41 protein-coding genes, 1 rRNA gene and 1 other annotated feature (1 of these 43 running past the window's edge) are annotated in these 57,671 nt (G+C 48.2%); of the genes, 22 read left to right on the top strand and 20 right to left on the bottom strand.

Annotated features, from left to right (window positions below; genetic code table 11):
* The 4 genes from groL to AC1S52_RS06800 all read right to left on the bottom strand — a co-directional run.
* Positions 1-969 carry the 5' portion of a chaperonin GroEL gene (gene groL / locus AC1S52_RS06815; protein WP_482028263.1) on the bottom strand. It extends 702 nt beyond the left edge of the window, so only the first 969 of its 1,671 coding nucleotides appear in the window; its start codon is at positions 967-969; the stop codon falls past the left edge of the window.
* Between the two features lie 97 nt (positions 970-1,066).
* A complete protein-coding gene (locus AC1S52_RS06810) occupies positions 1,067-2,305 on the bottom strand; it encodes a DUF445 domain-containing protein (protein ID WP_482028262.1) in 1,239 nt (412 codons plus the stop codon).
* The gene (ubiE, locus tag AC1S52_RS06805; RefSeq protein WP_482028261.1) at positions 2,305-3,006 is read right to left on the bottom strand and encodes a bifunctional demethylmenaquinone methyltransferase/2-methoxy-6-polyprenyl-1,4-benzoquinol methylase UbiE; all 702 of its coding nucleotides are present in this window, start codon (positions 3,004-3,006) and stop codon (positions 2,305-2,307) included. Before ubiE ends, AC1S52_RS06810 begins: the two co-directional genes overlap by 1 nt.
* A gap of 159 nt (positions 3,007-3,165) precedes the next feature.
* Complete coding sequence (locus AC1S52_RS06800; protein WP_482028260.1) at positions 3,166-4,122, bottom strand: response regulator; 957 nt, start codon at positions 4,120-4,122, stop codon at positions 3,166-3,168.
* Positions 4,123-4,769: 647 nt separating this feature from the next.
* On the opposite strand from AC1S52_RS06800, the gene rplI reads away from it, so the two are divergent.
* Positions 4,770-5,240, top strand: coding sequence for a 50S ribosomal protein L9 (gene rplI, locus AC1S52_RS06795; protein WP_482028259.1), 471 nt, complete (start codon positions 4,770-4,772; stop codon positions 5,238-5,240).
* 114 nt (positions 5,241-5,354) lie between these two features.
* Here rplI and AC1S52_RS06790 read toward each other — a convergent pair whose 3' ends face one another.
* The 7 genes from AC1S52_RS06790 to AC1S52_RS06760 all read right to left on the bottom strand — a co-directional run bounded on the left by AC1S52_RS06790 (position 5,355) and on the right by AC1S52_RS06760 (position 18,659).
* Positions 5,355-6,167 carry an ion transporter gene (locus AC1S52_RS06790; RefSeq protein ID WP_482028258.1) on the bottom strand — a complete coding sequence of 271 codons (813 nt, stop codon included), beginning with the start codon at positions 6,165-6,167 and terminating at the stop codon, positions 5,355-5,357.
* A gap of 89 nt (positions 6,168-6,256) precedes the next feature.
* Positions 6,257-12,559, bottom strand: a complete 6,303-nt coding sequence (locus tag AC1S52_RS06785) for an AAA family ATPase (protein ID WP_482028257.1) — start codon at positions 12,557-12,559, stop codon at positions 6,257-6,259.
* A gap of 207 nt (positions 12,560-12,766) precedes the next feature.
* Positions 12,767-14,857 (bottom strand): carotenoid oxygenase family protein, encoded by a 2,091-nt coding sequence (locus AC1S52_RS06780; RefSeq protein ID WP_482028256.1) that lies wholly within the window; start codon positions 14,855-14,857, stop codon positions 12,767-12,769.
* A 133-nt stretch (positions 14,858-14,990) separates the two neighbouring features.
* A complete protein-coding gene (locus AC1S52_RS06775; RefSeq protein ID WP_482028255.1) occupies positions 14,991-15,143 on the bottom strand; it encodes a hypothetical protein in 153 nt (50 codons plus the stop codon).
* The gene (locus AC1S52_RS06770; RefSeq protein ID WP_482028254.1) at positions 15,124-15,384 is read right to left on the bottom strand and encodes a hypothetical protein; all 261 of its coding nucleotides are present in this window, start codon (positions 15,382-15,384) and stop codon (positions 15,124-15,126) included. Before AC1S52_RS06770 ends, AC1S52_RS06775 begins: the two co-directional genes overlap by 20 nt.
* A gap of 91 nt (positions 15,385-15,475) precedes the next feature.
* The gene (locus tag AC1S52_RS06765) at positions 15,476-16,486 is read right to left on the bottom strand and encodes a ParM/StbA family protein (RefSeq protein ID WP_482028253.1); all 1,011 of its coding nucleotides are present in this window, start codon (positions 16,484-16,486) and stop codon (positions 15,476-15,478) included.
* Between the two features lie 277 nt (positions 16,487-16,763).
* Positions 16,764-18,659 (bottom strand): protein kinase domain-containing protein, encoded by a 1,896-nt coding sequence (locus tag AC1S52_RS06760; RefSeq protein WP_482028252.1) that lies wholly within the window; start codon positions 18,657-18,659, stop codon positions 16,764-16,766.
* A 105-nt stretch (positions 18,660-18,764) separates the two neighbouring features.
* On the opposite strand from AC1S52_RS06760, the gene AC1S52_RS06755 reads away from it, so the two are divergent.
* Together AC1S52_RS06755 and AC1S52_RS06750 are read left to right on the top strand one after the other, a co-directional pair.
* Positions 18,765-18,992 carry a hypothetical protein gene (locus AC1S52_RS06755; protein WP_482028251.1) on the top strand — a complete coding sequence of 76 codons (228 nt, stop codon included), beginning with the start codon at positions 18,765-18,767 and terminating at the stop codon, positions 18,990-18,992.
* 17 nt (positions 18,993-19,009) lie between these two features.
* Positions 19,010-21,319: an EAL domain-containing protein gene (locus AC1S52_RS06750; protein ID WP_482028250.1), complete on the top strand. Its 2,310-nt coding sequence runs from the start codon at positions 19,010-19,012 to the stop codon at positions 21,317-21,319.
* 144 nt (positions 21,320-21,463) lie between these two features.
* Here the strand turns inward: AC1S52_RS06750 and AC1S52_RS06745 are convergent, their stop codons facing one another.
* Entirely contained in the window at positions 21,464-21,604 is a 141-nt protein-coding gene (locus tag AC1S52_RS06745; protein WP_482028249.1) for a hypothetical protein, read from the bottom strand.
* A 406-nt stretch (positions 21,605-22,010) separates the two neighbouring features.
* On the opposite strand from AC1S52_RS06745, the gene AC1S52_RS06740 reads away from it, so the two are divergent.
* A complete protein-coding gene (locus AC1S52_RS06740; RefSeq protein ID WP_482028248.1) occupies positions 22,011-23,069 on the top strand; it encodes a trypsin-like peptidase domain-containing protein in 1,059 nt (352 codons plus the stop codon).
* A 41-nt stretch (positions 23,070-23,110) separates the two neighbouring features.
* On the top strand, positions 23,111-26,536 hold the full coding sequence (locus tag AC1S52_RS06735) for an NACHT C-terminal helical domain 2-containing protein (protein WP_482028247.1): 3,426 nt from the start codon (positions 23,111-23,113) through the stop codon (positions 26,534-26,536).
* A 232-nt stretch (positions 26,537-26,768) separates the two neighbouring features.
* On the opposite strand, the gene AC1S52_RS06730 is transcribed toward AC1S52_RS06735, so the two are convergent.
* The gene (locus AC1S52_RS06730) at positions 26,769-28,022 is read right to left on the bottom strand and encodes an IS110 family RNA-guided transposase (protein WP_482028246.1); all 1,254 of its coding nucleotides are present in this window, start codon (positions 28,020-28,022) and stop codon (positions 26,769-26,771) included.
* A 393-nt stretch (positions 28,023-28,415) separates the two neighbouring features.
* Here AC1S52_RS06730 and AC1S52_RS06725 point away from each other — a divergent pair, with 393 nt between their 5' ends.
* Positions 28,416-28,871 (top strand): GNAT family N-acetyltransferase, encoded by a 456-nt coding sequence (locus AC1S52_RS06725; protein ID WP_482028245.1) that lies wholly within the window; start codon positions 28,416-28,418, stop codon positions 28,869-28,871.
* Between the two features lie 267 nt (positions 28,872-29,138).
* On the opposite strand, the gene AC1S52_RS06720 is transcribed toward AC1S52_RS06725, so the two are convergent.
* From AC1S52_RS06720 to AC1S52_RS06700, 5 genes are all read right to left on the bottom strand, one after another.
* Positions 29,139-29,687 (bottom strand): hypothetical protein, encoded by a 549-nt coding sequence (locus AC1S52_RS06720; RefSeq protein ID WP_482028244.1) that lies wholly within the window; start codon positions 29,685-29,687, stop codon positions 29,139-29,141.
* Positions 29,688-30,055: 368 nt separating this feature from the next.
* Positions 30,056-30,388, bottom strand: coding sequence for a hypothetical protein (locus AC1S52_RS06715; protein ID WP_482028243.1), 333 nt, complete (start codon positions 30,386-30,388; stop codon positions 30,056-30,058).
* Between the two features lie 102 nt (positions 30,389-30,490).
* A complete protein-coding gene (locus tag AC1S52_RS06710; RefSeq protein ID WP_482028242.1) occupies positions 30,491-32,011 on the bottom strand; it encodes a polysaccharide biosynthesis/export family protein in 1,521 nt (506 codons plus the stop codon).
* A 77-nt stretch (positions 32,012-32,088) separates the two neighbouring features.
* A complete protein-coding gene (locus AC1S52_RS06705; RefSeq protein ID WP_482028241.1) occupies positions 32,089-32,259 on the bottom strand; it encodes a hypothetical protein in 171 nt (56 codons plus the stop codon).
* A 935-nt stretch (positions 32,260-33,194) separates the two neighbouring features.
* Positions 33,195-33,431, bottom strand: coding sequence for a hypothetical protein (locus AC1S52_RS06700; protein ID WP_482028240.1), 237 nt, complete (start codon positions 33,429-33,431; stop codon positions 33,195-33,197).
* Between the two features lie 150 nt (positions 33,432-33,581).
* On the opposite strand from AC1S52_RS06700, the gene AC1S52_RS06695 reads away from it, so the two are divergent.
* The 16 genes from AC1S52_RS06695 to AC1S52_RS06620 all read left to right on the top strand — a co-directional run bounded on the left by AC1S52_RS06695 (position 33,582) and on the right by AC1S52_RS06620 (position 55,845).
* Entirely contained in the window at positions 33,582-34,664 is a 1,083-nt protein-coding gene (locus tag AC1S52_RS06695; protein ID WP_482028239.1) for a glycosyltransferase, read from the top strand.
* Between the two features lie 159 nt (positions 34,665-34,823).
* Complete coding sequence (locus tag AC1S52_RS06690) at positions 34,824-37,013, top strand: GumC family protein (RefSeq protein WP_482028238.1); 2,190 nt, start codon at positions 34,824-34,826, stop codon at positions 37,011-37,013.
* A 64-nt stretch (positions 37,014-37,077) separates the two neighbouring features.
* The gene (gene hepC / locus AC1S52_RS06685) at positions 37,078-38,022 is read left to right on the top strand and encodes a heterocyst development glycosyltransferase HepC (RefSeq protein ID WP_482028237.1); all 945 of its coding nucleotides are present in this window, start codon (positions 37,078-37,080) and stop codon (positions 38,020-38,022) included.
* A 224-nt stretch (positions 38,023-38,246) separates the two neighbouring features.
* Positions 38,247-40,097, top strand: coding sequence for a heterocyst formation ABC transporter subunit HepA (gene hepA, locus AC1S52_RS06680; protein ID WP_482028236.1), 1,851 nt, complete (start codon positions 38,247-38,249; stop codon positions 40,095-40,097).
* A gap of 135 nt (positions 40,098-40,232) precedes the next feature.
* Entirely contained in the window at positions 40,233-41,246 is a 1,014-nt protein-coding gene (locus AC1S52_RS06675; protein WP_482028235.1) for a glycosyltransferase, read from the top strand.
* 49 nt (positions 41,247-41,295) lie between these two features.
* Positions 41,296-42,588: a glycosyltransferase gene (locus tag AC1S52_RS06670; RefSeq protein ID WP_482028234.1), complete on the top strand. Its 1,293-nt coding sequence runs from the start codon at positions 41,296-41,298 to the stop codon at positions 42,586-42,588.
* A gap of 36 nt (positions 42,589-42,624) precedes the next feature.
* A complete protein-coding gene (locus AC1S52_RS06665) occupies positions 42,625-43,695 on the top strand; it encodes a glycosyltransferase family A protein (RefSeq protein ID WP_482028233.1) in 1,071 nt (356 codons plus the stop codon).
* Positions 43,696-43,813: 118 nt separating this feature from the next.
* A complete protein-coding gene (locus tag AC1S52_RS06660) occupies positions 43,814-44,995 on the top strand; it encodes a glycosyltransferase family 4 protein (RefSeq protein WP_482028232.1) in 1,182 nt (393 codons plus the stop codon).
* Positions 44,996-45,060: 65 nt separating this feature from the next.
* A complete protein-coding gene (locus AC1S52_RS06655) occupies positions 45,061-46,245 on the top strand; it encodes a glycosyltransferase family 4 protein (RefSeq protein ID WP_482028231.1) in 1,185 nt (394 codons plus the stop codon).
* The gene (locus AC1S52_RS06650) at positions 46,214-47,053 is read left to right on the top strand and encodes a glycosyltransferase family 2 protein (protein WP_482028230.1); all 840 of its coding nucleotides are present in this window, start codon (positions 46,214-46,216) and stop codon (positions 47,051-47,053) included. The genes AC1S52_RS06655 and AC1S52_RS06650 overlap by 32 nt, the downstream gene beginning before the upstream one ends.
* A gap of 54 nt (positions 47,054-47,107) precedes the next feature.
* Positions 47,108-48,673, top strand: coding sequence for an O-antigen ligase domain-containing protein (locus tag AC1S52_RS06645; RefSeq protein WP_482028229.1), 1,566 nt, complete (start codon positions 47,108-47,110; stop codon positions 48,671-48,673).
* Positions 48,670-49,851, top strand: a complete 1,182-nt coding sequence (locus AC1S52_RS06640) for a glycosyltransferase (RefSeq protein WP_482028228.1) — start codon at positions 48,670-48,672, stop codon at positions 49,849-49,851. Before AC1S52_RS06645 ends, AC1S52_RS06640 begins: the two co-directional genes overlap by 4 nt.
* 87 nt (positions 49,852-49,938) lie before the next feature.
* Positions 49,939-51,087, top strand: a complete 1,149-nt coding sequence (locus tag AC1S52_RS06635; protein WP_482028227.1) for a glycosyltransferase — start codon at positions 49,939-49,941, stop codon at positions 51,085-51,087.
* Positions 51,088-51,301: 214 nt separating this feature from the next.
* Complete coding sequence (locus AC1S52_RS06630; RefSeq protein WP_482028226.1) at positions 51,302-52,402, top strand: glycosyltransferase family 4 protein; 1,101 nt, start codon at positions 51,302-51,304, stop codon at positions 52,400-52,402.
* A 49-nt stretch (positions 52,403-52,451) separates the two neighbouring features.
* The gene (locus AC1S52_RS06625; protein ID WP_482028225.1) at positions 52,452-53,546 is read left to right on the top strand and encodes an acyltransferase family protein; all 1,095 of its coding nucleotides are present in this window, start codon (positions 52,452-52,454) and stop codon (positions 53,544-53,546) included.
* A gap of 355 nt (positions 53,547-53,901) precedes the next feature.
* Positions 53,902-55,845: a PA14 domain-containing protein gene (locus AC1S52_RS06620; protein ID WP_482028224.1), complete on the top strand. Its 1,944-nt coding sequence runs from the start codon at positions 53,902-53,904 to the stop codon at positions 55,843-55,845.
* Here AC1S52_RS06620 and AC1S52_RS06615 read toward each other — a convergent pair.
* The gene (locus AC1S52_RS06615; RefSeq protein ID WP_482028223.1) at positions 55,842-56,879 is read right to left on the bottom strand and encodes a thiamine phosphate synthase; all 1,038 of its coding nucleotides are present in this window, start codon (positions 56,877-56,879) and stop codon (positions 55,842-55,844) included. The genes AC1S52_RS06620 and AC1S52_RS06615 overlap by 4 nt on opposite strands.
* Positions 56,880-57,069: 190 nt before the next feature.
* Positions 57,070-57,186, bottom strand: a 5S ribosomal RNA gene (gene rrf / locus AC1S52_RS06610).
* Positions 57,187-57,267: 81 nt separating this feature from the next.
* Positions 57,268-57,671, bottom strand: a sequence feature (mutual gap in cmsearch alignment for this rRNA model is longer than 100).

Genomic DNA, 57,671 nt, shown 5'->3' with positions numbered 1-57,671 from the left:
AATGGTGACTTTGCGGGCTTTGCCCAGCATTTCCAGGGAAACACTATCCAGGCTCAACCCAATGTCTTCCGAAATAACCTGCCCTCCAGTCAGGACTGCCATATCTTGCAGCATGGCTTTCCGCCGCTCGCCAAAACCAGGAGCTTTGACCGCGATCGCATTCAACACGCCCCGTAACCGATTCACCACGAGCGTTGCCAGCGCTTCTCCTTCAATATCTTCTGCAATCACCAACAGCGGCTGTCCAGAGCGGGCAATTTTCTCCAGAACGGGGATGAGGTCCTGAATCGAACCAATCTTCTTATCGGTGAGCAGAATCAGCACATTTTCAAACTCGGCAATCATCCGCTCAGGATCCGTGACAAAGTAAGGGGAAATGTAGCCCCGGTCAAATTGCATCCCCTCCACCAGTTCCATCTCGGTACTGAGAGACTTGGACTCTTCAACCGTGATTACCCCATCCCTGCCGACTTTATCCATCGCTTCGGCAATCATGGCTCCCACTTCGTCATCATTCCCCGAAGAAACGGTCGCCACCTGGGCGATCGCATTCCCTTCAACGGGTTTTGCGACTGCCTTAATTTCATCCACCAGTTGGGCGATCGCCTTTTCGATCCCGCGTCGCAGTGCAACCGGATTGGTGCCTGCCGCTACATTCTTCATCCCTTCTCGGATCATTGCTTGAGCCAGCACCGTTGCGGTGGTGGTGCCATCTCCCGCCAGGTCTTTTGTCTTAGAAGCAACTTCTCGAATCAAAGCAGCACCTGTGTTTTCCAGGGGATCTTCTAGCTCAATTTCCTTGGCGATCGTGATCCCATCATTCACAATCTGGGGAGCACCATATTTCTTCTCTAGTAAAACATTCCGCCCTTTGGGACCGAGGGTAACACGCACCGCGTCAGCCAGGGCATTCACACCCCGCTCTAACGCCTGACGTGACTCATCACTGAATACAACAATTTTGGTCATAGGTCTCTACGCTCAGTTCTCCACATCCAAATTTAGCACTCAACTCGTTAGACTGCTAAATCAGAAACGGTAAATAGGGGAGAGGGGGAGGTGACTGCTAGCGGAGTATCAGTAACCCTGTCTGCAATAGACCAATTACAAATCCCAAAACGCCGCCTATGTTGACGATCGCCTGCAACTCACTTTTGACAATGCCATTAATCGCTTTTTCTAGATCGGCGGGAGCGGTTGCTTTGACCCGGTCGATAATCACCTGGTCAATATTCAGAATCGGGATCATCTGCGCCACCAGGGTTTCCAGTTCCCGCTCCAGGTAACGCTCCAGGACAAGCGCCAGTTCCAAACTGACCACCTCCAGGGATTCCGAAACGGCTTCTGAGGTAGTTAAACGGTTGAGAATGACCCCTGCCAGATTTTCCCAATCAATCGATTTACTCAACTCCTGGAGCATGTCACTGCCCCGTTGCTGAATGTATTCCCGCACAGTATCTCGCAGGGTTTTCCGGAGTTGGCGTACCGTAGAAACTGGCAGGTTTTGGGGTGAAAGGTTTTGCAGCAGTTCCCTTAACCGCTGTCGAATGCCTAAAGAAACAATTAACTCCTGCACACGGACATTGCTTTCTTCCCGCTCATCCAGCAGAAAGGTTCGCAGACGAGTCAGGGAATTACGCACCCCAAACAGATTAGCCACCACCCAATAGGTACCGCTGGTTCTTTCCCGAAAACCTTCGTCAATCACTTGAATGTTGCGATCGGTCAAAAAATCAATTAACCCCTGGCGAATTACATCCGGCGGCAGCACAACCTGCAACAACCAATCCGCCAGCTTCGTAGACTGATCCTGACTCAATTGAAATTCCAAAAGCACCTGATCGAAAATCTGATTCAATTGGGCTTCCAGAAAATCTTCTCGCCGTGCCAGGACCTTCAACAGGCGGGGCAAAGACTGCCCAAACAGATCCCGCAGAATATTTGACAGAACTTTGGCAGACTTGGGGTTCTTATCCGTCTGAATCTGGTCTAACCCCAGTTTCAGCAGCCACAGAATTGCCCCCTGCACCCGCTCCGTTTCTAACAACCGCCGAGCCAGATTTTGCAATTCTTCTGGAGTCAGCAACGACCCCATGATGGTGTCAGAAATGCGTTTCGCCAGTCGCTCCTGGTTGCGCGGAATCAGTCCGGGGGTGAAGGGAACGCGGCGATCGCCAATATACCAGGCATGGTAAGGGCGAAACAGCATTTTGATCGCAATATCGTTGGTGAAGTAACCAATCACAGCGCCCACAATCGGAGGAGCCGCAAGAAGCCAAATTGACTGTAGCGACGCGAGATCCACTATTCTTCCGCCTTCTTCACAACCAACACTCCCATCGTACCCCCGGCAATCGGGTAATGGGTGACGGCGGAAAACCCTACCTCACGGGCGAGGCTGACCTGCTCTGGTCCAGTGGGAAATTTGTCCAGACTGGGCGTAATGTAGGCATACTCTTCCGTTAAGCCAAATCGCTGGGCAGTAGGAACCACGATCGCATCCAGATACCACTGCTGGAAAGTGCGCATGAACGGATTGGAAGGGTGGTTAAAGTCCAGAATGGCAGCCTGGGCACCAGGCTTCAGTACGCGATACAGTTCTTTGAGGCTACCAGAGATATCCGTGACGTTGCGCAACCCGTAGCCCATAGTGACCGCATCAAACTGATGGTCGGGAAATGGTAGGTTGAGGGCATCGCCTTCGACCCAGGTAATGGGCAAGTCCACATAGCTTTCCTGGAGGCGCTGACGGGCGATCGCCAGTTGCGCCGAGGAAAAATCGACCCCAAACACCTGCCCGGTTGATCCCACCTGATCTGCCAGCATTTGTGCCAGATCGCCACTGCCACAGCACACATCAAGACAGGTATCGCCTGGTTTGGCACCGCTCCATTTCACCGTCATCTGCTTCCAGATACGATGTTGCCCCAGACTAAGCCAGTGGTTGAGCTGGTCATAGACTGGGGCAATGCGATCGAAAATGGTGCGGATCTGTTCAGAATTCATAGCAGTTGGACGTTGGAGGCTAAACAGGAAGGGAGGAAGGGGGAGAGGAACAGTTTTTAGTTCTTAGTTTCTAGTTTTTAGAAGGTCAATCTAACAACCAACAACTCCCCATTGCCAATTACATTCCTTAATCCAGTCTAGAGTCTAATGTCCAACCCCTTACGCCGCTGGTTTGTAATACCGGGTACTGGTCAGTGCCAGGGCAACTTGCTGGGCAGAAAGATGCAGTAGCAGTAACTCGTCTTCCCGTAAGATGCAGGGTTGCTTCCATTGCAGCGAGAGAGCTGCCAGCACTTCCTCTCGGTAGGTCACGGGAATAATCAAATGTGCCTGGACACCGAAGGCGTTGTAGTGCTCCACGCCAGCGAGAGAGGTATCGGCTGGAACGTTGACCGCTACCTGAATTTTATGAGACGCGATCGCCTCCTTCGTCAGGGGATCCTTATCCAGCCAGTTCTCGACGGAATTCTGTTCACTATAAGTTCCAAAAGTCGGAACTAGAGCATTGGCTTCTACCAATTGCAAGATACACACATCTGCCTCAAAGCTTCTGGCAAAGGCAGCGGCGATCGGCTCCAAACAGGCATCCAGGCTGTTGGCTTCCTGAGCCGCCTTTACAATGGTTGACAGCAGCTCGGTCTGTGCCTGCGATCGCCGCAGTTCCTCTGTCCGTTGCTTCAACAGTTCATAGGTTTCTGCTGCTCGCTGCACCACTGCCTTTAATTCATTGGGGTCCCAGGGTTTGGTGATGTATTTGTAGACCTGCCCAGAGTTAATTGCCTCCACCAGATCTTCTACATCCGTAAAGCCCGTCAGAATGATTCGCATCGTGTCTGGGAACTGGGGAACCGTCCGGCTGAGAAACTCGGTTCCCTTCATTTCCGGCATCCGCTGGTCCGAGATAATCACGGCAACTTCACCTTCAGCCGCCAGCACCTCAAGGGCGTGGACACCGCTCTCCGCCTTGAGTACGTTAAAGTCCCGACGAAAGGTACGATACAGCAGATCCAGGTTATCAGGCTCATCATCGACCACCAGCATTTTTGCTTTTTTAGGTCGTTCCAGACTCATCAACTGACGGCTGATGGTGTCAAGTTCGGGGATCGCATAGGTCATAGACAGTAAATTCCTTTAGGAGAAGCCTAAATTCAATGGGTTTACCTTGAGGTCGGTGCACACTGAATCAATGGCAGAAAGAGAACAGGCAAGAAAGGTTGCACGCGAGAGCGACTTTGAATCCAGGTTACTTTGAATATCTCAGCTACCGAGATGCGTGAGTTCATTCCCCTTCTAATAAAGTAGTCACATGTCCCTCACCCATACCAGAACAGTGCGAAAGCACCAATTCTTGATTCACAAGAATTGACTATTGTCAAAAGTTCTAATCTAGTCTTGCCAAACTTGGACTATTTCTAACAACTCTCTGTAAAATTTCCTAGAAAAAATACCTTATTTACTACCCGCATCCTACATCCGATTCAACCAAGGTTCACGACACTCATGCCAGGGATTCTAAATTTGCAGCGTTTTTTAGATGAGTCAACCACAACGGGGGTGGAGGAGTAGAGGGGTGGAGAGTGGGTGAGTAAAGGGGGCTTACGCATGGGGAAAGCCTTTTATCCGGGTTCACCATCCCAGGGGAAATGGCTCGATGGCAATTTCTTGACTAAAAAGGTGGAAATCCATCTACCCGTTGCGGTAGGATTGTATTTCTGTGGGTCAGGATTGCGTAATAAGGGAAATTGAGTAATACGGGAAAGAGTATGGTGAAGCGTGTTCAGTTAGTTCTTAATAAGGATGTCAGCAAGTTGGGGCGGACAGGAGATCTGGTGGATGTAGCTCCCGGCTATGCTCGTAACTATTTAATTCCCCAGGGGTTAGCGGTGCCAACCAACCCCGGCATTTTGAGACAGGTAGAGCGGCGTAGAGAGTTAGAGCGGCAGCGGTTGTTGGCGGAAAAACAACAGTCCGAGTCCCTTAAAAAGGCGCTGGAAACCGTTGGACGGTTTACGATCGCCAAGCAAGCGGGCGAAAAAGATTCTATTTTTGGTACTGTCACCAATCAGGATGTGGCAACCGCAATTCAAGAGGCAACCAATCAGGAAGTCGATCGCCGCAATATTACCGTTCCCGATATTCACAAGCTGGGAACTTACAAGGTAGACATCAAGCTGCACCCAGAAGTGACGGCTACAGTCGATGTGCAGGTTGTTCCATCAAAAGCCAGCGAGTAGTCGCTGTTCCTTGTGGTTGAATAGCCGTTCACTAATCAGGTTTTAGATCCCTGGAATCTTTGAGATTCCGGGGATCTTTGGTATACGTTCCAGGTTTAGATTAACGCCATTGCTTTACAGTTTGTCCTTCAACCCATCCACCGGACAGGCAGGATTGGACAGTCTAGTACCGCAGTTTTTACAGAACTGAGCATCCATGTCATGCATTGACAGGTGGCAGGTGGGACAGGGTGTTGCCACCTGATTCCCTGTTTTGACCAGTCGCTTGACTAAATCTCCCAACTGCCAGGGAATGACAATCACTCCGGTCAGGATCATCAAAATGGTTAATAGGCGACCCGTTTGGGAAAGGGGTGTCACGTCTCCAAAGCCTACGGTCGTCATTGTGGCGACAGAAAAATATACTGCATCTAGAAAGGTGCCAAAAATTTGCGGACTTTTAGGATGCTCAACCTGATAGATTAAACCGGCATAAACAAAAGTAATGATAAATAGGGTCAGCAGGATGCGGGCAAAAATAGCGCTGTCTTCACGGGTAATGTAGCCAACAATGGTTTTTCCCTCAATGAACCGGATCAGGCGTAAAATTCGGAACCACCGAAAAACTCGAATGAATCGGATGTCAAAAACGCCCAGCAGGAAGGGGAAAACCGCAAACAGATCAATGATGGAATACGGGCTGAAGAAATAGCGAATCTTGTTTTCAGCAACCCAGAAGCGAAGGCAGTATTCAATTGCGAAAGCAATCAGAATAATGGTGTCAAGCCAATTCAGGTCTGTTGCAAACGGCTCTGGGATGGCATAGGTTTGTGCTACGAAAATAGCGGATGAAAGCAACACCAGCCCAATAATTCCCAGGTTGACGACTTTACCAACTGGAGTTTCTACATCTTCCAGATAAAAACTAATGGTTTTTCGTAGTGACATCAGTGATAGTGATGAGTTGAGAATTGAAAAATTCAAATTTCAAACCGCCCAAGACCTCAGAGGTTTTTGAAACCTCCGAGATGTGTGGATCAACCCAACCGATCTAACTGTTGCCTGACCCAGGACTCATCGAAAATGGTTTGATAAATCCGATTGCTGACGACAAGGACGGGCTGGTTGGGGGAAGACTGCTTGACCACTAAGCCCGACAGCAGCAGCTCCTTGTGTTCAGGATGATCTCTAAACGGGATGGCTCCCAATTGCAAGATTTGGTCATACAGTTCCAGCAAGGGCACGGCTCTTTGTTGGTCATGCAAGAGGCGATCGCGAATGGTTCGCAAATGTTCCGGTTCATCCTGTGATTCCCAATCTTCAATAATATGGGAACGCACCAGGTTTTCAATCCATTCGGCTTCCTGATTGGTGGAAATCGGGGCGGACGAACTGCGAATCAGTTTGCATACTTTTTGGGTCAGGAAGGGTTGACCGCCCGTCCATGCCAGAATTTGTTTGAGCACCACCTGGGGATTGCCCACCTGTTCGGCTAACCCCTGCAACAACGGTTGCGCTTCATGGAGTTGAAAGCCATGGAGTTGAATTGCCTGACCCACATTAAACGGAGTCCGCGCTTTATCGCGGATCAGTTGAGCCGGGGTCGCCACGCCCAGAAAAACAAAGGCAAGCCGCTGATATTCCGGGTGGTCTGCCCGTTTGTTATAGAAACTGCGCAACAGAATAAAGAAGTCATCAATTTCAAAACTTAAGTTGAGCACACTATCAATTTCGTCAATGAAAATGGCGATCGGTGGGGCAATGTGGGTCAGCAAGACCTGATCGACAAACTCGCTCAGGCGATGCAGGGGCGACAGAAACTCATGCTCTCGCCACCAGGTACGAAAATTGACGGTGCCGGTCAGGTTCAAACCACTAGCAAGGGTATAGGTAAAGCTGGCATACCACTGTTCCAGGGTGATCTGACGATTGCCAATCTCCGACAGGTCGATCGCCGCACAGGCAAAGCCTTCTGCCCGCAACCGTTGCATGATTTGCACCCGTAGACTGGATTTCCCCATCTGGCGGGCGTTGAGGATGGAGCAAAATTCGCCTGCTTTGATGGCTCTGTAGAGATGCCGGTCTGCCTGCCGCACCACATAGGTCGGCGCATCCATTGGTAAACTACCCCCCACCTGGTAGTCGAAGGTCGAGGGCTGTTCAGTGCTTCTGAGCAGGGCATTTTCAATCACCAGTTCTGCCTGGGTCGCTTTCAGGATTTCCAGGGTTTGGGAGAGTTCCTGGGTGCGTTCTTTAACTTTTTGTTCCAGGGTGCGGTTGATGTCAGCCAACCTGTCCGTTGCCTGTTGCAAGGCTTCATTTTTCAGGGCAAGCGCCTGGTTAAACTGAATCCGCTCGGCTTCTGCCTGTTTACGTTGGGTGATGTCCTGGAAGGCGGCGATCGCGTAGACAAGGACTCCCTGCTCATCAAAGATGGGCGTGGCGGTGATCTCTAAGGGAATGATGCGATCGGGGCGGTGGATCTCCAAATCCTCAACGGTCATCCGTTCGCCCTTCAAGGCGTATATGATGGGCTGCTGTTCAGGCGGGTACAGTTCTCCCGTCCCAGCCCGGTATGCCTGATAGGTTTGGGGCAATTGATCGACAGTGATACCGGCACTGGCTTCCTGCCCCAAAATCTGTTGCCCGGTTTGATTGGAGTAGTAAGATTGTCCCGCCGCATCGATGACAAACACGCCTACGGGCAGTGCTTCCAGAAATTGTGCCAGTTTGCGTTCACTGTCTCGCAATGCCTCCTGTGCCCGCTGCCGTTCGATGATCTCCTGTGCCAGGTGGGCGTTGAGGTCGGTCATACCTTCATAAAGCTGGGCATTTTCAATCGAAATAGCCGCTTGAGCGGACAACAGTTTTAACACTTCCAGCCGTTCCGGGGTAAAGGTGCCGGTGGCAAGGTTGTTTTCCAGATAAAGTAAGCCGGTCAGTTGGCCCTGGTGCAGAATGGGAATACACAGCACGGAACGCGGTTGCTGGCGCACAATATAGGCATCCGTGGTAAAGAGTCCATCCTGGGTGGCATTGTCTAAAATCACCTCTTGCTGGGTGCGGGCGACGTAGTGAATCAATGACAGGGGAAGCTGCTGGCTGGTTTCCACTGGAATGGACTGACGCACAACAGCCTTTTCCTGATCCACCGCACCGCTGGCTTCAATCAGCAATTGCCCGTCTTTTTCCAGGAGCAGAAACCCGGTCTGGGCACCGGCATTTTCGATCACAATTTTCATTAACTGGTTCAGCAACCGCTCCAGAATGATTTCGCTGGCAAGGGTTTGGGAGGCTTTGATGACCGTGGTGGAGTCAAGTACATTCCCACTGCTGGTGGTGACTGAAACCGTTTTATCCCGACTCTTTGCCTGGGTGGCAATTTTGGTGGAGGTAGCAGGCAGCAACCGGGTGTATTTGGCTTCTAGGCTGTTGACCTTAGCCACCGCACCCCAGCGAATGTAGCCGTTGTGTGCCTTTGCCAGATAGGTACGAGCAATTTCTTCCCGTCCCCAGGCGAGGTAGAATTTGGCGGCTAGTTCCCAGGCAAGGGCTTCTTCCTGGATGAATCCCTGTTCCGCGGCTCCAGCAATGGCGCGGTCATACAATTCCATCGCCGTCAGATGATCTCCCAGTACCCGTGCTTTCTCCGCTTCTACCAGGTCATATTTGTGCTGGAAATTCATTGGTGCATGGTGCACCCACAGCTTCATCAACTGCTGATTCTTTTCAACTTGCTCTAGATATTGTTGCCGTTTACTGATTTGGTCCGGTTCTGTTTGAGAATTGGCATCAGGATAGCTCGCTAACAGCGCCAGAGAATAGCAGCAATTATGCCAGACAAAAATAATCTCAGCTTGAACGTGTCCCGCATAACCGACTGCCACTTCTGCGGCTTCTACAGCATTTTTATAATCCTCAAACAGGTAATACAAAAAGGTTTTGAAGAAGTAAACACTGAATATTGATATACGATTATTCAGTGCTTGAAAGTGAGGGACTGCTGCTTCCTCATTAAACAGATCACCAACTAATTGACAGTGGTCCTCTGACTGAGCCAACAAGTTGGAAACTGCTTGAGCGCAGATATGAGCTAACCCAAGGGGGTGCTGTTGCTCAAGTTTGTGAATAAAATCAACGTAATTAATCTGTGTTTGAGCAAGTGATTCTAGATGCTCTCCTACAAAAAATAAATGATCACAATAGAATTGAGCCGCGTGGCAGGCAAACTCTATATCTCCAACTTCTAGACCAGCATCAATAGCTTCATGGAGGGGTTCGATCGTTTCTCTAATGTGTTTCTTCTTAAAGGTAATGTTAATCAAAACTGCCACATATGCTTTAGATTTAAATTCCTTCGAGTTCAGTTTGTCCATTACCTTCCATGACAACTGACCAAAGGCATAGGCAAGATCAATATCGAGAACCAACCAGGCGGTAATAATTCCATAAAGTGCATACGCATAAATAGCGGGAGGCGAGTTTCCATATTTAGTGGAAAGCTCGATCATTGTATATAGAATTGGCAAGGCAAATATGCTTTCTGCAAAAGCAGCGGGAGCAAATATTAGATTCAAAATCCCCATTGCCACTAGCTTTTGAGGGTCGGTCATTTCTGGTAGGTCAACTAGAGGCTGTACACTCGATTGTTGCTTAAGTTCCTCTGGCAATGATTCAGATAAAGAGATACCTAACATCTCTAAAACATACAGTCCTTTATCCACCGAAGCTTTGATTTGACTTTGAGCCAGATTTAGTTTTATTTCTAGCTCGTGAAACTTAATTTTATCAAGAGCGGTTTGAGCTTGTGCCAGAGAAAGTCTACAAAGATTTTCAGCTTGCTCAAAGTTTGTGTTCAGATATTCTACTTCTGCCGTTTCTGCATAAAACAGCAGTGACCAATCATATTGCTGTTGCCAACTATCAGGTGCTAATAAACCAATGCCTATATGTAAATAGCTCACTGCCGCCTCATAAGCCGTTGCGGCTTTTGCCTTTTGCCCAGCTATAAGATTGAGTTTCGCCAACTCATCTTTCTCAACTTGAGTTGTGAGCAGATCCGTTCCAAAGTTAAGTTGGTTAACGAGTGCAAAAATATTTTCTTTTTGTTCTTCAGGTGTGGTGTTTTCGAGCAGAAGCTGACCAATTTTCAGGTGGGTTGCTTTCTTCTCAGCTTCGGGTATGAGGGAGTAAGCGGCTTGCTGAACACGGTCATGCAAGAAACGGTAATCGACATTGATCTCACTGATGTTGAGAACAGTCGATTCTGATTCTTTAAATACAAGGGGAACTTTATAGGTATTCGACAATGGCAGAATCAATCCGGCTTGCAAGGCTGTCCATAGCTGAGTAGCTGTGACAAAATCGGACTGTTCATCCACGATCGCCAGAATATTGAGATTAAACTGGTTGCCAATGCAAGCTGCCAGCTTGAGAGCCGTTTGCGTTTCGGGAGGCAGTTTGCGAATGTTGCGGGCTATCAGTTCAACGATCGTGTAGTCTATGATGCCCACCGATTGAATCTGCTGAATATCCCACTGCCAGCGATCGGTGTTGACCTCATACACCAACAGGTTTTCGGCATAGAGAGTTCTCAACAATTGAGTTAGAAAGAAAGGATTCCCCTGGGTTTTGTTAAACACCAGTTCAGCCAATGAGCCTATCCGAGTGGAATCGGTAGGTTCCTTTAAGGTATCTGCTACAAGTTGAGTGACATGCTGACTGTGTAGGGGTTCTACAGTGATGGTGTTGATCGCGGCACCCGTTGCCTCAATTTTTTCCAGCGTTTGAATCAGGGAATGGGTGGGGCTGACTTCGTTATCACGGTAAGCGCCAATCAGGAGGAGGTGATGTCTGCTGTCATCGGTGGTTAAAAGCTGGATCAACTTGAGCGATGCGGAGTCTACCCATTGCAGGTCATCCAGGAAGATGACGAGGGGATACTCAGGTTGACAAAAGACACCAACAAACTGCTGAAATATCCGATTAAAGCGGTTTTGAGTTTCAGAAGCTCCGAGACTGAGTACTTCCGGCTGGGAACCCATGATCAGTTCCACCTCTGGAATCACATCAATGATGACCTGACCGTTGGATCCGAGTGCCTCCAATAATCGGGATTGCCATAGTGCGACCTGTTGCTCACTTTCTGTAAGAAGCTGACGAATCAACTCTTGAAATGCTTGAATCAAAGCCGCGTAGGGAATATTGCGCTTAAACTGATCGAATTTCCCGGCAATAAAATAGCCCCGCGCTTCTACAATCGGCTTATGAACTTCATTAACGATGGAGGTTTTCCCAATCCCGGAATAGCCGGTGACGAGCATCATTTCGGTTGCCCCCGCGCTGACTCGCGTAAAGGCATCCATCAGAGTTTGAACTTCCTGCTCGCGCCCGTAGAGTTTTTGAGGAATTAAAAGCTGGTTGCCGCGATCGCGCGTTCCCAAAGAAAATGGCTCAATCGTTCCGGTTGTTTCTAACTGGCGTAAACAGGTTTCCAGGTCAAACTGAAGTCCGGCTGCACTTTGATAGCGGTCTTCCGCATTCTTCGCCAGCAGTTTCATGACGATATTGGAAACGACTTGGGGAATGGGGTGTCGGGTGTCGGGTGGGGCAGGTGATTTGACTCCTGGCTCTTGATTCCCAACCTCAAACGGCGACACAGGCTGTTTGGCAATATGACAATGGACCAACTCCATCGGATCGGTAGCGGTAAAGGGTAAGGTGCCGGTCAGCAGTTCGTAAAGAGTGACACCGAGGGAATAAAAATCGCTCCGGTAGTCGATGGAGCGGTTCATTCTGCCGGTTTGTTCGGGGGACAGGTAGGCGAGGGTGCCTTCTATCAAATTCGGGTTCTGGAGCGCTTGGTTTTCCAGGGACAGGCGGGAGGCAAGCCCAAAGTCGCTCAGTTTCACCTCTCCTGTCTCCAGATTGACAATGATGTTGCTGGGCTTGATGTCTTTGTGGATAATGCCAGCTTGGTGCAGCACTGCCAGGGTTTGGCTGAGGGCGATCGCGATCTGCAAACAGACTGCCAGGGATAGCGGTTCAGTATTTAACCAGTCTTTGAGGGATTCGCCATCAAAGTCTTCCAGGATCAGGGCGTAGCTGTTCTGGTAAGGTTCCAGGTTGTAGGGTTTGACAATGCCGTCGCACTCCAGGGTGCCAGGAATGATGTATTCGTGCCGCAGGCGGGTAATCTCTTCTAGCGTGGGATATTCCACAGTCAGAACTTTAATGATGACGGGCTGTTGCCGCTGCTGGCTGTACCCCCGGTAAACCGAGGTGCGGTCACCGGCATAAATTCTTTCAACAATGTCATAGCCCGGAATCGTAATCATCATAGTTGCTGTCAGGATTAGGTCGCCTGTTAAGTAGCGTAGGGCAAAATTTCGGCAATCCAGAGATTGTCATACAAAATATTCAAAATCCCCGAATTCTCAAGGAATCCGGGGATCCACTAATCAGACTTTAAACCTCATCCAAGTTGAGAACTGGAGATTTTTCCAGGAAAAACTACGGGTTTCTAAATTGGTGAGGTTTAGATCCAATTAAAGGCTAGATTTAGCCTCAAAGTGAGGATATACCTCTTTTTCAAAAAATTCCTGAACTTCTGAAGACTTTCGCTTCACCAAATAATCGAAATCTTCCCGAACTGCCACTAGATAGCTGGCTTCACGCCGACCAATTTCTGGTAACCAGGCAGTGTGCAGTGTAAACCCAAAGCTGAGCGAGGGATGATGTAATATGCACAAAGGTCCCTGAGCTAAATCTCTAGCATCAAAGATCCAGAACTCACTGCGATCGGGAGTATAAACGGTACATACGAGATGCCCATCGATTGAACTTTCACCAGTATTACTGGGTATGAACTCAGGAGAAAGTATGATATGCCCAGCCGGAAATGCAAAATAATCGACAATTTCCATTGTTGCGGTGTGAAGCCGGAACAGATAACAAGGAACCCCCTGTTCTGCACGTTTCAGAATTTCAGAATGGGGTATTAGCTGATATTTATAGTCCTTATAGAGGTCGAAAACGAACTCTGTCATCAATTCTTTCCAAAGCCCCAACGAACACCAGTAAATGTTGTCAAGTTTCCTGGGCGGCAATCCTGTTTTGGCTAGTCGATCTCGATAGGCATAGAGTTCAATCCCCCAGGTAAAGGGATCTTGGGAAACCACACAGGAATCAATCAAAAGTCCTGTTTCACCATTTACCACATACTTTCCAACTCGACCAATATCAGTTTCGCTTTGGATCATTCCCCCTAAGCGAGATGGGACTGGATTGTGGGAGGGATAAACCGACACATCATATTTGCGAATCCATTCAGAAACCTCCATGCCGCAGAGATGCGAAACATGAAGCGTAATATTTCCATTGGGATTGTCATAGTCCACCAGAAAATGAGCCGAAGCTAGGGGAATCACAACCTTTTGTGCAACCACTTCAACTTCCTGCTCATTACACGCCGGATGTTGTCCTGCTTTTAAGTCACGGCGACGCACAATGTAACAGTAAGAGTCTGGCACGGCTGGGCGCTCTGCAAGCTTTCTAAAAAGCTCCTCGGCTTTTTTGTCGTGGGGCAACGGATTATTGATCATTTGCTCCAACCCAACCATAAAAGAAGTGTCCAGAATCACGATGTAATCTTCGGACATCCCAATCTGGTGAATACATTGCTGAATTTGAATGGGGGAGCGATCGGGGAGAACGACTTTCCATCGTTCTATCTGTCCTGACCCATCCCAACTAAGCACGTACACATAGTCTTCCATATCAATTCCGATCAGCTTCTCAAGCAAACTGGCTAAAAGCTGCAAATTGCCCCAGAAAAGCTTGGAAAAAGTTGTAATTAGATCTTTCAGTAATTCAGCATTGAAAAAATCAAAAACTTCAATCAACTGTGCTTCAACTTCTCCTGGCAAATTTTCCAGGTCGTCAATGAATGGAACGGTCTTCATGAAGCTGTTGATCGATCGACCAAAGTTAACCGTAAACATTTGATTGGTATACGGATCAAACAATGGATGCGCCGTACTCATCAGCAGCCGAAAAGGCATATTAAACCAGTCGAGTTCTCCAACCCATTCTGTATTTTTTCCAACTGGAGTAACGGCTTCAAGGGTTTCCGTATCCAGTTCGTAGGGACGACCCACATCATAGGTAACCAACAAGCGATCGCGAGAGTCTCCCCTAAACTTCATCGGCAGAAAACCCGTGTTTAGCTGATTGCGACAACCCAGGGAAAGGGAGAAGCGGGTAATGCCATGATTGCGAAACCTATATTGGTCGTAATCGGTGCCTGCCTGAGTAGCCTTGTCAGCATAGTAATCGGGTGGTTTCATCAGCCGCGACTTTAGCCCCACCTCACCTTTTTGATTAAAGTCGAGACGGTAAATCATTCCGTCGCCCCCTAAAATGGAGTCTCCATCTGGGTAGGGAAGACCACCAGAATCAATTGATCCACACGGTTCCACAATAAAGACGTGCCCATGTAAATCATCCGGGAGCGTTCCCTCAATCTTCAGGGTGATATCAGTCAGCTCATACCGATTTGCGGTCAGGATGGATTGGGGAACCGATGGGCAGGCATCAGAAACCGGCTTACCCTTTGAATTGGATAATTCTTGCAACATGGTTTCCTCTTAGTCTGGTTGGTAAATTTAGGTAAATTTGTCCGTAGAATTCCCTAATCCCCTAAACATATAACAACCAGTACGAACACTTAGGACAATTTTTCTCTCCACTGCTCTCGACAAGCAATGGAGGTTAGGGCAAAGGACACCAGCAGCGAGAGCATTGCCCACGGGCGATCGCCCCATCTCGTACAGTCACAGAATTTCCTGAAATGAAGTTTTCGGGTCTCACTTCGATCGATCCACCCACCCATCCATCCACCCAATCAAAGCCCCAGCAACTCATCTAACTCATCCAGGGCATCACATTTCGGAGAAGCAGCCGTTTCAGATGTCCCGGTGGGCATTGCCATACTCCAGCTTCCAGGTTCCTCAACTGCCCGTCGTGGTCCGTTGAGATACTCATCGGCATACTTGCGAAACACCGCTTCCACGGCTGCCCGCGCATTCTTCAAGCCCCATTCCGAGGCAATCAACGTGGCTTTCTCCAACACATCCTGGCTCAGCCTGACTTTGTTGTCATACATAACCGCGCCTCCAAACTAACATGTGGGTTAAGTAACATCTGCCTGTCCCAGTAGGGATGGGTTTGAGGCAGTTTTGCATTTTCAAAACACTCTAAAAACTTAACTGCGCTCCATTTAGAACCGGAAACAAACCACGCACATTGGCAAATTGGGGATCTCCCATGACAGCAAACAGTTTACGCCCCTGGAGCCGTTCTGAAATTAGGTGGGAACCGCCGCCCGTAACCAGGAATCGGGTTACCCGTGCCATATAGGGGGTGTACTGTGCCCTGACCGTTTGAAAAATGCCCTTAAACCAGGGTTCTAGATGTTCCTCTAGCCAGGGCGACCAGGACAAGCCGGTATCAGCGTAGGTATGTCCCGTCCGAAAGCCATCCATAATGATGCTGGGATCGGCGGAAGTGCCAAGGGTATCCGTCAATCGTCGGTCAAAACTGATGGAGGTTGCCAGTTCATAGGTGCCGCCCCGGTCCATCACATTTTCATCAATCACTTCGCCTTCGGCATCGACTAACCGGGTCAGCCAGGTACCGCCGCCAATATCTACGACGATCGTGTAGCCACTGTCGGGGATTAGACCCATCCGTTGAGCATAGATGTATGCCCCCATCCCTTCCCGTTCGACCTCCACCCGCTCAACCAAAACCCGGTAGTCGATCCCATTGCGCTTGAACTCGTGAATACCCAAAAGCTGCTGTCGAATGGAATCTTCACTCTTGGCGGGGTCGGGGGTGGAAGCATAGAGATTGAGTGCAAATTCAGTCGATCCGTCCAGGGGTTCCAGACAGGCATAGAGATGTAGCCGCGACAGTTCGACTTTATTTTCAATCACGGTTTGCTGTTGGCGGCGATACTTATAGGCCTGCCCGCCAAAGTGAAAGCGGGATCCATCCGGGAGTTCTACCAGGGGAGATGCTTCCGAATAACGCACGGCATCGCGCCCTTGAGGAAGCTGAAAACGCACAGAGCGAATAGCTTTGGGGTGTCCTACGCCATCCCAGAACTTGAGGTCATAGTTGCCCGCATCTAAGGCTAAAAAGCGGGTGGTCGAAGAACTGGTGGACTCTTTTCGAGATCGAGTCTGTCGGGTAGCACTGGTCATGGGTTCCTCGCTTATTTTGAATTGCTGGTAAATAGATGTCAGGCTTCGACGTGAGCGCTCAGCCGAACGGTGTTAGGTGTTAGGTGCTAAAAAGGGTGTTGGGTTTCCTGCGTCAACCCAACCTACACAGGGCTTCTATTTAATTAGTCCCACCTACTTAATGGGTAATCGGTGATAGGTGGTAGGTCTCGACTGTCCCCATTAGTACACAAGTACTATACACAGATGCCTAATCTTTTTCAAGGGGTGCTGTTTTGGATTGTTCGCAAAATATTCGTTAATAGCCTAATTCTTCGCGTGCCTGCTGGCGAAGGGCACTGGCACCAGAGGCATTGGGTTGGATTTGCAGTGCTTTATCGAGAGAAGCCACTGCCTGGTCAAACCGTCCCAGGTTCCACAGGGCAGAACCACGAATACTCCAGGCTTCCGCCGAGTTACGGTTGAGGACGATCGCCTGATCCAGGGCATCAATTGCCTCTGCCGATCGCCCCACTTCCTGAAGGGCACTCCCGCGTGCCAACCAGGCATCCGCAAAGTCAGGTTTTACAAGCGTGGCTTCCTCAAACAGACGGAGTGCCCCCAGAATGCGGTCTTGTTGTCTGAGGGCTTTACCTTGGCTCCAGAGGGCTTCAGCATAGTCTGGGTTGAGGTCTAAGGCATCATTACAGGCAACGATCGCCTGATCGGGTTGTTGCAGCCCATTTAGACTCTCACAGCGTCCCCAATGTGCCTGGGCATCATTCGATTTGAGCTTGACGAGCTGATCGTAACGGTCTAACGCCTGCTGGTATTGGCGTTGTTTCAGTAACCGATCCGCCTCAGTTCGCAGGTTCGCCGCTTTCTGGGTGGGGGAAAGGGGGGTCGGTTTAGGGGCGGGGGGACCTTGAGGCGGGATCACAGGTTGGATGGATGCCCTTGGGGAAGAGGCTGGGTTACTGCTAGACGTTGGGTTATTGGCAGGATTGCGACGGGCGTTGAGTTGGACTAGAAGGAGAGAGAGGGAGACCCCCGCGATCGCGCCCGCCATACCCAGAAGTGTCCATCGCTGTACAGCCTGCCCCTGCCATTTCTTTGGCAGATGGGAGATCCGCTCAAGCCATGTTTGTCGCCAGTTCTGAGGGGGACTGACAGAACTCGTAGTAGAGGAAAGGTCTTCCCCGTACATCAACGTTTCCTCTTGATGGTACGTGGGAACCAGGCTACTGCTGGCATAGGTAAAATCCGAATCCTTCTGGGTGGAGTCGGTCTCAGCGTCCGTTAAGCCAAACTCCTGTGTCAAAGGGCTATCAACCGTTGCCGGTTGAAGGGCTGCAAGCAAGTGGGGAGGTAATTGTTGCAAACTCTCTAAGGCTTCCACTGCCGTTGGGTAGCGGTCTCGAAAATCATAGAGAACCATGCGATCGAGGACTTCTGCAAATTCAGGGCTGACATTCGGCACATGAATGCGCCAGTCCAGCTCTCCTGTGGCTGTATTTTCATCCAGCCGTTTTGGACGCACCCCGGTGAGTGCCTGGATACCAACCATGCCAACGGCATACACGTCACTACAGAAGCGGGGTCTACCGGCTAACTGTTCATTCGAGATGTAACCCTGGGTGCCCACAGAAATGGTTGACTCTGCGATCTCTGAATCGGGATCCACCATAGGGATACTAACCTGCTTGACTGCGCCAAAGTCAATCAACACCAGCTTACCGTCACGATTACGGCGAATTAAATTGGCAGGCTTGATGTCCCGGTGAATCACATTTTGCTGATGGACAAATGCCAGAATCTCTAGAATGTCATGCAATAAAGCGATTACCCACTCCTCAGCCCAGGGTTTTCCCCGTACCACCTTCCAGGTCAGTGGTTCTCCTTCAATAAATTCCTGAACCAGATAAAACTCCTGGTTCTCCTCAAAGTGGGCATAAAGTGTCGGAATCTGGTCGTGTTTACCCAACTGGTAAAGAACCCGTGCCTCCGTGTCAAACAGCCGTCTTGCCGTTTTCAAATGTTTGGGGTCGTGGGTTTTAGTCAGCAGCCGTTTCACGACACAGCGAGGGCAACCAGGCAGGTGCAAATCTTGTGCCAGAAAGGATTGCCCAAACCCACCCATACCAAGTTGGTTAATGAGTTTGTAACGTTTACCTATGATTGGGGCAGGATTGTCCTGTTCAAATCGAGGGTGCATGGTTGGGTGACCCAGTCCAGACTCATCAACATACCACCTGCAAAACCCTGTCTGAATGGCATGACTGAATTTGAAGGATGAAAAGGGTCTCGGTAGGAGTAAGACTTGGTTTCGATTCATCCTGCTTTTCAGCAATGCCGGTCTGAAAAGAGTTTAACGGTGGAACACGGAAGATACTACGACAATTCTAGCGGTAGTGCTGTGGAGCTTCGCGATCGCGGTAGGGTAAAAACCCCGTCAAACCCCTGTCTCAGGTCGATGGTGGACTGTTCAATTCTTAACAACTCCTGGTGTTTGTTGCTCGATTTACTCCGGTTGGGCATTCTAGATTAAATAACCCCCAGCAAAAAATGGCAGTTTCTGCAATGGATTTACCTTCTCAAAACCACAATCGGCTCAGTCCTACGCTGACAGAATTAGAGCAAGCGTCCTTCCAAGCAACGGCTTTCTTTCCGTTCTTGAATTCTGTCCTCGTCCGCATTACCGAGGCAGTGAATGTAGATTGGAGCGAGGTTTTGGAAGTGCTGGGGGAAGGTCAAGCGCTACTCCAGTGTGCCAGAACCGGGTGGGAAGATCAGGAGACGGCAGCGATCGCCCTTGAACCCGGTTCCCAGCCAGAGTATCTGCTTCAAAATTTAGAGCCTGTGGTCATTGATGCTTGGGAGACTGAAACCCGGTTTTCACCCGTGCAACGCCTGCGTGACCAGGGAGTGGTGAGCAGCCTGAGTGTGCCAATTCCAGGAGATCCCCAACCCTTTGGCATCCTCTGCGTCCACTCCACGGTGCAGCGCAGTTTTACGACGGATGAAGTGCTGTTTTTGCAGGCGATCGCGGGTATCCTTGCGGCAACGCAGCAACGGCAGCAGGCAGCGATCGACCAGGAAAAATTAATCGATGAGCTGATGGCGCTAAAAAACAAGATTGCTATGCTCGAAAAAGTGGAGCTTATTCTACGTCAAAGTGAAGAGCGCTATGCCTTAATTGCCAATGCATCCCATGATGGGATGTGGGACTGGAATCTGGAAACCGATGAAGTCTATTTCTCCCCCCGCTGGAAAGCCATGCTGGGCTATCAAGATGATGAAATTAGCAACCATTTAGGGGATTGGTTCAGTCGGCTGCACCCGGAAGATCGGGATCCGGTCAGGCAGGAAGTAACACGCCACTGTGAAGGGTTAACCGCCTGCTTTGAAAGTCAGTATCGCCTGTTGCATCGAGATGGAACCTATCGCTGGATGATGAGCCGGGGGCTGGTGATTCGTTCAGTTGAGGGCAATATTCATCGTCTGGTGGGTTCCCAAACGGATATTACTGCCCGCAAAGTTGGTGAGGAACAATTACTCTACAATGCACTGCACGATGGGCTAACGGGTCTGGCAAACCGGACGTTATTTATGGAGCGCCTGAAACACGCGATCGCCCTTGCAAAACGCCATGAGAACTATGATTTTGCCGTGGTGTTTCTCGATCTGGATCGGTTTAAGGTCATTAATGACAGTTTGGGGCACATGATCGGCGATCAGCTACTGATTACGATTGCCCATCGGTTGAAAGGATGCCTGCGTGCCAGTGATACCTGTGCGCGCCTGGGTGGAGATGAGTTTGCCATTCTCCTGGAATACGTCCAAGGTGGTTATGAGGCAATCAGAGTGGTTGAACGAATGCAACAGATCCTAAAAACACCCCTCAACTTAAAAGGTCAGGAAGTGTTTGCCAATGCCAGCATTGGAATTATCCTGAGTGCAATCAACTATGAACAACCAGAGGATTTGATCCGGGATGCCGATACAGCCATGTACCGGGCAAAAGCACTGGGAAGGGGACGCTATGAAATATTCACCCAAGAAATGCATGAACATGCCGTATCCCTATTACAGCTAGAAACAGACTTACGCAAAGCGCTTGAACGTCAGGAATTTTTGGTGTTTTATCAACCTGTGATTGAGTTAAGAACGGGCAAACTTACAGGGTTTGAGGCGCTAGTCCGCTGGCAACATCCCGAACGGGGACTGATTTCCCCCGCCGAATTTATCCCCGTCGCTGAAGAAACCGGGTTAATCCTATCGATTGGTCGATGGGTGCTCCATGAGTCGTGCAGACAGATGAAACAGTGGCAGCAGCAAGAACCTCGCAACCCACCGTTAACGATTAGCGTTAATATCTCGCGCAGGCAGTTCTCCCAACCAGACTTAATGCAACAAATTGAAAGTATTTTGCAAGAAACTGAACTGGAACCCCACTGCTTAAAGTTAGAAATTACTGAAAGCGCCATTATGGAAGATACGGGTTTAGCCACCAGTTTGATGCAACAGATCAAAACCTTAGGGGTTCAGCTTGTCATGGATGATTTCGGTACCGGGTATTCCTCCCTTAGCCATCTGCATCTGTTTCCAATTGACACGTTAAAGATTGACCCCTCCTTTGTGCATAAGGCTGATAGTGATCTGGAGAAGGTGGAGATTATTCGTACTGTCATTTCCCTGGCTTGGAATTTGGGAATTGATGTGGTAGCTGAAGGGATTGAAACCAAACGACAAATGTCTCAATTGAAGCTACTAAAGTGTGACCTGGCTCAGGGCTATTTGTTTTCCAAGCCATTGACCCAGGAAGCCGCGACAGCTTTCCTGGAGCAGGGATCTGCCTTTTTAGACACCAAATAGTAGCTGGCTGAGGATTTTTTTCAACCAGGCGATCGCCCCAGCAAGTTAGCAGGCAGAATCAGACTTAGTCTGTGTTATTAACCTGGCAGTATTTGTTCATACATATTTTGGAGTTACATAGCAATTGCGTAGGGTGTGTTGCTGTCAAGCCAACGCACCGTCAGCGAGATCGCCCGCCTGTAGCGATCGCCCGCCTAGTAGGTTGACTGGGTTGACGACAGGAACCCCAACATCACTAACACGCAAAAGGGTGCGATTCAACTGTATAGTTGCACTCTTATTCATACAATCACTGGTTGTTGTAAAGCTTATGGGTGTTGGGTTACCCTGCGGGAAGCAAGCTACGCGCACTCAACTCAACCTACGGCGGGGGACGATCGTTTGGGCTGAGTAGACATGGAGATAGGACCCTTAAGTGAGGTAGGTATCAAATACCACATAAATTTTCTCTGTGATGAATTCTGAAATGATACGGAAAGTTTCGGTTTAATTACCTGAATAAAGGATATTATCTGGAAAATTTCCGCTTAATTCCCTGAAACTCAGGAGTTAAACTGAAACTTTCCGGATAACAACCCTAAATAGGGTTATTAAACCGACAGTGTCGGTTTAATAAATTGTTAGCCCTCAGAGTTGCTGATTGGGGCAGTTGCTTTGAATAACCGGTAGGGTTTCTCTGGAGTAGTAAAGAATGATCAATTGGGACACTGAGGATCGAAAACAGCTAATCGCCCTACTCAAGGATTTACCAGAGTTATCAACGGAACGATCGCGTTTACAAATCCTAGAATTGGCTGGGCTGAAGCAGTTGACACCCATGATTGATCTTTCGGGTGCTTCCTTTGTAGCCATCAGTGAAATGGTCAACTATCTATCCAACTATGGGCGTTTAACCTATGACCACGAGGCATTGGGGCTATTTCTCAACACTCTCAAAGGTTTTGTAGGAGTTCAGCAGCAAGAATTTCTGGATAAATTGCTGACTAAGTACGACATGATAACCCCGATTGCTCCACTCCCTAACGTTGGTCAGTGGCAAGGTAGAGAAACACCGGCAGATGTTCTAGAAAAGATTATTGGGGAGAATACGCTACGCCCTATTGCTTTTCTACAAAAAGGGCTGGAGGTGGCGAGATCGGTTGCTTATATTGGAGTCCAATCTGGTCATGAGCGTTGGTCAGGCACAGGCTTTTTGGTAGCTGAAGATTTGTTGCTTACGAATAATCACGTTTTACCAAGTTCAGGTTTATTAATAAATTCCATATTTCGCTTTAACTATGAAGATGATTTTCAGGGACACGCTCAGCAAAGTGATGAATATTGTGTAAAGCCTAGTGGACTGTTCCACACTAATCGGGAACTAGACTATACCTTAGTGCAACTAGATGGGGAACCTGGGCAAAAATGGGGATGGCTGCCTTTATTATCAAGAAGAATTAAGCCCAGAGAGCGCGTGAATATCATCCAGCATCCTGCAGGACGACCCAAAGAAATTTCCTTCCAAAATAATTTTGTTGAATACATTGGAAATAGCGTAGTGCAATATGTCACCTCCACGTTGAACGGCTCTTCAGGATCGCCAGTGTTAGACGATGGATGGGAGGTTGTTGCCCTCCACCATGCAGGAGGTAATATCCCTGAACCCACAACCCAGAGGCGCTATTTTAGAAACGAAGGCATACTGGTAGAAAGGATTTTGGCTGATTTACCCTCAGAGTTGAGGGAATTATTGAATGCAGCGGCCAGTTAGATTCTTGTAGACTTCACTTTAGCGACTAGGTAGCCTTAATAATGTCTCTGAAATCTGAACTGTTGAAATTCTTGTCAGGCATGTCAAATACTCAAACAGTTCGGGAGCGTAAGGCGCTATTAGCATCTGTAGGGTTTGATCGTTTAGGTCGCCAAATTACCTGGGAAGGCAGCAATCCCGTTTTTTTTAATGATTTCCTCGATCTGCTGCGTTCTGAAGGACAGACATCTTTAGTTTCTTTTCTAAGGAGTCTCGCAGATAGCGATTGGATAGGGCTAGAAGATAGGCTTAAACTCAGTGTTCTCATCGAGAGGGTTCAAGTTTTAACGACTGAGCAATGGACCAGAGCTTTCTGGGGAACTGCTGAGGTCGTTCCAGAACATACTTCAGAGATTTCAGATCGAACCTCTATCAATACTAGAGTTACGAAAATATTAATTCTGGCAGCTAATCCTAAAGAAACCACCGCACTACGTCTAGACAGTGAAATTAAAACTTTAGAAGAGAAGTTGGGAAGATCGCAGATGCATGAGCAGTTGAAGCTTGCATCAGAGTGGGTTATACGTCCCAAAGATCTTTATCAAACTGTAAGAGATTATAAACCCAGAATCATACACTTTACAGGATACGGTACTGATGGCGGCGGACTGGCGCTAGAAAACGAAAGTGGGCAAATACAGATCATTGGGTCAGAAGTGCTAGCTGGACTTTTTAAGTTGCTTTCAGAACAGGTAGAGTGTGTTCTTTTAAGGTCTTGCTATTCCGAAGCTCAAGCAAATGCAATTCTTGAACATATTAATTTTCTGGTAAGCATAAAGCAGGAAGTTAATGATGATACTGTTATCAAATTTATTACAACTTTTTACGAGGCTCTTGGCTGTGGGGAGACGATTAAATCTTCCTATAATCTGGGATGCGAGGCGATAAAGGCAGCAGAGCTTCCTGAATATCTTATTCCGGCTTTAGAAGAGAGAGCTAGCAGCAACCTAGACACAATTAATAATCTAGTTCAAGACATTCGAGAGAAAATATATACAAGTATAAAAGAACGATGTGGAACGATGCGGGTATTGGATATGACTCAGCCTGTTGGGCTTAGTGATATCTATACTGACGTAAATATTCTTGAGAAACTTACTGGAAGAAGGCGATTAGATGTTGCTGATCTCCTGCAAGCATGTAATCCGGGAAATTTTGACCGTCTTGGGTTGGGCGGAATCACAGAGAACCGTTTGCCAGGACTTGATGCCGTTGAACAATATAGCAAATTGATGGTTTTAGGTAAGCCAGGAGCAGGAAAAACAACTTTTCTAAAATATTTGGCAATTCAGTGTAATGAAGGGAAATTCCATGCTTACCGAATTCCAGTTTTTGTTACTCTTAAAAGTTTTGCAGAAGCACGTAACCAGCCCGAACTTATAGACTATATAAGTCGTCAGTTTGAAGATTTAGATGTCGAAAGATCAAAAGTTATTGGTTTTTTAAATCATGGGAGAGCGCTTATTCTCCTGGATGGGTTGGATGAGGTCAAAGAAGAACATGGTAGTCGAATTCTGAGACAGATTCACGAATTTTCTGAACGATTTTATAAAAATAATTTCGTGATAACCTGCCGAATAGCTGCAAAAGAGTATATCTTTGAGGCTTTTACTGAAGTAGAAGTTGCTGATTTTGACGAGAAACAAATTAGCTCCTTTTCATCTAAGTGGTTTCGCTCAAAGGATCCAAAAAAGTCCAAAAGATTTATTCAGAAGCTTAAGGAAAATGAACCAATTCAAGAACTTGGAACCAATCCATTACTGTTAACACTACTTTGTTTAGTTTTTGAAGAAACAGCAGATTTTCCTAAGAATCGTTCTGAACTTTATAAAGAAGGGTTGGATGTACTTTTGAAAAAATGGGATGCTAAACGAGATATTGAACGAGAGCAAATCTATAAGAAACTATCCTTGAAAAATAAGGAAGATTTATTAAGTCAAATTGCCTTAACTACTTTTGAAAATGGAGATTATTTTATTAGACAAAGACAGTTAGAATTACACATTTCAGACTATATTCAAAATTTACCGGATGTTCAGAACAGCACAGAAGCAATACAGATAGACAGTGAAATGGTTTTGAAATCCATTGAAGCACAACATGGATTACTTGTTGAACGGGCAAGAGGAATTTATTCGTTTTCTCATTTAACTTTTCATGAGTACTTTACTGCCAGAGAAATCACCCTTAATTTTGATCCACAAATATCATTGCAGAAGCTTGCATCACACATTATGGAACCTCGTTGGCGTGAGGTTTTCTTGCTTACAGCAGGTATGTTACGCCAAGCGGATAGATTGCTTCTGCTTATGAAGCAGGAAATTGACAAGCTTTTAGTTCCTGAGAAGCGCTTGCTACAATTTCTTAGTTGGGTTAATCACAAAGCGCTTTCTGAGAAAACTCACTATAAGCTTTCTGCTGTTCGTTCGTTTTATTTTGATCTTGCTCGTGTTCGTGCTCATGCACAAAAGCAGTCTCGTAATGTAGATTCAGATGATATGACTCGTGACTTTGGTCTTACTCTATCTCGGGCGCGAGTCTTAGATCCTTCTTTTGATCTCTCTCGCTTTCGCACCCTTAAGTTAGATTTCACACTTACACTTGCATATGCTATTGCTACTGATCTTAAATTTGTGGCTCGTAATTTTATTGATGAGTTAGAAGAAGACTATGAGGATGAGGGGGATGAGGATGAAGACTATGAGGATGAGAGAGATGAGGATGAGGATGAGGATGATGAACTTTACGATGATGAGCTAGAAAACGAAGACCTCAATAATAATTACGACGACAGTTTAGAAGATGAATATTATGACAATGATGAACTAGTAGAGAATAGTAGCCCAGAGAATAACAACGACATAGATGGCGAAAATTATAACGATGAATCAGAAGAAGAAATGCTCGACAATGAATTTGAAGATCCTGATAGTTATTTAGAAGATACAGATCTCTACCTCTACGATGATTTTGAGACTGCTCCAGAAACCTCCGGTTTTAATATACTCTCTGGTTTTCTGAATTCCAATAAACCTTTAAACTCCACAGAAGATTTTTCTACAAAAGTTGAAACTTTTGACCAAGTTTTTAACTATGCCGTAAAGCTTGCATCTAGTTATCCTTCCAATATTGGTTCATCATTAGAACTTCTTAGAAAAAAACTTCCTTTAGTCAATAAACAGAAATTTCTCATAGCTTGGTGGAGGTCATGGGGAGGCTCTTGGATTATCGAACTAAGCAAGGTAATGGTTGAAAGCCGTGATATTGGTCATAACTGGCAATTTAATAGAAGACAAGAGCAACTTTTGAATCAGTATTATAGTGCGCATCAACTTCTCATTGATGTCTTAAATAATGGATGTTATGTAACAAGAGCTACCAGGGAGGAAATTGAGAAATCTTTATTGTCATGTGACGCAAGCATTTGAGTATTTACGGGCTAACATAGCCTCTGAGGATGACGGAGTCAAGTAGGTTTCTGCAATCTCCTCAATCGGTTTCTTCTTATCTCCGAAAATTGAACAAACGATTTCCAGTTGATTCTAAAATAAGTTTTTTGTCACACTCTTTAGAATCAACATCTTGTTCGTAATTATTTGTACTATTGATTCATTTCCGTTCTTAGTTTCATCTCAAATCAAACTTTTACTTGTGTAATATTCATATACTTAAATGTTTTACTAGGGGAGAATGCTTGCGCTGTAGTGCCGACAGATACTTCACTTCATCATATGCTTCTTGATTTTTCCAGCAGCGAAACAAGATGCGAATCCACTTAAAAGCAAGCGATCTCATTGCCGCTGGATGGGAGTTGCCTTTATCGCGCTGCATTCGGTAGTAGGCTTGTGCCCAGGCTGAATGATGCCGACTTTGATTTGCCCACTCGACAAACGTCTGTCGCAAAAAGATCGGGCAACTCCACCGCCAATGCACCCAATTCTTCTTACCACTGCTCTCTTTAACCGGAGCAATGCCGACATAACGCAGTAGTTCTTGAGCGCTATTGAAACGCGATCGCTCTGCTCCAAACGCCACGAGCAGTCGAGGAGCCAGATGGTCTCCTGCCCCTGGCAATGCCGCAAAAAACTCAGCATCTGGCTGAGCGGCAAACACCGCCTCGATCTTGGCATTGAGGTCTACTAAACTGAGCAGTAAGGCTTTGAGCTGGATGATGAGGGTTGCCACTAACCACTGCATGGGTTCAACAATCCCAGGATCTTCTGTCAAAGGAAGGCTAGGGGTAGCGATCTGCTTGAGGCGTCGGGTAATGGCAGAACGACGGATCACTTGGTGGCTGCGGAAAAAAGTGGTCAAATCTTCAGCGGTCTCTGCCTGAGCCGCTTTTAGCTCAGGATAACGTTCTACAAAAGCACAGAACACTTGGGTGTCCTTGTCTTCAAACCAATCGAGGACTTGGGGATAGTAGTTTTTGAGTGCAGCGGTGATGCGGTTGGTCAGTCTGACCTTTTCTTGCACCAGCAGTCGGCGCGACTCTACCCATTGCCGCAAGGCTCTGATGTCAGGACTTTCGGGTTGCCAAGCTGGGATCTTGTCGCTGTGTTTTTGCAGCAGTTCTACCAGAATGCGGGCGTCCATCGGGTCAGACTTGGCGCGAGAGGGCTGAAAGGCTTTGCGGTAGTTGGCAACCGTGCGGGGATTGATCGGGTAAAGCGCCAAGTTATCGTACTGGCAGAGAGCATAAATCAGGGGACCACGCTTCTGTTCCAAACACACTGCCAAAGGCGCATTACCATAGCGTTTGCGTAAGCCTTCGACCCAAGCAGCAATGGCATCTGGTGCAGAACCGATGGTGTAGTCTTCTCGTTGCCCGGTGGCAACATCAGCCAGGTGAATATCGTGTTTGCGATCAGCCCAGTCAATGCCGATGTAAGCAGCGTATTGAGTTTGGCTCATGATGTTATCCTCGAAGTAGGGTTTGTTGGACAACTGGAAAAGCTTCTACTCGCTGCGAAGAGATTATGGAAGGTGTTGGCTCACCGACCTCTGAGGATTCGTTGTGGAGAGAAGCACAGGATGCGAGCGAAGCGATATGTTAGTAGACATCAAGTGTCACACGTTGGATAGTCGTCTCCCATCCTGTTTCCCAGTTCTGAAATTGAGTCTATCGTCTCTCCTTCAGTCCCGTCCTCCCATAAATCGATGGAGCCGACCGCCGAGAGGTTATCTATGGGCATCAGAAGCGAGCTGCGGCGGCTCATCTCAATCGTTAGGCGGCAGTTGTGGTATCGATTGTGTTGTTGAGTGAGAAACTATTCTTAAAAGCGTTGTTCAGGGAGAACACTCTGTATGTCCAAGTTCGGCCTCGAAGTAACGCTGCGCGAGATTACTAAGGAAAACTGGCGTGATATCCTCCGCTTAAAAGTAGCCCCACACCAAGAGCAGTTCGTGGCATCCAACGCCGCGTCTATCGCAGAAGCGCATTTCAATCCAGAGGTTGCTTGGTTCCGCGCAATCTACGCTGGTGATGTGCCAGTCGGTTTTTTAATGTTGGAAGACGACGTAGCTCAGCAAGAGTACTTTCTGTGGCGCTTTATGATCGGTGAGCAATACCAGGGACGTGGGTACGGGCGAAAGGCGCTGAAGTTGTTCTTCGCACACGTTAAGACGCGCCCTGGAGCGGATGCAGTCGAAACAAGTTGTGTGCCAGCCAAAGGTGGTCCCGGACCGTTCTACGAGAAGATGGGTTTTGTTTACACCGGAAAAGAAGAGAACGGCGAACTTGTGATGCGACGTGAATTGTGATCTAGTGCGATCGCCCTGCTCTCTTGTAGGGTGTGTCAGGCATCGCCGTCGTAACGCACCATCGATAGGAGCTTCGGTGCGTTACGACGTCTCTCTAGCAAAGCCATACCGTTAGGCTTTACAGCCCAGCTAATGTCAGATCTTTGATTGCCAGGTTAATAGGCATAATAGTAAGGCATCAAACCCTTGCTCAGCATAGGTTACACTGCGCCAACCATCCTATAGCCTAACTTTTGCCAGCCCCACACCTCACACCTCACACCTGACCTACTCCGACTTTGACTTCCTGCGCTTTTTCGTTGCAGGCTCTGAGGTTTCTCCTGCTGTTGTAGATTTACGTCCACGGGGCGATCTAGTGGTGGTTCTGCTTTCAGTCTTTGTTTCCGCTGCAACCGATTTTGCTCTGCCTCTGCGAGAACGAGCCGGACGAGGTTCCGTCGTTACTTCAGGTTCAGATACTTTAGCATTTTGGGATTTCGCAGAAACCCCTTCAGAAATTGCATCACCAGCAGTTTTGCGCGGTTGCCTTGCTTTAGCTTTTGATGCCTGCCGTCTCCCAGAAGGCGCGTAGTTTTTGAGGGTTAGGGCACTAATTTTAATCCCTTGTTCCAGAAGCATCTTGGCAATGTCATCGTAGCTATAACCCTTTGACAGTGCAGATCGAATCGGCTCTTGCATCTGTTCAATTGCCTCTCGCAATGACAGTTCTTCCTTTGTTTTCTCAGGTAAGTCTTCTAAGAACGAGATAGCATTGCCAACGTTTTCTTGTCTGACAACGGATGCTTTAGGACGCTTACGACTTGCTAATGCTGCCATAGAAGTTCACCAGGAAAGGAGTTGTATTTGTATTTGTTAATTCTACGCGCCAGATTCCAAATTGCAGTTTATTTTCATTGAGTTTTTGAAGGAAGTAGGGTAGAGGGTTACTATCCATCCATCTCGTTCTAAGGCTTTGCCTGGGAAGCAGTCACATCAAGGCTTTCAGTCTTAAGCCAGTGTTTTTGAACAAACAGTTCACCGCCCCTAACATTAAAGACCCCCGACTTTTTGCAAAAAATCGGGGATCTGGGTAGTCCTTATCGCTTAAGTAAGGTGGTGCTGAATAGCAGAATAAATTGAAACTTCGTTCCAATTTATCCAACTCTCAATTCATACCCAAAATCAGCAACGCCCTTGAGTCAAGGCTACTGCTCTAACTGGTAGAGTAGCTGAAACTGATTCCCGGCTGATGTGTTATCCGTTGGGTAAACACCGACTGAACTATTACCACGTTCCGGTCGGACAATTAACTCGATGTTTCTATCCAATTGCAGCCTGGTTCGGTCATCGGCTGTGGGACTATTAGCAATCGTGGATGGCGAGTCAGCGTAGGTTCTGGGATCAATCGTTTCAATGGACTGCTCCTGAAGCCCCTGAAGATCATCTGAGGAGCCAAACTGAGTCGATTGGGCAAGGGCTACAGGAGTTAGCCCCAACAGAAATATAACCGTACCAATGAACGAGATCGCTCGATGCATAACGGGTACTCCTGGTGATTCTTCTTAGCCTTCAGTATGGCATTTAGCTTCTGGAGTAGCACATGCTTTGACGGATTAAAAGGATTGCTCAATGTTTTGCCCTCAAAATCCCAGGAGCCTGAATAAGCCCAACACACCGGTTACTGGGGACAGAAAACTACCTAAAGTATCCGTAATGCCAGCGATCGCTGATTTTCCAACAATAATCGTGTCATTATTACGTAATGCCGGGTTATTCGCTGCATTGATGCCTTCTGAAAAGTCAACCTCAATCGTGCGCTGAGACACCGTTCCATTAGGATTGAGCCGAACAAAGGTGACGGATCGTTTGCGGGCACGATTGTTAAACCCCCCTGCGGCTAATAAGCCCTGATTCAGGGGAGTGTTGGGCGGCACCTCCACTGGTCCCGGTTTTACCACTTCACCGACTACGTTAATGGTGATCCGGTTGGGCGCAAAACTGGCAGAGGCAAGTCTGGTCGCCTCACTGGCACTTAAGGCAGTCGCGGTTGGAATGACAATCGTATCACCATCTTGAAGTGGCAGATCCTGGCGCAAATCGCCCGCCTGAAGCAGTTCCCAAAAATCAATTTTGATTGACTGTTCTGGACCCGTTCTGGTTATTCGCCGCACCTGGATGTTGCGAATATCGGCAGACTGGGTAATGCCGCCTGCGGTTTGAATGGCTTGAGTCACCGTTGGCACCTGCACATTAGCTCCAATCGATGGGGTTCCTTCCGGTGGGGCTTCTGGTTTTTCAACCAATGTGTAGGGACCAGGACGATTCACTTCTCCGACGACTGCAATTCGGAGAGGACGGTTTGTGGCAGCGGCAAAGTTGGTAGTCGCCAGTCGTTGAGCCTCATCCAAATTAACCGTAGTGGTTGAGGGAATCAAAATACTGTCACCGTCACGCAAACGTAGATCTTGCTGAATGTCGCCCGCTTGAACCAGTTGTACCAGATCGACCCTAAAGGTTTCACGACCACCGGGGCTGGACGATCGCTGACGGCGAATTTCAATCTGGCGAATGTCTGCCGCCTGGGTGGTACCGCCTGCCAGCTTAATCATGCGCGTCAGGATCGGAACATTCGTATTCTCTCCGGTAGCGGCGGCAGGAACGGTATAGGAACCGGGGCGATTCACCTCTCCTGCGATCGCAACCGTAATCGGACGGGCAGCCAGCAGACTCACCGTAATAATCGGGCGGGTCAGGTAAGGCTGATAGCGGGCTGCGATGGCAGCCGATGCCTGCCTCAAGGTAGTGCCCTGGACGGCAACTGCACCCACCAGGGGTAGGTTAATCGTGCCATTAGGCAATACCTGGTACTCTCCGGTGTACTCTGCAACACTGAAAAAGTCGATCTTCACGCGATCCCCAGGTCCCAAAATGTAGCCATCTTCACTCTCACCAGTAGGCAAATTCTGTTGAGCCAAATTCTGCTGAGAGAAATTCTGCTGGGAGCGTGTGACAGGTTCGGGAGCAGCCAATACCAGGGGAGATACAGAAGTTAGCCCTAGCAATCCAGCGCAGGTCAATCGGCTTGCTAACCATAAAAATATGTGGGGAGTCCGAAACTTTGCTTCAGGCATGGCGATCGTAACCAATGCAAATTTAATCACAAACAAAACATTCGATACCGTTCCGCAGACAACACACTTTCTATTCAAACTTTCTGTTGCAAGATTCTGAGCGAACTCTATTTCAACCATTCAACCAAGCGCCATTCAACTAAGGAATGAGAGTTAAATAAGTTCGGAATTGGGTAGGGGCGGGTTTTGCCGTCAAATCCATCGCACCAGGCAAATTGGACTTCTAAACCCGCCCGTACAGTTTGCGGGGTTATTAAATCCAGGATCTTAAGCGGCATTCAACCAAGTGAAATCCAACTAAACGAATGAGATGCAACCAGGCTAGGATAGCGCACAAACTGACCTTAATTTAATCCTCCTCTAGATAGAGAGCAAGGTTAAAACCAGATTTCCGTCCAGATCGATTGCAAAACAATTGTACCGAGCAGAAAAGAACTCCGTAAAAGCTCGCGTTTTACTAATCACATCTGCATAACAAAGAAAAATAGAAGCTACTCCCATTGCTTACTGAAACATTTTTAACATCTTGGCAATTCTTACGGAGAATTCCTGTCACGGACTAAACGTACAGAGGCTAAACCAATCACGAAAAAAGCCATGGTATCAAAGGAGATTCGATCAAATCCTTACTGGCTTAGTCAATAAATCTGGTTGAGAAAAGACAAATATCCCTCAGTAACCTGAGGTATTCAGGGATACGACTCAGCCATTTAAATCAAATAACTCTGAGGCGCTGTTTACACGTAATTTACCTGATTCCAACCGGTAGATTTTTTCATCTGAGATGGAAATCATGAAGTTCATTTGCATAATTTAGGCACCTGAATACAATTAATCATCTACATCCACAGGGAGATGATATAGCTTGACAAATTCATTAATCTTCGTTAAGTTGTTTGGATTTCGTATAGAAAATAATCTAAAAGCTATCCAACAACTTGTCTTGAATTCAATCGATTTTAGTAAAATTGTGCCCGTTATTTTTTTCCGCTTTTTTTGCCCATTATTTCTCAGTCAGGAGGTGCTATGGCCCAGCTTGGACAAATGTTGAATAGTAGGTTGAGCCTTTTCAGTTTCAGACAAAGCAATCAATCGAATGTGTGTTAGCGTTACTTTTCATGGTTATTCTGTAGTACCATGTTTGGTTCAATATTTGGCTCAGTTAGGTTTAGCTGAAGCAGTTCTTGGTTCGGGAAATTCATTTCAAAAAACCTCAAAAAATTGTCAGGAAAGCGGGAACCTTTCCTATGAGATATTCGTCAACCTCTTTGAGTTCTAAATGTTGTCTGTTGTGTAGCTTTGCCTGAGAAAGTGTTTCGTGTTGGTGATTGAACAGCCTTTTCCAGGAGTCTTGATTTAGCTTGCCGCCAATAATTAAAAGCCAGTTGCAAAGCTGAGAGCAAGCAAAAAAGCATTCATGTTTTCCCTGTTTTTCCTTTCCTGCTGACATCTTCCCTACTTACAGGCTTCACTGTCTACAGACGAGAGCAAAACTACACCCTTCTTGGTTTAAGGCTGCTTCGATCTTGAATCATTAATCGAAGACTGACGGTTGAGTGTCGTACTGTCCAATCAAGTTGGAGTGTTCAACTTTTTAGCTATGAGAGTTGCCTTAGTTCACGATTATCTAACTCAACGAGGTGGAGCAGAGCGAGTATTTGAACTCCTTTGCAAACGCTATCCTGAAGCAGACATTTTCACCTCGCTTTATGATCCGGAGCGAACGATTGATTTGAGCGATCGCCTGGTTCAAACCACTGTTTTGCAAAAAATCCCAGGAGCCGCCAAGCATTTTAGACTGTTAGCTCCCTTGTATTTTCCTGTATTTCGCACCCTCGATTTGCAAGACTATGACCTGATTGTGAGTAGCAGCAGTAGCTTTGCAAAATCTGTGCGCAAACGTCCAGATGCTCGTCATATTTGCTTTTGCCACAACATCACTCGCTTTCTGTGGGACACACAAACCTATCTGCGGGAGTATACTGCTTATCGAAGGTTTTATCCCATAATCGATAAGGCGTTCCAATGGATGAGGCAAATGGACTTGAAATATGCTCAGGAGCCTGATCTTTACATTGCGAACTCTACTGTTGTGGCTCAGCGTATTCAGACCATATACAAAAAGCCGGTCGTCGTCATCAATTACCCAATTGATAGCAATCAATTTGTGTTCTCTGAGCAGAAAGATGAGTTTTATTTAGCATCTACCCGATTGATTAGTTACAAACGCATTGATGTTGTAGTTGAGGCATTTAACTGGTTGGGCTTGCCTTTGCTGATTACGGGGGACGGTCCAGAGCGGCAGCGGTTGGAGTCTCAAGCAATGGGAAATATCCAATTTCTGGGTCACGTCAGTGATGAAGAACGCACCCAACTGATGGCAAAAACACGCGCAGTAGTGGTGGCAGCATTAGAAGATTACGGCTTGGTTCCAGTGGAAGCAAACGCCAGCGGTACACCTGTGATTGCCTATGGCGCAGGCGGTGTATTGGATACCCAGATCGATGAAGAAACGGGTATTTTATTCGATCGGCAAACCCCAGAGTCATTGCAGGCAGCCTTGATACAGGCAAATAAGATTAACTGGAACTACCAGAAGATCCGAGACCATGCGCTCACCCATTTTTCTGAGGAAGCCTTTTTCAAAAAAGTGGATCAATTTTTTGGGGAGGTTTATAGCTAAATAGTAAGCGGCGCAAGGTTGGTAGCCATTTAGGGGCAGGTAGTAGGTGATAGATGCCAGACATGGTAGCTAATTTGCACCAAGCCCAATCGGGCAATCTGCCCCAGTCAGTACAGTTCGGTGATGGATGGGTTTGTTTTCGTGGGAGGAGTAATCTCTGTGACGGTAGATAACTACGTCGGAGCAGTTGAATCCGATCCTGGATATGGACAATTAGCGGCTGTAATCTGGCGGCGGCGGATCCTGGTGCTGATGATTTTTCTGGGAGTGTTGTCAGCGGCAACCCTGTATACGTTTTCTAGAAAGCCCATCTATCAAAGCTCAATGCAATTGCTAGTTGAGCCGAACTATCAGGGCAAGCGCGATACCAGTGCCGAAAACCAGTTTGCAGACTCCAATGTTGAGATTGACAACTCAACCCAGTTGGCTCAAATGCGGAGTTCCCAACTGCTGCAACGAGCAGTGATTTTGTTAAAGCCAGAGTATCCTCGATTGACCGCTGAAGAAGTGCAAAACTCCCTGGTTTTAGTGCAGCTAGAAGAAGCGAAGGTGAAAACCAAGATTTTTCAGGCGGTCTATACCAGTGATGATCCAGCAAAAACCCAAAGGATTTTGCAAGCAATTCAGCAGGTTTATCAGGACTATAACCGGGAGCAACAAAAGTTGCGGTTAACGCGCGGGCTTTCGTTTGTTAATGACCAATTACCCGTTCTGGAAGACCAAGTCGAGCAGGCAGAGCGATCGCTAGAACAGTTTCGCCGCAGCCAGAACGTGGTTGACCCGGATGCCCAGTCGAAGGCGCTCGTCGATTCCTTGACCAGCCTCCAGCGAGAGCAACAATTGAATCGGGCTGAAATCCAGCAGGCACAGGCTCGTTTCTTAGAATTGCGGCAACGGGTGAACCAGTCTCCCCAACAGGCGTTGGTGGCAACTCGGTTGAGTCAATCTTCCCGGTTTCAATCCCTGTTGAATGAGATCCAGAAAACGGAATTATCCCTGGTACAACAGCGGGTGAGATTCAGGGATCGCTCCCCCTTTGTGCAAGAAGTTCTGGATCAGCGGCAACGCCAACTCTCTTTACTGTCTTCAGAAGTTAGTCGCATTCTAGGCAATGGCGCGGCTGGAGCAGGGGTTTCCAGCGATTTGCTGACCCAGGGACAATTGGGCGAGACGGATATCAGACTCGTGAATGAGATGGTCGAAGCTCAGGTCAATCTGGTTTCCTTAAGTGCCCGTTCCCAGAGTCTTGCCCAATCTGAACAATCTCTAACGACTGAGCTACGCCGATTTCCCGGTTTGCTGGCAGAATACAATCGCCTGCAACCGCAGGTGCAATTGCGCCGAGACACCTTGCAACAACTGCTGAAAGCAAGGCAGGAAATTGCTTTGGAAATTGCCAGAGGCAGCTTCGACTGGCAAGTGGTGGAGGAACCTAAGTTAGGTCAACAGATGGGACCCAGCCTGTCACGCAACCTGATGCTAGGCGCGATCGCCGGACTGATGCTGGGCAGTGTGGCAGCCTTTGTCCGGGATGGCATGGATGATTCCATTCACGATCCCGACGATTTGAAAAAGCACACTAACTTTCCTCTTTTGGGCATGATTCCCAGTCTGCCAAAGCCAGATTCATCGTCTGTAGTGACCCTGCTGAAGGGAAAATCACTCACGCCCTCTATGATGCAGATGGTTTACTGGCAGCCATTCCGTGAAGCGATCGATCTGATTTATCGCAATATTCAGTTCATCCCAACCGCTGATGGGTTGCGATCGCTGGTGGTGACATCATCCCTGGCAGGGGAAGGCAAGTCAACGCTGGCGCTCGGTCTGGCAATTAGCGCTGCCCGTCTGCATAAGCGGGTGTTATTGATTGATGCCGATCTGCGTCGCCCCACATTACACCAGCAATTGGGCTTACCCAATCAACAAGGGCTGTCAACCCTACTGGCAAACGATTCTCCCATTTCGGGCAAGGGGGATATCCCATTGTCCTGTCGCTATCGGGATCTGCCCATTTCAGTGCTCACCGCTGGACCCACCCCCCTTGATCCCGCCAAATTGTTGAGTTCCCAACGAATGGCAGAGTTAATTGCTGCCTTTGAGCATTCCTACGATCTAGTGGTGCTAGATGCTCCACCCATTCTAGGAATTGTGGATGCCCTGTTAGAAGCCTCGTTCTGTGATGGCGTTGTATTTGTTAGCCGCATGGGTCAGGTGACCCGCAGTGAGTTGACGCAGGCAACTGCCATCTTAAACAAGCTGAACGTTTTAGGGATGGTTGCCAATGGGGCAAACCCGGCAATCAGTCCCTACTTCTCCTACGAAAGAAAGCTACAGTCAACGGTTCCTTAAGTTGAGCAGGATTGCCCAACTTTAAAAATTGCTCGAATTTACACCGATTCCCCCCGTAAGGTGCATGAGTATGCTTTCTACTGAACATCAAACGCTTAATCAGCAAACGCTGGAAAAGCAAACGCTAGACTCGAAACCATCCCTGAATCGGTCATCCCGATACAACTTGAAGTGGCGACAAAAGCAACTTCTGGTGAAATTGAACCGAGATCTAAAAGCGCCCTATTTGCCACCTTTGACAGAACAAGCGTGGCTAAGTGAATGCCTACAGCGATCGCCAGTGCAACTGGTCAAACTTCCCCTGGACCTTTCTGAAACCGAACTGAAATTTTGGGCAGATGCCTGTGCCAATGGTGGTAAATCAGTCTTTCTGAAATTACCCAGTATGGCGGCACTGCCGAAGAAGCGAAACCGGGTCAAATGGTGGATTAAACGACTGTCTGAATGGGCGATCGCGGCTTTGCTGCTCACCCTCCTCAGTCCCCTGATGCTGCTTCTCTCCTGTCTGATTGTTATAACTTCACCGGGTCCCATTTTGTTTCACCAGTGGCGAGTGGGTGAGCGGGGTAAACTATTCCGAATTTACAAATTCCGCACGATGGTCACTGGCGCAGAGCAGTTACACCATCAAGTGATGGGGAATCAAGCGGGGCTGCACAAGCTCGAAGATGACCCTCGCATCACTCCGCTGGGAGCCTGGATGCGGCGCTACAGCCTGGATGAACTGCCCCAGCTAATCAACGTCGTGCGCGGCGAAATGAGCCTGGTTGGACCTCGTCCCTGGGCACTGTATGATGCCCTGCGGCTCAGTCCCAGCGTTCGCCATCGGTTAAACGCTCTGCCAGGAATTACCGGCATTTGGCAAATCACCCGGCGTGCCACTCTGCGAGATCTAGACGCTGTCAACCGCATCGATCTGGGCTACCTCGGTGCCTGGTCCTTCCGACAGGATCTAAAAATCCTTCTGCTCACCATTCCCAAAGTGATTTCGGGATTTGGAGCCTACTAACAGGATGCACGACAATCCCCAGATCCCCGGTGTCTGAGAAGACCACTCAATCAATTCAATTGATCTCCACGAGACACCGGGGATCATGGCTACCAAGTTGCACACTACATTACTGAACTAGGTGAAAGTCGTTGAGAGTAAAGAGTGAAGCATGATATCGCCAACTCAAAATTCTCAACTCTCAATTCTCAACTTCCTACCCTCTCACACCTCATACCTCACGAATGCCCCTGAGACTTCCACCATTTATCCGTAAAACCCTTGAAGTTACGAGCTTCTGGCAGAGTAATTATCTGATTCTGCGGGAGTTTAAGTACTTTACGTTGACTGCCACGCTGGCGATCGCCTTTGCCCTGGCAGCAGCGGCGTTTGAAGGGTTTGGGTTTGGCTTTCTGCTGGCGTTTCTCCAAAGTCTGGTGAGTCCAGATGCGCCTCCGTTTCAGACGGGAGTGGGCTGGTTTGACACCTGGATTTTGGGGATTCATGAACCGGCGATGAATCGTCTCTATCGGGTGTCTGCCCTGATTTTGACGGCAACCTGGACGCGGGCAATTTTTAACTACCTGACCCAGGTTTACACGGAATTGACCCAGCAAAAGCTGGTCGATCGCTTGCGTCGGCGTATTTTTGAACAATTGCAGTCGGTTGGTCTAGGCTTTTTTGCCAAAACCAATTCTGGGGAATTAATCAACACGCTAACCAACGAAATTGCCAGACTACAAGCAGCATTTGGACTGCTGGCATTCATGATCACCAAGGGGTTAACCCTGGCGGTTTACCTGGTGCTGATGTTCCAACTTTCCTGGCAACTGACCCTGATATCCGTTGCCCTGTTCAGCCTGCTGGCAGTCGGGCTTTCTACCCTGAATGCACGGGTACGGGAAGCCAGTTTTGATGTGTCGATTGCCAGTGGAAAATTTACCGGACGGGCGATGGAATTTATCAGTGGCATCCGTACCATTCAGGCATTTGCGACTCAGGATTTTGAGCGCAAACGGTTTTATCGTGCCAGTTCGGATGTGTTGACTACAACGATGAAAGCGGTTCGTGGATGGGCGATTGTGCGTCCGGTAGCAGAAGGGTTAGCAACCACCATCCTGATTACCATGATCGTAATTGCCCTGACGCTGTTTGTGGCAAACGGTACGCTGCAAATCGCATCCCTGCTGACGTTTCTGTTTATCTTGTTTCGGTTGGTGCCTGCCGTACACGAAATCAACGGCAACCGGGCAATGCTAAATACTGCCTGGGGTGCCTTTGATAATATCCGGGAACTGTTGAGAACCGATAATAAGCCCTACTTGCAGGATGGCGATCGCCCATTTACAGGCTTGCAACGGGCGATCGCCTTTGAAGCTGTCAATTTTGGCTATGATGCTAACCTACCAGTGCTCCGCAACATTACCCTCACAATTAACCGGGGTGAAATGACTGCCCTGGTGGGTTCTTCGGGAGCAGGTAAAACAACTCTGGTCGATTTAATTCCCCGCTTCTATGACCCCACCGAAGGCAAAATCTTGATTGACGGGGTTGATTTAACGGAGTTTCAAATCAACTCTCTGCGTCGAAACATGGCAGTTGTAAGCCAGGACACATTTATTTTTAATGCTTCCATTCGTGACAACATTGCCTACGGCACAGAAGCTGCCACTGAAAAAGACATTATCGAAGCCGCCCGCCTAGCCAACGCTCTAGACTTTATTCTGGAAATGCCCCAGGGGTTTGATACTCCATTAGGCGATCGCGGTGTGCGGCTCTCCGGTGGTCAACGCCAGCGAATTGCGATCGCCCGTGCCCTGCTGAAAAACCCCGAAATCCTGATCCTGGATGAGGCAACCAGCGCCTTAGATTCCATTTCTGAACGGCTGATTCAAGAGTCGTTGGAAAAGTTATCAAAAGGGCGGACGGTGGTTGCGATCGCCCACCGACTTTCCACCATTGTTCGCGCCGATAAGGTGATTGTGCTGGAGCAGGGACGCATCGTTGAGCAGGGAACCTATCAGCAGTTGCTCGACAGTCGCGGCAAGCTATGGAACTATCACCAGATTCAGCATCAGGTGGGGCAGGTGGGTTAGGTGTAGGTGTTAAGTGTTGGATGTTAGGGGAGGGTTTACCGATATGGTCAAAAATTGTACGCAGGATGAAAACCCTTCCCCCAAAAGGATTGGAAAATTGATCGAGGAAACGATTACAACTAGATGAGGTTTAACGTGTCTGAATCACCACAGTTCAACTACATCATCACGATTCACAATAAGGAAGACTTAATCAAAGAAGTCTTGACCTGTGTGCTGATTTGTTGCCGTGATAACAGCCATGTTTATCCGGTTTTAGATGGCTGTACCGATGGTACTGAAGCCATTGTGGATGAATTGATCAAAACCTTTGCCCATGTTCCGATCACTAAAGTTCACACACCGGATGTCCATGAAATTCGCTCGATTAATGCGGGTCTGAAAGCGGCTAATCAGCAGGGCAGGGGTTACAACATCATCCTGCAAGATGATGTTCTGCTGCATGACTTTCTACTCCAGGAAAGAATTGGCAGGCTCTACGACTGGGCAGGAGCGAAATTAGGCTTTGTCTCTTTCCGGCATGGCGCAAATCTGGCACCTGATACCTTAACCTCTAACTCGGTTCAGCCCTTTGCTGATTATGTTGAAAATGCCTACGGACACGGCATTCCCGATGCCCATGTTTTGCTGCCAGGGCAACTTGCTTACCGAGCGATCGCCATTAAAAGCCCGGTCTGCATTCCGTTTGAACTGGTTCGTACCTTGGGGCTGCTGGAAGAAAAACTAGCACCCTATATGTGCGATGACTTTGAATATTCGATTCGCAGCGCTCAGGCGGGATACCGCAATGGAGTTTTTGGTATCCGCTATCAGTCGGATGTGGATTGGGGGACAACCCGCACAAAGCCGGATTCCAGGCTTCAGGAACTGGAAAAACGGAATATTGGATTGATTCAGGAATGGCACCGGGACGCGATCGCTCAAATCATTGCAGGCGATCAGACGGGGCAAATTGTGGATGTGCCGGGAATGGTCACTGACGCTGAACAAGAATTGGCTTTAGAAACCCTGAACCGCAACCGGGAACTTTTGGAGCAATTTTTTCAACCGGAGCAGCTTAGTTTCTTGAGCAGAGTAAAGCGGAAAATCAAAACGACCTTACAAAAACTGGAAATTATCCCAAACGAACAGGTTCAGCAACTGAATTAATTGAAAGATTTCAGGAATTAGCCCAACGATTTCAGGGAGGCAACAAACGATGATCAAATACTGGCGAATACCGAGTAGCTTGCACCGACTGGGACTGACACTGAAGCGAGTCATTCCCTTGGTGAAAGGAGATTTGCGAGATGCTGTGATTGATGTTGCCCGGTTTGGTGCTCGCCTGATTGGGTTGCATTCCCTGTTCAAGAAAGTTGCCTACGACTCCGGTGTCATCACAGAGGAAGATTCAGGCGCAGCGGCGATCGCCCAATTCCAAGCCCAGTTGAGGCAGGAAATTACCAGGCTTGACGCTCCTAAACCCACCATTTTCGTCTCTGCCTGCATGAGTCAGGAAGAGGGGGGTGGCTGGAAGTTTAACGGGGGCATTAAAGAGTTCAACTGTCTGGTTAAACTACTACGACAGCACGGCTACGAAGCTTACATCGTCACCTATGACGGTACCTACGAACCGTGGTTACTGGATCATCAACCTCACATTTCTCTGGATGAATTTCGGGCACTATTGAAAACACGCCAAAACATTCGCTGTATCACTTCCTGGGCAGAGGCAAAACCCTTTCTTCAGGAGTGCGATCGGGTTTACTACTGGAACATGGACATCTGTTTTACTGAGAATGCACATTTCCCCCTATTAGCCAATCTTTACCGCCATAAAATTCAAAACACCGCCGGAATTTCGCGCACCATTCAGGCGTGGCACATGGCGTACTTCAATCAACCCTCTACGCTCCTGCCCAATCTAGTTGATGACAGCCTGTGGACACCCGACGAAACTCATCGTCACCATGACCAGGTCGGGTATATGGATGAAGGACCCCACACCGAAAGCTACCTCGCCATCATCCGAGACATTGCCATTTCCCAGGGGCTAGAACTGAAATTTATCCAGCTTAAAGGGATTGAGGAAAAGATCCTGGAGGGAATGCGTTCCTGCTCCGTCTTTCTGACGATGAACCTGGGGAAAGATGAACTTTGGGGCGAAGGAGGTCCGCTGCCCCCCCTGGAAGCGATGGCAACTGGATGTATCCCCATCACATTTGACATTTTAGGTCCCAGGGAAATCATCCAGAGTGGCTTCAATGGCATCATTGTGCCCCGTTACCGACCGGATTTGATGGCAAAAGCACTGGTCACGCTTTACACAACAACGGGTGAAATTGAGCGGTTGCGGCACAATGCTTTAGCTCTGTTCAATGCCTGTCATACCTTTGATGCCCGTTGGGAGGCGGTGAAAGAGTTTCTGGAATTGGGCACATCAGCCGCAACCGTTAACGTACACAACTTAAATAAACCTTCTGTGAGTGGGTCATTGGTCATTAGTCATTAGTCATTGGTCATTAGTCATTGGTAATCGGTAATAGATATGGAGCGATCGCGGTTTACATTTTGTGTTCCTAACTTGAACAAGGTGGACTATTTGCCAGCCTGTATTAACAGCATCCTGTCCCAGGACTATCCGGACTGGCAATGTGTGTTTGTTGATGGCTATTCCACCGATGGCAGTTGGGAATACATGCAGCAATTTGCTTCCGATCGCCGCTTTCTGTTACTGAGGGGATTGCGCCAGGGAATGTATGCCGATTGGAATGAATGTTTGAGGCATGTCAAAACAGACTATTTCTACTTTTTGACCAGTGATGACACCTGCTCTGCCGAACTCGCCTCAACTACGATGTCAGCACTGGATGCTTATCCAAATATAGATGCTTGCCATTTTCAATTTGATTTAATTAACGAAATGGGTACTACAGTCATTTCCCATCAGGCGCTCGTCGATAAAGCATTCGGTCTATATTCTGAAGTTAACCAAACGACTCATCTCCGATCTGGGCTATGTGAATTCATGATGCATTTTGTCTATCGCGCCCTGTATCAAACAATGACTTCCTTAGTATTTCACCATCGTGTGATTCAGAAGCTAGAAGGGTTTCCCTCTAGCTATGGAGCGATTGGGGATTACGACTGGACAATGCGTTTGGGACTTTATACAGATATTCTGTTTATCCCCAAATTACTAGCAACCTGGCGTGTCTACACCGGGCAGGCGACCGAAGATGCTATGCTACCCCACATTACCGAGAACTTGCTGGCGATCGCCCAAAAAAACCTGGAACTGCTCAAACACAGCGGCAAAGACCGCGCCTTTAAGCATCCACCAGACGATAGAGAACTTCTTGCAGACTTACACAACGAACACGCCTGCTCCTTATACCGAGCGATCGGAGCCTCAAAAACACCCACCCAGGCATTGAAACACCTGTCCTCTCTGCTCAAAAACTATCCACTCTACCCGATCAAAAAACTACTCAATCGCCTCAGCCGTAACCAACTCTATCCCTATCCCGGCAGAACCCCCTTTGCCCGTCAAATCATTAAAAACTACGGTCTAGATTGGATGACACCGATAGACATTCCACAACTTAAATTTCATTAGTCATTGGTCACTGGTCACTAGTCATTGTTTGTCATTTGTCGCCTGTAAATACCACTGACCAGTAACCAAGCATCACTGACTACTGACTACTGACTAACACCTACCTTCCCCCTCACCCATGCCTTCCTCCCCTCACATCCTCTCAATTGTTGAAAGCTACCTGGGACACCGAACCTACGGTGACCTGATGAGGGATTACTTTAGCAATTGCTCTACCTGCCCAACCGATCTTTACTGGTACAACGAAGAGCGCACACTCCCAACCCGCATCATTAATCGCCTGCTCAGTCTTTGTGTACCAAACCGCTGGATACAAGATCAAAACCTGGATCTTCACTGGTTTCGGATCCAGTACGGCTTTGGTTATATGGCAAGACAACTGGTACTCCGCAAATTAAAGCAAACCAGGTACTCAGCCCTACATCTCCATACCCAGGCTTTAGCCTTAGCATCGCTGGATTTGATGAAAAAGCTGCCCACCATCGTCAGCCTGGACATGACTGCCGCCCAAGCATCCACCATTAAAACCCATCCCCATTGGCGATGGACTTACAGCCCCAATTGGTATTTAGAAAAACAAGTTTATGAAACGGCTGCCACGGTAGTCGCGTTCTCCCAAGCAGCTCGACAATCCGTTATCAATGACTACGGCATCAATTCTGAAAAAGTCAAAGTCGTTTATCCAGGCGTTGATTTAACCAAAATCACTCCCTCTGAAATGCCCGCGCCTCAAGCTCCCTACCGCATTCTATTTGTGGGTGGTGACTTCGATCGCAAAGGCGGACAGGACTTACTCACCGTTTTCTTAGAAAGCTTTGCCGATCAGGCAGAACTACATCTGGTGACCCAGGCTGAAGTTAACTGCTCCCATCCGAATGTTCACATTTATCGAAACATCACCGCTTATACCCCAGAGTGGTTGAAGCTCTATCGTCAGGCAAACGTGTTCATCATGCCAACCTATGCCGAACCCTTTGGCTGGGTGTTTATTGAAGCAATGGCAGCCGGTCTGCCCATCATCGCTACCCGGTTAAGCGCCATCCCCGAAATTGTGACCCACGGCGACACTGGTTTTTTGATCGAACCAGGCGATCTCGCCACCCTCACCCACCACATCCGCACCCTGATTGAAAATCCCAATCTGGGACGAGACATGGGAACCAGAGCACGAAAAGTCGCAGAACACAAATTCAACGCCCACACAAATTTTCAAACCCTGGAATCCCTATTCCTCGCTAAACAACACCCCCACCCGACAACTTCTTATTCCCGTGAACTATATCCCCATTCCTACCCCTAAACCCCTCCACCAATTACCAACTAAACCTCCAACACCTAACACCTAACATCTCCTACCTCACCCTCATGAAAATCCTCTTCACCTGCCACTACAACTTCAACACCAACGCAGGCGCAGCAGGCGTGACCTGGCGGCTTGGACAGGAATATGAACGTCTGGGGCATGAAGTGGCGTATTACTCCTACGATAGCCTGCCCCAGCCATTGCATCCCCTAGCCAAAGTTGCTCTTTTCCCTGAATTCGTTGCCCACCGGGTTGCCACCCTGGAACGACAAACCGGGGTCGATATTGTAGATGCCTCAACCGGGGATGGCTGGCTGTGGGCAACCTTACACCGCAAACGGCAAAACCGCCCGCTGATGATTGCCCGCTGTCATGGGTTGGAGCACATTGAGCATGAGGAATACGTAGAAGAAGTGCAACGGGGAAATCTCCGCTTTAGCTGGAAATACCCCCTCTATCGCGGCAGCATTCGGCTGTGGGAAGCGGCAGCCTCCATGCGCTATGCCGACCTGGCGCTGCTACTCAACCAACGCGATCGCGAATATACCATCCACAAATTAGGAGTCAGCCCCGAACGCGCCCACATTGTTGCCAACGGCATTCCAGAAACCTTTCTCAACCAGCCGTTTGAATCTCTGTTAGACAATAAATTAGCAGAGAACGAACCGATTCGGATTGCCCAGGTTAGCACCTACATCATCCGTAAGGGGGTTCACTATGGCAGTCCCGCTCTGAACGCTATTCTCCAACGCTTTCCAAATGTCGAAGTCAGTTTTTTAGGAACCGAATGTCCAGAAGAGATGGTCTACGCCGACTTTGATCCAGCCGTGCGCGATCGCATCAAAGTCGTTCCCCGTTACGATCACAAAACATTGCCATCTTTATTAAAAGGGCATCACATCAAACTATTACCCACAATTTCAGAAGGGTTTGGGGTCGCCATCATTGAAGCAATGGCGTGTGGCTTAGCGCCAATCACCACCGCCACACCAGGACCACTAGAAATTATCCGAGATGGACACGACGGCATCTTGGTTCCCGGTCGGGATAGTGAGGCGATCGAGCAGGCATTGGAAAAGTTACTCACCCATCGGTCCTACCTGGAGCGTTTACGTCGCAACGCTTACGAAACTGCCCAAGCCTACAGTTGGTCCCGCATCGCCCAACACAATCTTTCCCTATACGACCAAGCCCGCCAGTTAAGAGGTGCCTCCTATGACTGTCTTCAGCCCGCCGCAGGCGAGTGATTCAGCCCCAGCAAAACCCGTAGTTCGCCAGATCTCAGTGGTCATCATTGCTCAAAACGAGCAAGAATGTATTGCTAATGCGATTCGCTCCTGCCAATCATTTGCGGATGAAGTTGTCGTTGTCGATGGCGGGAGCCAGGATGAAACACCCCAGATTGCTCAAAACCTGGGCTGTCAAGTCTATTTCAATCCCTGGGCTGGATACGCCAGTCAGCGAAATTTTGGGGCTGACCAGGCACTTAATGATTGGATATTTTTTATCGATGCGGATGAAATCGTGGATCAAAAACTGGCATCTGCTCTGCTGGACTGGAAGCGATCGCCCACCCTACCAGCCCACGCCTTTTCAGCCCTTCGCATCGGTGACTTCTGGGACCAATGGCTAGACTCCCAACCGGAATATCACACCCGTCTGTATAACAAACACCTATTTCGCATCAAAAACGTCCTCGTTCACGAAGGACCCGACATCAAAGATGCTCCAGTCATCAAACTACCAGGAGTCATCTGGCACCACGGCTTTCGAGACATCAGCGATCTCGTCATTCGGTTCAACCGCTACACCGATCTCGATGCTCAACAGGCCCATCAAACTGGTCAACGATTCAGCCTGTTTCGCCTGCTCTTCAAACCCCCTGCCAAATTTATCCAGCAATACCTCTGGTACCGTATGTTTCGCCAGGGTTTAGCAGGCTTTTCCCTCTCCGTCCTTTGGAGCTACTACATTTTTTTGAAAGAAATCAAATTATACGAAATCGACTGGAAAGCAGCTAAAGCAGAGGAGCAGGATGAGTTAGTTGAAAGTTAAAAATTAAAAATTAAAAGTTGAGAGTTCGGACCAATGACCAATGACCAATGACCAATGACCAATGACCACTTTTCCTTCTCTAACAACCAACAACTAACAACCAACAACCAACAACTAACAACCAACAACCAACAACTAACAACCAACAACCAACAACTAACAACCAACCCCATGCTCACCCAAACCGCCACGCCCCACCCCAGAAGCCAGATCGGTCTACATCCAACTCTGGCATGGACTGCGATTCTGGGTTTCGCTTTGTTTACCGTAGCGGGCATTCTGGCTCACGCCGGTGGGCTTTTGCGGCTGGCGTACCCGGCGGGGGCGCTACTGGTTGGACTGTTTCTGTTTATCCGGTATCCCATCCTCTACCTGGGATTTACCTGGTGGGTCGCGTTTCTGTCTCCCTTTGTCCGTCGCCTGATTGACTTTCAGAGTGGCTGGGTTGATCCCAGTCCGGTTTTGCTGGCTCCGTTTTTGGTGATGATGGTGTCCATGCTGACCTTAATCAAAAAGTTGCCCCGCTCCCTGCAAACGGGGGGCTTGCCTCTGGTTCTTTCCATTACAGGGGTGGTTTATGGGTTTTTGGTTGGCATGGTTAATCAGGAACCGACCGCAGCGATCGTGGCATTACTGAACTGGTTAGCTCCGATTCTGCTGGCTTTTCACCTGTTCGCTCATTGGCGCGACTACCCCCGCTATCGCCAGAACATCCAGCGGGTCTTTGTCTGGGGTGTTTTAGTAACCGGAGGCTATGGCATCTTTCAGTATCTCGTTGCACCGGAGTGGGATCGGTTCTGGCTGGTGAATACCGGACTTTTGGCGTTTGGTACACCGGAACCAATGGCAATGAGAGTGTTCAGCACGATGAATTCCCCCGGACCCTTTGCGACAGTCATGATGGCGGGACTACTACTATTGTTCAGCACCCAGAGTGTGGTTCGGTTTCCGGCAGTAGCAGCGGGGTACCTGGCATTCTTGTTATCAATGGTGCGGGCTGCCTGGTTGGGCTGGATAGTCGGCGTGATCACCTTCATTCCTTCGCTCAAGCCTAAGCTCCAGATGCGGTTAGTAGTCACGATTATGGTGATGGCAATCTGTGTGATTCCATTGGTTAACATGGAGCCGTTTGCAACTACAATCAATGCCCGTTTGCAAAGCTTTACCAACACCAAAGACGATGTTAGCTACAACGATCGCCTGTCTGGTTACACCGAAATCTTAGGAGAGGCACTGTCCCAAATTCCCGGTGAAGGGTTGGGTCATGTGGTGCGGAGTGACCGGCTTGGCGCAAATGACAGCGGCATCCTCAGTATGTTCTTTTCCCTGGGATGGTTTGGCACCCTTCCCTACCTGGGAGGCATCATTTTGATGTTTTTCAGCCTGTTCCAAAGTACCGTTGGACGCTCTGACTCATTTATGAGCGCGGCTCGTGCCATTAGTTTAGGGGTGTTCGCCCAAATTGGTTTGGGCAGTGCAACGGCGGCGCTTTCGGGTATGGTTATGTGGTCGTTTGCGGGGTTAGCATTAGCCGCTCAACGCTATTACGACTACCAGCGGATGCAGGCAATTTCTGCTCAGTCAATCAGTTCGCAGCTTGAGAGGGTGATTAAACCATGAAAATCCTATTTCTGGATCAGAGTGGACAACCGGGCGGTGCAGAACTTTGTTTGCTCGAAATTGCGAAGCCATTTCGCGATCGCAGTCTAGTCTGTTTATTCACCGATGGCCCCTTCAGGCACATGCTGGAGCTGGAGCAGATTCCGGTGCAAATCCTGGCGGCAAAATCGCTACAGGTCAGTAAAGATAGCGGCTGGCTGCAAGGAATGAGCAGCCTCCGGCAACTACTGCCGCTGATTGCCAACGTTACGCAACTGAGTCGTAACTTTGATCTGATTTATGCCAACACACAAAAAGCATTGGTTGTGGGGGCAATTTCCAGTTGGTTCAGTCATCGTCCCCTGGTTTATCATCTGCACGACATTCTGTCAGGCGAACATTTCAGTCGCAGCAATCTTTTACTTGCTATTACCCTTGCCAATCGCTTTGCCTCTCAAGTAATTGCCACATCTAAAGCAGCTCGAAATGCGTTTATTGCAGCGGGTGGTCGTTCTGAGCTTGTCAGCGTCGTCTATAACGGATTTGATCCAAAAGCCTATGAGTGCGATCGCACCCAAATTGAACAAATTCGGCAGGAAATTGGATTACCGGGTAAGTTTTTAGTTGGGCATTTCAGCCGTCTCTCGCCCTGGAAGGGTCAGCATGTTCTGTTGGAAGCTTTGCAATATTGCTCAGAAGATGTCGGTGTGATCTTTGTCGGTGATGCGCTATATGGTGAGCAGGCTTACGCCCAACAACTGCAAACCCAAGTCAAAGAATTGGGCTTGCAAGAGCGGGTCAAATTTCTCGGATTTCGCTCGGATGTGGTGCCGCTGATGCACAGTTGTGATGCGATCGCCCATACCTCAATAGCCCCAGAACCTTTTGGGCGGGTCATCGTAGAAGCAATGCTGTGTCAGCGTCCTGTGATTGCAGCTCAAGCCGGTGGTGTCACAGAACTGATTGAACCGGGTGTGACGAACTGGCTAGTGCCCCCAGGAGATCCCAAAAAATTGGCTGCTGTCATCAATCTCTACCAGCATCAACTGGAATGGGCACAAAAATTTGCCCAACAATCACAAACTCAAGCATGTCAACGCTTTCATCGAGATGGGATTAATCAACAAATTGTCCAACTACTAAACTCAGTTTTAGTTTCTACCTCATCCAAATCTGCCATGACTCAAACCTCATGTTGATTCCCTCTCTGCACCCATGCTCCCCATTCCCCCTTGCCCATCTACCCATCCACCCATCTGCCCATCCCCCATTCAGGAGCTATTTCAATGAACCCAGCATCCACAAAACCAAAAATCAGCATTTTTCTTCCTGCCCTGGCAGGCGGAGGCGCAGAACGGGCAATGCTCCATCTGGCGCAGGGACTTGCCGCACGGGGGTTTCCAACGGATCTGGTGCTGGCAAAAGCAGAGGGCGATTACCTGGCACAGGTGCCTGATTCTGTACGAGTGATTGATTTACAATCGCGCTTTCCAGTGGTCGTGTCTAAAACCTTTGCCCTGCGACGTTATTTACAGCAGGAACAGCCCGCTGTTCTGTTTTCCGCCCTGGATCTTCTCAGTTCAGCCATCTGGGCACAGCGGTTGGCTGGGGTGCCTACGCAAATTGTTATGTGTGTACAAACCTATCTCTCACGCCAATTTCAAAATCACCAGCCTCATACAATCGGCAAGATCAGACCTCGTCTGGTGCGGTGGTTTTACCCCTTAGCGGATGCGATCGTGGCGGCATCCCAAGGAACAGCCGCAGATGTGGCTCAGATCACTGGCGTGCCAGTGGAGCAGATTCAGGTTATCTACAATCCAGTCGTTACACCGGATCTGGTGCAGAAAATGGAGGAACCGATTGATCATCCCTGGTTTGCTCCTGGTGAACCGCCAGTGATTTTGGGGGTAGGACGGTTGGTAAGCCAGAAGGACTTTCCGACACTGATTGCGGCTTTTGCAAAACTACGACAGCACCGATCAGCACGATTGATGATTTTGGGTGAGGGGGAAGATCGCCCTCAGTTAGAGGCGCAAATTCGCGCTCTTGGTTTGGAGCAGGATGTGGCGTTGCCGGGGTTTGTGGAAAATCCCTATGCTTACATGGCAAAAGCCAGCATTTTTGCCCTCTCATCGATTTTTGAAGGATTTGGCAACGTGGTGGCAGAAGCGATCGCAACGGGAACATCCGTTGTCTCGACGGACTGTGAAAGTGGACCAGCAGAAATTTTATTAAATGGTAAGTATGGTCGGTTAGTTCCGGTTGGAGATGCCGAAGCAATGGCATCAGAGATCGCAACCGCGATCGATCATCCAATCAATCCTGATATTTTGCGCCAACGTGCCCAATCGTTTTCGATTGATTGCATTGTGGATCAATATGTGGATATGTTGACTCAACTGTTGAGTCAGGAAGCGTTACAAGTTGGCTGATTTGCCTGTGAAATTCTACGGTGAGTTTTCCAGTGTTAATATTGCCTTTGAACTTTTACGGTCAGTGTTCGAGCTTTGCTTAGAGGGTAGCGCCTCCCCCCCCTACCAAAACAATTCCATTGTTCTAGGAAAAGTTGAATTCATTTCCTAACCAATCACCCATTCCCAATCACCACCTGACACCTGATACCTGACACCTCACACCCAATTCCCCATGCAAATCCTCCATATTCTGAACGACATTCGTGAACTTGGAAATGGAATTATCAATGTAGCAATTGACCTGGCGTGTTTGCAGGCTGAATCGGGTCATGATGTGGCGATCGCATCAGCGGGTGGAGAATATGAAGCATTATTGATTCAATATGGGGTGAAACATTTTTATCTCGATCAGCATAGAAACCCGATTACCCTAATCAAAGCAGCAAGAAATTACCAGACAATTATTCAGACATTCCAACCCCATATTGTTCATGCTCACATGATGACTGGGGTAGTACTGGCAAAACTATTGAAGCTGAAATCGAATTATGCACTGGTTTCTACGGTTCACAATGAGTTTCAACGCAGCGCCATCTTGATGGGTCTAGCCGATCGCGTGATTGCCGTCAGTCATTCGGTGAAGGAGTCTATGCAACAGCGAGGAATTCCGGCTCAAAAGCTGCGGGTTGTGCAAAATGGGACCCTGGGAAGCCCACGCCAGAAAAAGGTTGAAAGTGCAGTACCACTGCACCGTCCAGCGATCGCAACCGTTGCTGGCATGTACCAGCGTAAGGGGATTTCTGAGTTGATTGCTGCTTTTGAACAACTAGCTTTAGACCATTCCAATGCCCATCTTTACCTGGTTGGTGATGGTCCTGATCGAGCTATGTTTGAAACCCAGGCTCAGAAAAGTTCTGTGGGCGATCGCATTCACTTTGAAGGTTTTCAACCGGAACCCCAGCGCTATCTGCAATCAACCGATATTTTCGTCCTTGCTTCCCATCGAGAACCCTTTGGGCTGGTGCTTTCCGAAGCACGGGAAGCAGGCTGTGCCATTGTTGCCAGTCAGGTGGATGGGATTCCCGAAGCGCTAGATGGGGGCAAAGCAGGCGTTTTAGTTCCACCTGCCAATGTCAATGTGTTGGCAAACGCGATCGCCAGCTTACTTGAAAATCCAGATCAGTTGAATATCTGGAAACATCGAGCACAGCAAAACCTGGAATGGCTTGGTGTCAAACGAGTGCACGATGAAACACTAGCCGTGTATTTAGAACTAGTGAAACCTGGACATCAACCTGCCTACCATTCCTCACACCTAACGCCTAACATCTAACACCCCAACTTACAAGTAGTTAGTTTCTCTCAGTAGACAAGAGGTGCTTATGACAACCCCTTTACTTCGGGCTGCGCGTCCAACTGTTATGGGCGATCGCCCTCACCAGGCTCAACTGGAAAAATTTGCGGGGTTCGATTTTTTACGCGCTATCTTTGCCGTCATGGTAGTTGTACTCCATGCTAATCTTTTGGTTGTGTTAACTGGGAAATTACAGCTAAATTCTTTAGCCGATATTTTGGGTGCCAATGTAGGCTACCTGGCAGTACCAGTCTTTCTCCAAATCTCCTTATTTTTGTTTCTTGTCAAGAGCGAAAAATACGGTAAGTCCTACTTCACCCAAAAACGTCTACCTAAGCTGGTTTCTCTCTATCTTTTCTGGTCCATTTCAAAGCTAGTTTTCGATTTTATTCTGACGGGAAAATCGTCAAAAATCGAACAAGCCCTTTCCTCTCCGAGCAACTTGATAGGATTTATAATTGGAGGGGGATATTCAGCTTTCTACTTTTTCTTTTCCCTGTTATTTTTAACGACTGTGGCAGCGCTACTAGTCCCATTTTTCGGCAAATCTAGAAGGGAAATAGCCAAAAGAGTTAGCTACTTTTTTCTATTCGGCTCGTGTGCTTTAGTACTCTCATTTCCGGTCATTGATGCAACCATTTATCAAAGAGAACTACTGACGCAAATTCATAACCCACTTGTCTTTCTTCCTTACGTGTTTACCACAGCGATCGCAGTACAGGAAATCAAACAAGGGCAATTAAATCGTATAACTCCGTCAATTCAACTAAAGCTATGGGGCTTACTGGTACTATTTTTTACCTTTACCATACTAGAGTGGAACTTATTTGAAAAATTCCCTCATTACTCACGGCTGTCTTTAGTATTTGGCTCCTGGTTGCTGTTGTATCTCGCCTTACTATCGTCTCAAAAATCCCCTCCATTTATTCAATTTCTCTCTGGCTGTTCGCTGGGAATTTATGGGCTTCACGTATTTTTCACCGACCATGCTCTTTTCCTGGAGTCCACTTCAGAAATTGTCCCAGGAACGGGACCTTTAATTCGATTTCTGGTAGGATTATTGGGTTCAATTGCGCTGACATTGATTTTCAGAAAAGTTAAATTTCTGAAAGCCTTTGTTTGAGACTTTGAACGGTGTTCCTCAAGAGCCTAATAGGCATTTGAATTTTAACTTTCAAGGACAATCTTGAAAAGCAAAACGAAAGCTAGTATTCTGTCAAAGAAAGATTGTTTGGTGGTTGAAAACCTTCAAAAAATAATCCTCATACAACCGCCAACGGGCAATTAAAAATTGAAAGATTACTAGGACTCACAGGCGGAAATCCGGGTACGCTGACTTACTTCGTACTCCGCACTCCGCCCTCTTGGACAAGGGGTGACAAACTTACGCCGCAGTCCACTGATAGCGAAGAAAGCGGACAAAACCGCTATGTTATCTCACGCCTGTTTGTCGTAAATTATTGGTAGGAAGAGACAAGGTGTTCAACGCATTCGACACACTAACTGCTGAAAACAAGCTGGGTTCAACTTTACAGACTAACAATTTCAACAATTTCAATATTGTTGATACAGCGATCGCTGAACGCCCCGAAAAGTCATTGATTGAACAACCATCGCTGCTCCAGGCAAGAGCTTCATCCGTCAACGAAACAGGGTTCATAGGCACTGAAAATATTGATCATCAAACCGCGACAGCTTCTGGTATTTCTACACCATCTGCCCCTTTGGCAGCCAATCTTTCTCTTCCCCCCACTACTGGCAATGGATTACTAGCTCAATACTATGAAGGGCTAGATTTGACCAATCTGAGAGCGGTCCGCATCGATCCAACTGTCAACTTCAACTGGAATGATGGGTCACCTGCTCCGTCCTTACCGCCCGATCTATTCTCTGTCCGCTGGACTGGGCAGGTTCAACCCCAACATTCTGAAACCTACACCTTCTATACCTATTCAGATGATGGGGTGAGGCTGTGGGTTAATGGGCAACTGTTGATTGATAACTGGACTAACCACGCTCCCACAGAAGACCTTGGTGCGATTACCCTCAATGCAGGACAGCGTTATGACATCCGCATGGAGTACTACGAGTTTAATGGTGGAGCCACCTCTCAACTGCTATGGTCAAGCCCCAGCCAGAGCAAGGAAATTATTCCAGAGAATTATCTTTTTACCAGTACAGAAGGGCTAAATGCGGCAGCGATCGTGACTCAGCAGGCTCAATCTGCTTACTCTTTTGTCGATTCCATTGGGATCAATACCCATTTGCGTTACTACGACACATCCTATGGCAACTATCCCTTAATCAAACAGCGGTTACTTGAACTGGGAATTCGTCACATTCGGGATGGCGGCAGTGACCCCACCTGGATTCAACGCACCAATGAGTTAGGAGCATTGGGAATTCGCTCAACCATTGTAATTGATCCGATCATTGGCACCGGACCCAACGCTTCCTATGACCTCAAACCTCCCCATCATGACGTTTATACTCTGACCAAAAACCTGGTGCCTGCGGGCGTAGAAGCGATCGAACTTTTGAATGAGTTTGATGTGTTTCGCCACAATGGCTACTCCCGCAATGGCATACCCGTTACCAGTGACAATTGGGTTGAGTATCTACGTGACTTTACGCGAGACACTTATATTGCACTCAACAGCGATCCGGCCACCCAACAGATTCGAATCATTGGACCTTCCTTTGTCTATCCAGATTCCAGCAGCCGGGTGGGTGATTTAAGCCAGTGGATACACTACGGCAATGCTCACCCCTATAGCAACCCACTACATCCTGGCAACGGCAATCTGCAACGGGATTTGGAGAACCGCTCCAGACCTTCTGCCAGCCTCCCCATGATGGTCACCGAGATTGGATACTCCACAGGTAACGCCAACTCCGATCGTCCCGTCTCTGAAACTGTCCAGGGCAAATATATTCCCAGAATGTTCCTGGAAAACTTTAACAGCGGTGTTTATCGAACCTTCTCCTACGAATTCATCGATCAGCGATTGGATCCTAACAACAGCGAGATGAATTATGGCATCCTCCGCTATGACGGTTCGCCAAAGCCCGCCTACACAGCTTTGCAAAATCTGATTGGCTTACTCAACGATTCCAGTACACCCTTTACACCAGGCACGTTAACCTATTCCCTCAGTGGTGACACCCAAAACGTGCGCCAGACCCTGCTTCAAAAGAGCAATGGAGATTTCTATATGGTGCTCTGGTTGGAGGTTCCCAGCACTGATCAAACTATCAGCCAAACCATAAACTTATCCCTCAACACTCCCATTCAACTGGCAAACACCTATCTATCAAACAATTCCGTCACTCCCACCGGGCAATATCAATCTCCTACTCAGTTGACATTAACGGTACCCGACTCTCCTCTCGTTATCAGGCTTTCACCGAGTACAAACTAATCCAACTGAGACAAAAAATATTGTGTCATTAATGTAGGATCTTCCGCCTGCATAATGGCACGCACTACAGCAACCCGTTCAGCTTTGGCACTCAACACTTCTTGTAAATTATTGGTATCAATACCACCGATCGCAAACCAGGGTACAGTCGCATGGGCAGCCGCATAGCGGGCATACTCCAGACCAGCCGCAGGTCTACCCTCTTTCGTTGGGGTTTCGTAGATAGGACCTACCCCAACGTAATCCGCCCCTTCCTGAATAGCTTGATGTAAATCGTCGGGGCAATGGGTAGAGCGTCCAATTAAAAATTGGGAACCAAGTAACTGCCGTGCTAAAGCAATGGGAATGTCCTGTTGCCCCAGATGGACACCATCAGCCCCAACAGCAAGGGCTAAATCAACGCGATCGTTGACAATAAACAAGGCACCGTAATGGTGACATAACTGACAAAGCTTAGAGGCATACTCCAAACGTACCAGGTCATCTGCATCCTTGTCCCGGTACTGAACCAGAGTCAGCCCTCCCCTCAAAGCCGCTTCAACAGTGGCAATTAGGTTCTCCGTAGGAGAAGTGACCAGATAGAGCAGAGAGCTTTTAAGCAACTGTTGGCGCTGGTAGGGCATTAGAGCACTTGCCAGGGTATAGACCCGGTAACGCATTTGCTTAAATACAACTCCCATATCTGGGCTATAGACTTTGCCATATTCTTCTAGAACGCGCAGGGCTTCCTCAATTCGGCAAAGATTGGCTTCTAAAACATGCTGAATAGTCGATCGCTGTAACTCCTGAGCATGGCTCACTTCCGTACCCACATCACCAGGAGTATCCCTGGCGGCACGAATTTCAAGAGAGTGCCAGCGTCCAAGTTCCTGCCGTAAATTCTTACATTCTTTACTTAATTGGACATTATCCAGCCCAAACCGACACCATTCTTCAATAACCCTCAATCCCTCACGGGCGCGATCTAAATTAGCATCCAAAATTCGGTAAAGATTAGTCTGTTCAAATCGAACCTGGCTGTTGCGATCGCCCATAAAAATCCCTTCACAACATCTCGATCCTACTACGCAGGTTTAACTGCATGCTTCCGGTTGCGCAATACATTTCTAGCAAGCAACCTGAAAATGTCAGGTCGATAATATAGAGGCAAATATTACTATTCAAACAGATTACTATTCAAACAGAGACCCCCGCTCCTCAGTGGAGCGGGGGTCTGGAAGGTTAACCTGGCATCGAGCTATTTTTGCGGGACGCTACCGTCCGACTATCTTCGCCGCGGATGCGTTTCACCACTCAGTTCGGGATGGATGAGCGTGGGTCCACATCGCCATAGACACCAGGAAAGCTTGGATTCAGTCGTTGAAGACTGAATAACAAAACCTTGAAGGCTGCATAGAACTTGTCATTGTTTCACCGATGAATGAGGTCAAGCCCTCGGTCTATTAGTACTCCTCGACTGCATGCATTACTGCACTTCCATCTAGAGCCTATCAACGGGTGTTCTGCCCGTGACCTTACTGGCTTATTGCCATGGGAGCACTCATCTTGGGGTGGGCTTCCCACTTAGATGCTTTCAGCGGTTATCCGCTCCGCACATGGCTACCCTGCGTTTACCGTTGGCACGATAACAGGTACACCAGCGGTGCGTCCTTCCCGGTCCTCTCGTACTAAGGAAGGATCCCCTCAATGCTCCTACGCCTGCCCCGGAACGTGGTAGTTAGTAGTTGTTAACAGCAATTCAAAAAACGCCAGATTAATGACAGTAACTGACGATAAAACAATTGTGCGGGAATACTTCAACGCCACCGGGTTCGATCGCTGGCGCA

Source organism: Kovacikia sp. CALU 1929 (genome assembly GCF_056784235.1).
The sequence above is the reverse complement of the archived record's forward strand: the minus strand, read 5'-3'. Positions and strand labels throughout refer to the sequence as shown.

Excerpts from the sequence above, each read along its gene's own strand:
- ubiE (WP_482028261.1), bottom strand. The coding sequence starts at position 3,006 with ATGAATTCTGAACAGATCCGCACCATTTTCGATCGCATTGCCCCAGTC.
- AC1S52_RS06800 (WP_482028260.1), bottom strand. The coding sequence starts at position 4,122 with ATGACCTATGCGATCCCCGAACTTGACACCATCAGCCGTCAGTTGATG.
- rplI (WP_482028259.1), top strand. The coding sequence starts at position 4,770 with ATGGTGAAGCGTGTTCAGTTAGTTCTTAATAAGGATGTCAGCAAGTTG.
- AC1S52_RS06790 (WP_482028258.1), bottom strand. The coding sequence starts at position 6,167 with ATGTCACTACGAAAAACCATTAGTTTTTATCTGGAAGATGTAGAAACT.
- AC1S52_RS06785 (WP_482028257.1), bottom strand. The coding sequence starts at position 12,559 with ATGATGATTACGATTCCGGGCTATGACATTGTTGAAAGAATTTATGCC.
- AC1S52_RS06780 (WP_482028256.1), bottom strand. The coding sequence starts at position 14,857 with ATGTTGCAAGAATTATCCAATTCAAAGGGTAAGCCGGTTTCTGATGCC.
- AC1S52_RS06775 (WP_482028255.1), bottom strand. The coding sequence starts at position 15,143 with ATGAGTTGCTGGGGCTTTGATTGGGTGGATGGATGGGTGGGTGGATCG.
- AC1S52_RS06770 (WP_482028254.1), bottom strand. The coding sequence starts at position 15,384 with ATGTATGACAACAAAGTCAGGCTGAGCCAGGATGTGTTGGAGAAAGCC.
- AC1S52_RS06765 (WP_482028253.1), bottom strand. The coding sequence starts at position 16,486 with ATGACCAGTGCTACCCGACAGACTCGATCTCGAAAAGAGTCCACCAGT.
- AC1S52_RS06760 (WP_482028252.1), bottom strand. The coding sequence starts at position 18,659 with ATGCACCCTCGATTTGAACAGGACAATCCTGCCCCAATCATAGGTAAA.
- AC1S52_RS06750 (WP_482028250.1), top strand. The coding sequence starts at position 19,010 with ATGGCAGTTTCTGCAATGGATTTACCTTCTCAAAACCACAATCGGCTC.
- AC1S52_RS06745 (WP_482028249.1), bottom strand. The coding sequence starts at position 21,604 with ATGAATAAGAGTGCAACTATACAGTTGAATCGCACCCTTTTGCGTGTT.
- AC1S52_RS06740 (WP_482028248.1), top strand. The coding sequence starts at position 22,011 with ATGATCAATTGGGACACTGAGGATCGAAAACAGCTAATCGCCCTACTC.
- AC1S52_RS06735 (WP_482028247.1), top strand. The coding sequence starts at position 23,111 with ATGTCTCTGAAATCTGAACTGTTGAAATTCTTGTCAGGCATGTCAAAT.
- AC1S52_RS06730 (WP_482028246.1), bottom strand. The coding sequence starts at position 28,022 with ATGAGCCAAACTCAATACGCTGCTTACATCGGCATTGACTGGGCTGAT.
- AC1S52_RS06725 (WP_482028245.1), top strand. The coding sequence starts at position 28,416 with ATGTCCAAGTTCGGCCTCGAAGTAACGCTGCGCGAGATTACTAAGGAA.
- AC1S52_RS06720 (WP_482028244.1), bottom strand. The coding sequence starts at position 29,687 with ATGGCAGCATTAGCAAGTCGTAAGCGTCCTAAAGCATCCGTTGTCAGA.
- AC1S52_RS06715 (WP_482028243.1), bottom strand. The coding sequence starts at position 30,388 with ATGCATCGAGCGATCTCGTTCATTGGTACGGTTATATTTCTGTTGGGG.
- AC1S52_RS06705 (WP_482028241.1), bottom strand. The coding sequence starts at position 32,259 with ATGCCGCTTAAGATCCTGGATTTAATAACCCCGCAAACTGTACGGGCG.
- AC1S52_RS06700 (WP_482028240.1), bottom strand. The coding sequence starts at position 33,431 with ATGTCAGCAGGAAAGGAAAAACAGGGAAAACATGAATGCTTTTTTGCT.
- AC1S52_RS06695 (WP_482028239.1), top strand. The coding sequence starts at position 33,582 with ATGAGAGTTGCCTTAGTTCACGATTATCTAACTCAACGAGGTGGAGCA.
- hepC (WP_482028237.1), top strand. The coding sequence starts at position 37,078 with ATGAGTATGCTTTCTACTGAACATCAAACGCTTAATCAGCAAACGCTG.
- hepA (WP_482028236.1), top strand. The coding sequence starts at position 38,247 with ATGCCCCTGAGACTTCCACCATTTATCCGTAAAACCCTTGAAGTTACG.
- AC1S52_RS06670 (WP_482028234.1), top strand. The coding sequence starts at position 41,296 with ATGATCAAATACTGGCGAATACCGAGTAGCTTGCACCGACTGGGACTG.
- AC1S52_RS06665 (WP_482028233.1), top strand. The coding sequence starts at position 42,625 with ATGGAGCGATCGCGGTTTACATTTTGTGTTCCTAACTTGAACAAGGTG.
- AC1S52_RS06660 (WP_482028232.1), top strand. The coding sequence starts at position 43,814 with ATGCCTTCCTCCCCTCACATCCTCTCAATTGTTGAAAGCTACCTGGGA.
- AC1S52_RS06655 (WP_482028231.1), top strand. The coding sequence starts at position 45,061 with ATGAAAATCCTCTTCACCTGCCACTACAACTTCAACACCAACGCAGGC.
- AC1S52_RS06650 (WP_482028230.1), top strand. The coding sequence starts at position 46,214 with ATGACTGTCTTCAGCCCGCCGCAGGCGAGTGATTCAGCCCCAGCAAAA.
- AC1S52_RS06645 (WP_482028229.1), top strand. The coding sequence starts at position 47,108 with ATGACCAATGACCACTTTTCCTTCTCTAACAACCAACAACTAACAACC.
- AC1S52_RS06640 (WP_482028228.1), top strand. The coding sequence starts at position 48,670 with ATGAAAATCCTATTTCTGGATCAGAGTGGACAACCGGGCGGTGCAGAA.
- AC1S52_RS06635 (WP_482028227.1), top strand. The coding sequence starts at position 49,939 with ATGAACCCAGCATCCACAAAACCAAAAATCAGCATTTTTCTTCCTGCC.
- AC1S52_RS06630 (WP_482028226.1), top strand. The coding sequence starts at position 51,302 with ATGCAAATCCTCCATATTCTGAACGACATTCGTGAACTTGGAAATGGA.
- AC1S52_RS06625 (WP_482028225.1), top strand. The coding sequence starts at position 52,452 with ATGACAACCCCTTTACTTCGGGCTGCGCGTCCAACTGTTATGGGCGAT.
- AC1S52_RS06615 (WP_482028223.1), bottom strand. The coding sequence starts at position 56,879 with ATGGGCGATCGCAACAGCCAGGTTCGATTTGAACAGACTAATCTTTAC.